This window comes from Mycolicibacterium arseniciresistens (assembly GCF_030519285.1).
Taxonomy (GTDB): domain Bacteria; phylum Actinomycetota; class Actinomycetes; order Mycobacteriales; family Mycobacteriaceae; genus Mycobacterium; species Mycobacterium arseniciresistens.
In genome coordinates, this window is record NZ_JAUMSQ010000014.1 from 1 (window position 1) to 46,968 (window position 46,968).

The 46,968-nt window shown below is 68.0% G+C and carries 52 protein-coding genes; 25 read left to right on the plus strand and 27 right to left on the minus strand.

Annotation, left to right across the window (positions count from 1 at the left end; translation table 11 throughout):
• From Q2100_RS03740 to Q2100_RS03755, 4 genes are all read right to left on the minus strand, one after another.
• Positions 1-479, minus strand: a 479-nt coding sequence (locus Q2100_RS03740; protein ID WP_302912906.1) for an alcohol dehydrogenase catalytic domain-containing protein, incomplete at its 3' end; no start/stop codon positions are given.
• 5 nt (positions 480-484) lie between these two features.
• Entirely contained in the window at positions 485-1,531 is a 1,047-nt protein-coding gene (locus Q2100_RS03745; RefSeq protein ID WP_302912869.1) for a phosphotransferase family protein, read from the minus strand.
• Complete coding sequence (locus Q2100_RS03750; protein WP_302912870.1) at positions 1,528-2,829, minus strand: acyl-CoA dehydrogenase family protein; 1,302 nt, start codon at positions 2,827-2,829, stop codon at positions 1,528-1,530. The genes Q2100_RS03745 and Q2100_RS03750 overlap by 4 nt, the downstream gene beginning before the upstream one ends.
• Positions 2,830-2,843: 14 nt before the next feature.
• On the minus strand, positions 2,844-3,500 hold the full coding sequence (locus tag Q2100_RS03755) for a TetR/AcrR family transcriptional regulator (RefSeq protein WP_302912871.1): 657 nt from the start codon (positions 3,498-3,500) through the stop codon (positions 2,844-2,846).
• A 75-nt stretch (positions 3,501-3,575) separates the two neighbouring features.
• On the opposite strand from Q2100_RS03755, the gene Q2100_RS03760 reads away from it, so the two are divergent.
• The gene (locus tag Q2100_RS03760; protein WP_302912872.1) at positions 3,576-4,100 is read left to right on the plus strand and encodes a VOC family protein; all 525 of its coding nucleotides are present in this window, start codon (positions 3,576-3,578) and stop codon (positions 4,098-4,100) included.
• A gap of 30 nt (positions 4,101-4,130) precedes the next feature.
• On the opposite strand, the gene Q2100_RS03765 is transcribed toward Q2100_RS03760, so the two are convergent.
• Genes Q2100_RS03765 through Q2100_RS03775 form a run of 3 tightly spaced genes read right to left on the minus strand, consistent with a single transcriptional unit; the run spans position 4,131 to position 6,769 of the window.
• Positions 4,131-5,087, minus strand: a complete 957-nt coding sequence (locus Q2100_RS03765) for a TIGR03564 family F420-dependent LLM class oxidoreductase (protein ID WP_302912873.1) — start codon at positions 5,085-5,087, stop codon at positions 4,131-4,133.
• Between the two features lie 9 nt (positions 5,088-5,096).
• Complete coding sequence (locus Q2100_RS03770; RefSeq protein ID WP_269893524.1) at positions 5,097-5,840, minus strand: hypothetical protein; 744 nt, start codon at positions 5,838-5,840, stop codon at positions 5,097-5,099.
• Positions 5,837-6,769, minus strand: coding sequence for an NAD-dependent epimerase/dehydratase family protein (locus Q2100_RS03775; protein WP_269893523.1), 933 nt, complete (start codon positions 6,767-6,769; stop codon positions 5,837-5,839). Before Q2100_RS03775 ends, Q2100_RS03770 begins: the two co-directional genes overlap by 4 nt.
• Before the next feature lie 145 nt (positions 6,770-6,914).
• On the opposite strand from Q2100_RS03775, the gene Q2100_RS03780 reads away from it, so the two are divergent.
• Positions 6,915-7,664 (plus strand): alpha/beta fold hydrolase, encoded by a 750-nt coding sequence (locus tag Q2100_RS03780; protein WP_302912874.1) that lies wholly within the window; start codon positions 6,915-6,917, stop codon positions 7,662-7,664.
• A gap of 18 nt (positions 7,665-7,682) precedes the next feature.
• Here the strand turns inward: Q2100_RS03780 and Q2100_RS03785 are convergent, their stop codons facing one another.
• The 3 genes from Q2100_RS03785 to Q2100_RS03795 are packed head-to-tail and all read right to left on the minus strand — an operon-like array spanning position 7,683 to position 11,431.
• Positions 7,683-9,395 carry a nitric oxide reductase activation protein NorD gene (locus Q2100_RS03785; RefSeq protein WP_302912907.1) on the minus strand — a complete coding sequence of 571 codons (1,713 nt, stop codon included), beginning with the start codon at positions 9,393-9,395 and terminating at the stop codon, positions 7,683-7,685.
• A 53-nt stretch (positions 9,396-9,448) separates the two neighbouring features.
• Positions 9,449-10,267, minus strand: a complete 819-nt coding sequence (locus tag Q2100_RS03790) for a CbbQ/NirQ/NorQ/GpvN family protein (RefSeq protein ID WP_269893521.1) — start codon at positions 10,265-10,267, stop codon at positions 9,449-9,451.
• Positions 10,268-11,431, minus strand: coding sequence for a spirocyclase AveC family protein (locus tag Q2100_RS03795; protein ID WP_302912875.1), 1,164 nt, complete (start codon positions 11,429-11,431; stop codon positions 10,268-10,270).
• Positions 11,432-11,565: 134 nt separating this feature from the next.
• Between Q2100_RS03795 and Q2100_RS03800 the strand changes: the two genes are divergently transcribed.
• On the plus strand, positions 11,566-12,168 hold the full coding sequence (locus Q2100_RS03800; protein WP_269893519.1) for a TetR/AcrR family transcriptional regulator: 603 nt from the start codon (positions 11,566-11,568) through the stop codon (positions 12,166-12,168).
• Positions 12,169-12,172: 4 nt separating this feature from the next.
• On the opposite strand, the gene Q2100_RS03805 is transcribed toward Q2100_RS03800, so the two are convergent.
• Positions 12,173-13,339, minus strand: coding sequence for a spirocyclase AveC family protein (locus tag Q2100_RS03805; RefSeq protein WP_302912876.1), 1,167 nt, complete (start codon positions 13,337-13,339; stop codon positions 12,173-12,175).
• A gap of 104 nt (positions 13,340-13,443) precedes the next feature.
• Here Q2100_RS03805 and Q2100_RS03810 point away from each other — a divergent pair, with 104 nt between their 5' ends.
• Complete coding sequence (locus Q2100_RS03810) at positions 13,444-14,046, plus strand: TetR/AcrR family transcriptional regulator (protein WP_264015575.1); 603 nt, start codon at positions 13,444-13,446, stop codon at positions 14,044-14,046.
• A 12-nt stretch (positions 14,047-14,058) separates the two neighbouring features.
• Here Q2100_RS03810 and Q2100_RS03815 read toward each other — a convergent pair whose 3' ends face one another.
• A complete protein-coding gene (locus Q2100_RS03815) occupies positions 14,059-14,976 on the minus strand; it encodes a LysR family transcriptional regulator (RefSeq protein WP_302912877.1) in 918 nt (305 codons plus the stop codon).
• Between the two features lie 138 nt (positions 14,977-15,114).
• On the opposite strand from Q2100_RS03815, the gene Q2100_RS03820 reads away from it, so the two are divergent.
• Genes Q2100_RS03820 through Q2100_RS03835 form a run of 4 tightly spaced genes read left to right on the plus strand, consistent with a single transcriptional unit; the run spans position 15,115 to position 18,444 of the window.
• Positions 15,115-16,401 carry an aromatic ring-hydroxylating oxygenase subunit alpha gene (locus Q2100_RS03820; RefSeq protein WP_302912878.1) on the plus strand — a complete coding sequence of 429 codons (1,287 nt, stop codon included), beginning with the start codon at positions 15,115-15,117 and terminating at the stop codon, positions 16,399-16,401.
• Positions 16,402-16,427: 26 nt separating this feature from the next.
• Positions 16,428-16,751, plus strand: coding sequence for a hypothetical protein (locus tag Q2100_RS03825; RefSeq protein ID WP_302912908.1), 324 nt, complete (start codon positions 16,428-16,430; stop codon positions 16,749-16,751).
• A 5-nt stretch (positions 16,752-16,756) separates the two neighbouring features.
• The gene (locus Q2100_RS03830) at positions 16,757-17,587 is read left to right on the plus strand and encodes a TauD/TfdA dioxygenase family protein (RefSeq protein WP_302912879.1); all 831 of its coding nucleotides are present in this window, start codon (positions 16,757-16,759) and stop codon (positions 17,585-17,587) included.
• Positions 17,584-18,444, plus strand: a complete 861-nt coding sequence (locus tag Q2100_RS03835) for a TIGR03619 family F420-dependent LLM class oxidoreductase (protein ID WP_302912880.1) — start codon at positions 17,584-17,586, stop codon at positions 18,442-18,444. The genes Q2100_RS03830 and Q2100_RS03835 overlap by 4 nt, the downstream gene beginning before the upstream one ends.
• A 9-nt stretch (positions 18,445-18,453) precedes the next feature.
• Here the strand turns inward: Q2100_RS03835 and Q2100_RS03840 are convergent, their stop codons facing one another.
• Positions 18,454-19,233 (minus strand): emopamil-binding protein, encoded by a 780-nt coding sequence (locus Q2100_RS03840; protein WP_302912881.1) that lies wholly within the window; start codon positions 19,231-19,233, stop codon positions 18,454-18,456.
• A gap of 1 nt (position 19,234) precedes the next feature.
• On the minus strand, positions 19,235-20,692 hold the full coding sequence (locus Q2100_RS03845; RefSeq protein ID WP_302912882.1) for an aldehyde dehydrogenase: 1,458 nt from the start codon (positions 20,690-20,692) through the stop codon (positions 19,235-19,237).
• A gap of 191 nt (positions 20,693-20,883) precedes the next feature.
• Between Q2100_RS03845 and Q2100_RS03850 the strand changes: the two genes are divergently transcribed.
• From Q2100_RS03850 to Q2100_RS03915, 14 genes are all read left to right on the plus strand, one after another.
• Complete coding sequence (locus tag Q2100_RS03850) at positions 20,884-22,149, plus strand: aromatic ring-hydroxylating oxygenase subunit alpha (protein WP_302912883.1); 1,266 nt, start codon at positions 20,884-20,886, stop codon at positions 22,147-22,149.
• A 23-nt stretch (positions 22,150-22,172) separates the two neighbouring features.
• Positions 22,173-22,502, plus strand: coding sequence for a hypothetical protein (locus tag Q2100_RS03855; protein ID WP_302912909.1), 330 nt, complete (start codon positions 22,173-22,175; stop codon positions 22,500-22,502).
• Positions 22,499-23,779, plus strand: coding sequence for a metal-dependent hydrolase family protein (locus tag Q2100_RS03860; RefSeq protein ID WP_302912884.1), 1,281 nt, complete (start codon positions 22,499-22,501; stop codon positions 23,777-23,779). The genes Q2100_RS03855 and Q2100_RS03860 overlap by 4 nt, the downstream gene beginning before the upstream one ends.
• 36 nt (positions 23,780-23,815) lie before the next feature.
• A complete protein-coding gene (locus tag Q2100_RS03865) occupies positions 23,816-24,268 on the plus strand; it encodes a MarR family winged helix-turn-helix transcriptional regulator (RefSeq protein ID WP_302912885.1) in 453 nt (150 codons plus the stop codon).
• 56 nt (positions 24,269-24,324) lie between these two features.
• Complete coding sequence (locus Q2100_RS03870; protein WP_302912886.1) at positions 24,325-25,359, plus strand: ferredoxin--NADP reductase; 1,035 nt, start codon at positions 24,325-24,327, stop codon at positions 25,357-25,359.
• Positions 25,360-25,373: 14 nt separating this feature from the next.
• Positions 25,374-26,117 carry an SDR family NAD(P)-dependent oxidoreductase gene (locus Q2100_RS03875; RefSeq protein WP_302912887.1) on the plus strand — a complete coding sequence of 248 codons (744 nt, stop codon included), beginning with the start codon at positions 25,374-25,376 and terminating at the stop codon, positions 26,115-26,117.
• Positions 26,118-26,180: 63 nt separating this feature from the next.
• Positions 26,181-27,440 (plus strand): aromatic ring-hydroxylating oxygenase subunit alpha, encoded by a 1,260-nt coding sequence (locus Q2100_RS03880; protein ID WP_302912888.1) that lies wholly within the window; start codon positions 26,181-26,183, stop codon positions 27,438-27,440.
• A gap of 2 nt (positions 27,441-27,442) precedes the next feature.
• The gene (locus Q2100_RS03885; RefSeq protein WP_264015561.1) at positions 27,443-27,778 is read left to right on the plus strand and encodes a hypothetical protein; all 336 of its coding nucleotides are present in this window, start codon (positions 27,443-27,445) and stop codon (positions 27,776-27,778) included.
• 14 nt (positions 27,779-27,792) lie between these two features.
• On the plus strand, positions 27,793-28,638 hold the full coding sequence (locus Q2100_RS03890) for a TauD/TfdA dioxygenase family protein (RefSeq protein WP_302912889.1): 846 nt from the start codon (positions 27,793-27,795) through the stop codon (positions 28,636-28,638).
• Positions 28,635-29,207 (plus strand): carboxymuconolactone decarboxylase family protein, encoded by a 573-nt coding sequence (locus Q2100_RS03895; protein WP_302912890.1) that lies wholly within the window; start codon positions 28,635-28,637, stop codon positions 29,205-29,207. Before Q2100_RS03890 ends, Q2100_RS03895 begins: the two co-directional genes overlap by 4 nt.
• Positions 29,208-29,264: 57 nt before the next feature.
• Positions 29,265-30,545: a cytochrome P450 gene (locus Q2100_RS03900; protein WP_302912891.1), complete on the plus strand. Its 1,281-nt coding sequence runs from the start codon at positions 29,265-29,267 to the stop codon at positions 30,543-30,545.
• The gene (locus tag Q2100_RS03905) at positions 30,545-30,736 is read left to right on the plus strand and encodes a ferredoxin (RefSeq protein ID WP_264015557.1); all 192 of its coding nucleotides are present in this window, start codon (positions 30,545-30,547) and stop codon (positions 30,734-30,736) included. The genes Q2100_RS03900 and Q2100_RS03905 overlap by 1 nt, the downstream gene beginning before the upstream one ends.
• Before the next feature lie 31 nt (positions 30,737-30,767).
• Positions 30,768-31,052, plus strand: coding sequence for a DUF1330 domain-containing protein (locus Q2100_RS03910; RefSeq protein WP_302912892.1), 285 nt, complete (start codon positions 30,768-30,770; stop codon positions 31,050-31,052).
• Between the two features lie 44 nt (positions 31,053-31,096).
• Positions 31,097-31,663, plus strand: coding sequence for a dihydrofolate reductase family protein (locus tag Q2100_RS03915; RefSeq protein WP_264015555.1), 567 nt, complete (start codon positions 31,097-31,099; stop codon positions 31,661-31,663).
• A gap of 45 nt (positions 31,664-31,708) precedes the next feature.
• On the opposite strand, the gene Q2100_RS03920 is transcribed toward Q2100_RS03915, so the two are convergent.
• The 9 genes from Q2100_RS03920 to Q2100_RS03960 form a co-directional block, all read right to left on the minus strand.
• Positions 31,709-32,914: a cytochrome P450 gene (locus Q2100_RS03920; RefSeq protein ID WP_302912893.1), complete on the minus strand. Its 1,206-nt coding sequence runs from the start codon at positions 32,912-32,914 to the stop codon at positions 31,709-31,711.
• 40 nt (positions 32,915-32,954) lie between these two features.
• Complete coding sequence (locus tag Q2100_RS03925) at positions 32,955-33,155, minus strand: ferredoxin (protein ID WP_264015553.1); 201 nt, start codon at positions 33,153-33,155, stop codon at positions 32,955-32,957.
• Between the two features lie 28 nt (positions 33,156-33,183).
• Positions 33,184-34,386: a cytochrome P450 gene (locus Q2100_RS03930; RefSeq protein ID WP_302912894.1), complete on the minus strand. Its 1,203-nt coding sequence runs from the start codon at positions 34,384-34,386 to the stop codon at positions 33,184-33,186.
• 120 nt (positions 34,387-34,506) lie between these two features.
• Positions 34,507-35,301, minus strand: coding sequence for an NAD(P)-dependent oxidoreductase (locus Q2100_RS03935; protein ID WP_302912895.1), 795 nt, complete (start codon positions 35,299-35,301; stop codon positions 34,507-34,509).
• On the minus strand, positions 35,298-36,116 hold the full coding sequence (locus Q2100_RS03940) for an NAD(P)-dependent oxidoreductase (RefSeq protein ID WP_302912896.1): 819 nt from the start codon (positions 36,114-36,116) through the stop codon (positions 35,298-35,300). Before Q2100_RS03940 ends, Q2100_RS03935 begins: the two co-directional genes overlap by 4 nt.
• Positions 36,116-37,039 (minus strand): alpha/beta hydrolase, encoded by a 924-nt coding sequence (locus tag Q2100_RS03945; protein ID WP_302912897.1) that lies wholly within the window; start codon positions 37,037-37,039, stop codon positions 36,116-36,118. Before Q2100_RS03945 ends, Q2100_RS03940 begins: the two co-directional genes overlap by 1 nt.
• Positions 37,039-38,697, minus strand: a complete 1,659-nt coding sequence (locus tag Q2100_RS03950) for a thiolase C-terminal domain-containing protein (RefSeq protein WP_302912898.1) — start codon at positions 38,695-38,697, stop codon at positions 37,039-37,041. Before Q2100_RS03950 ends, Q2100_RS03945 begins: the two co-directional genes overlap by 1 nt.
• A 1-nt stretch (position 38,698) precedes the next feature.
• Positions 38,699-39,034, minus strand: a complete 336-nt coding sequence (locus Q2100_RS03955; RefSeq protein ID WP_302912899.1) for a ferredoxin — start codon at positions 39,032-39,034, stop codon at positions 38,699-38,701.
• Positions 39,031-40,338 (minus strand): NADH-ubiquinone oxidoreductase-F iron-sulfur binding region domain-containing protein, encoded by a 1,308-nt coding sequence (locus tag Q2100_RS03960; RefSeq protein ID WP_302912900.1) that lies wholly within the window; start codon positions 40,336-40,338, stop codon positions 39,031-39,033. Before Q2100_RS03960 ends, Q2100_RS03955 begins: the two co-directional genes overlap by 4 nt.
• Positions 40,339-40,377: 39 nt before the next feature.
• Here Q2100_RS03960 and Q2100_RS03965 point away from each other — a divergent pair, with 39 nt between their 5' ends.
• Positions 40,378-40,851: a hypothetical protein gene (locus tag Q2100_RS03965; protein WP_302912901.1), complete on the plus strand. Its 474-nt coding sequence runs from the start codon at positions 40,378-40,380 to the stop codon at positions 40,849-40,851.
• Between the two features lie 7 nt (positions 40,852-40,858).
• Here Q2100_RS03965 and Q2100_RS03970 read toward each other — a convergent pair whose 3' ends face one another.
• From Q2100_RS03970 to Q2100_RS03985, 4 genes are read right to left on the minus strand one after another with little or no spacing between them, the layout of a single operon-like run.
• Positions 40,859-41,746, minus strand: coding sequence for an alpha/beta fold hydrolase (locus Q2100_RS03970; RefSeq protein ID WP_264015544.1), 888 nt, complete (start codon positions 41,744-41,746; stop codon positions 40,859-40,861).
• A 32-nt stretch (positions 41,747-41,778) separates the two neighbouring features.
• Entirely contained in the window at positions 41,779-42,195 is a 417-nt protein-coding gene (locus Q2100_RS03975; RefSeq protein ID WP_302912902.1) for a Rieske (2Fe-2S) protein, read from the minus strand.
• A 3-nt stretch (positions 42,196-42,198) separates the two neighbouring features.
• Positions 42,199-43,353, minus strand: a complete 1,155-nt coding sequence (locus Q2100_RS03980) for an amidohydrolase family protein (protein ID WP_264015542.1) — start codon at positions 43,351-43,353, stop codon at positions 42,199-42,201.
• Between the two features lie 19 nt (positions 43,354-43,372).
• Positions 43,373-44,470: an amidohydrolase family protein gene (locus tag Q2100_RS03985; protein ID WP_302912903.1), complete on the minus strand. Its 1,098-nt coding sequence runs from the start codon at positions 44,468-44,470 to the stop codon at positions 43,373-43,375.
• Positions 44,471-44,752: 282 nt separating this feature from the next.
• Here Q2100_RS03985 and Q2100_RS03990 point away from each other — a divergent pair, with 282 nt between their 5' ends.
• Together Q2100_RS03990 and Q2100_RS03995 are read left to right on the plus strand one after the other, a co-directional pair.
• Positions 44,753-45,757 carry an acyl-CoA dehydrogenase family protein gene (locus Q2100_RS03990; RefSeq protein WP_302912904.1) on the plus strand — a complete coding sequence of 335 codons (1,005 nt, stop codon included), beginning with the start codon at positions 44,753-44,755 and terminating at the stop codon, positions 45,755-45,757.
• Positions 45,758-46,933 (plus strand): acyl-CoA dehydrogenase family protein, encoded by a 1,176-nt coding sequence (locus Q2100_RS03995; RefSeq protein ID WP_302912905.1) that lies wholly within the window; start codon positions 45,758-45,760, stop codon positions 46,931-46,933. It begins immediately after the preceding gene.
• Positions 46,934-46,968 lie beyond the last annotated feature (35 nt).

Sequence of the window (46,968 nt, forward strand, 5' to 3'; positions counted from 1 at the left end):
CCGAGCGTCACCGCGGCCAGCCCGACGCCGCCACCGGCGCCCAGCACGATCAGCGGGTCGCCCGCAACTATCCGCGCCGTCGAACGCAGCGCGTGGTAGGCGGTGCGGTAGGCCACCCCGAACGCCGCCGCGGCCCGCATGTCCACACCGTCGGGGATGCGCTCGACACCGTCGGCGCCCACCGCCACCTCCTCGGCGAACGCGCCGTACATCCCGGTGCCGCGCACCCGGTCGCCGACTGCGAATTCCATTGTCTGCGGCCCGCATTCGACGACCGTCCCGGCGAACTCGCTGCCCGGCACGAACGGCGGCGCGACACTGAGCTGGTAATCGTCGGCGATCAGCAGCACGTCGGGGAAGTTGACCGCGGCGGCGTCGACCCGCACCCGCACCTGCCCGGCCGACGGCGAGGGCGCGGGCAACTGCTCGATGCGCACCACCTCCGGCGGCCCGTACCGGGGGCAGACGGCGGCTCTGATCATCGTCACCGGTAGTCGGTGGATTCGGCGAGTTCGGCGGCCGAGGCCATCAGCGCGGGCACGATCGGACCGAACGCCTGCAACTTCTCGTCGTCACCCGCACGCTGGTAGCCCTGTTCGAGCACGATCGCGAGCTTCCAGCGGGCCAGCACGAGGTAGTAGTCCAGGTCGTCGACCTGCCGTCCAGAGACGTCGGCCCAGTGCGCGACGACCTGGTCGCGCGACGGCATCCCGCGCATGTCGACGTAATCCATCCCAGAACCGCTTCTGGGGGCCTCCGGCGCTACGGCGTCGACCGGCCAGCTCTGCACCATCCACGCCAGGTCGAGCTTCGGGTCGCCGACGGTGCCCATCTCCCAGTCGACGATGGCGGCCATCCGGGCAGGCCCGCCGTGGCGGTACATGACGTTGGCGAACTGGTAGTCGCCGTGCATCAGGCCGGGCACGAAGTCGAGCGGCCGGTGGGCACGCAGCCACGCGGTGGCGGTGTCGAGGCCCTCGATGTCGCGGCCCTTGATGCGCTCGAAGAAGCCGGTCCAGCGGTCCACCTGACGCTCGTGGAATCCGTCGGGGCGGCCCAGGTCGGACAGTCCGCGACCACGCCAGTCGACCTTCGACAGCAGCGCGATGCCCTCGGCGAGCTGATAGGCCAGGCCGGGCCGGGCGGCCGGGTCGGAGTGGAACGGTTCGGGCCAGTCCCGCTGGTCCATCGGCGACCAGCCGTCCACGAAACCCATCAGATAGAACGGCCGGCCCAGCACCGCCGGGTCGGCGCACACCCCGATCGCGGCGGTGTGGGGCACCTCGGTGCCGTCGAGCGCCTCGATGATGCGCCACTCCCGCAGGATGCCCTTGTCGCGGTCGGGCGGTGCACCGGGAGGGGGCATGCGCAGCACGCATTGTGTTGCGCCGCGGCGGATCTCGTAGATCACGTTCTGCGTTCCGCCGGACAGGAAGCGGGTGTGCAGCGGCTCGCCCGCACCGGGCAGCGCGGCCTCGTCCAGCCATGCGGAGAGTCGCGCGGTGTCGAGCCCGCCGTCCGGGTCGGTCACAGGTTGCCGACCTCGGTTTCGAGGAAGTCGGCGTACTTGGCTCGGGCCGCCTCGCGTTTGCGCGGAATCCACTCGGTGGGCCAGACGTCGTCGGTGGGCTTATAGTCGCGCAGCACCTGCTTGGCCACGGTGGTCTTGTGCACCTCGGTGGGCCCGTCGGCCAGGCCCATCACCGCGGCGCCGGTCACCATGCCGAGGAACGGCATCTCGTTGGTCACGCCGAGCGCGCCGTGCACCTGCATGGCCCGCCAGGCGATGTCGTGCAGCACTGTCGGCATCGCCACCTTGACCGCGGCGATGTCCTTGCGGACCTTCTTGTAGTCGCTGTACTTGTCGATCTCCCAGGCCGTGTAGAGCACCATCAGCCGGAACTGCAGCAGCTGCGCGTACGAGTCGGCGATGTAACCCTGCACGAACTGCTTGTCGGAGAGCCGGCTGCCCTGGGTCTCTCGGCTGAGCGCCCGCTCGCACATCATGTCGATCGCCTTGCGGGCCAGGCCGATCGTGCGCATGGCGTGGTGGATGCGACCGCCGCCGAGCCGGGTCTGCGCGATGACGAACGCCTGGCCCTCGCCGCCGAGCAGCGCCTCGGCGGGCACCCGGACGTTGTTGTAGTGGATGAGGGCGTGGCTGCCCTCGTTCTCGCGCTCGCCGTAGAGGCCGACGTTGCGCACGATGTCGACGCCGGGCGTGTCGGTGGGCACCAGGAACATCGACATTCCCTGGTAGGCACTGACATCCGGATTGGTCACCACCATCACGATCAGGAAGGACGCGGTGGCGGCGTTCGACGAGAAGAACTTCTGGCCGTTGATCACCCAGTCGTCGCCGTCGCGCACCGCACGTGTGCGGAACAGCGTCGGGTCGGCGCCGGCATGCGGCTCGGTCATCGAATAGCAGGAGAACAGTTCGCCCTCGAGCAGCGGGCGCAGGTAACGCTCCTTCTGGGCGTCGGTGCCGTAGTGCGCGATGATCTCGGCGTTGCCTGTGTCGGGCGCCTGGCAGCCGAACACGATGGGAGCCCACTGCGAGCGGCCGAGGATCTCGTTGAGCAGCGCCAGCTTCAGCTGTCCGTAGCCCTGACCGCCGAGGTCGGCGCCCAGGTGAGTGGCCCACAGCCCGCGGCGGCGCACCTCCTCCTTGAGCGGGCCGATGACCTTGCGCCGGTTGGCGTCCAGCGGCATGTACTGCTGGTGCGGGAAGGCGAGGTCGAGCGGTTCGACCTCCTCGCGGACGAACTCGTCGGCCCAGTCCAGCACCTTCTGGTACTCGGGGTCGGTCTCGAAATCCCACGCCATCGTGGTCTCCTTCGTTATCGGGTTTCGGCCCGGTTGTGGCCGGCGATCAGTGCCGTGATGTCCACTCCGACGACCTCGGCGAACGAGCGGCCGCCGAAGGCGCCCGCCGCCCAGTGCCGGGCGCCCTCGCTGACGAGGGTGTGGGCCAGGTAGGCCAGGTGCGTGACGTCGACGTGGTCCGCCAACGTGCCGTTGCGCTGCGCCGTCGCGAACAGTTCGGTGAACATCCCCGCCTCGTCGGCGACCGGTTCCTCGCCCGCGAGGATCCGGTGCTCGTGGCGATAGCCCTCGAGGATGGCGGCGATGACGAGTTCGGGAGGGTTGCGCGCCATCGACCTCTCCAGATCGGTGAGCGCGGCGGCGATCGCCGCGGACAGCTCGAACGGCTTGTCGATCATCGTGAGCACGGTTCGCCTGGCCGACTGTGTCGACATCACGCCGACTTCGAACAGCACGTCCTCCTTGCGCGGGAAGTAGAAGTAGAACAGCGCCTTGGAGACTCCGGCCGCCTTGCAGATGTCGGCGACGGTGGTTGCGCCGTACCCGTTCGTGCGCCACAACGCCATCGCCGCCTGCACCAGCATGCGCTTGGTCTCCCGCGACCGCGCCTGTTGCAGCGACGTCCGGCGCTGACCACGGTCAACCGCCGTCCGACCGTCTGCTACCGCCATGAACGCCGAATCTAGCAGCATTCTCGCATTACACAAGAGTTGACCGATGACTAACTTCAGCCGTACCGTCGACTGGTGCCCGAGTCGCCGTTCGCCGGTCCGGTCCGCCAGTTCGGCTACGTGGTGGACGACTTCGATCGCGCCCTGGACGGCTGGCTGGCCGCCGGAGTGGGGCCGTGGTTCGTGCTGCGCGGGCTGCCGCAGGCGGGTCTGTACCGCGGCGAGCCGTGTGAGGTGACGCTGTCGATCGGGATGACCAACATCGGCGACATGCAGATCGAGGTGATCCAGCAGGAGGACGACGCGCCGTCGGTCTACTCGGAGTTCCTGGCCTCCGGCCGCCACGGGTTACATCAATTGGCGTGGTGGGTCGACGACTTCGACGCGGCGCTGAACGGCGCCGCGGACCGGGGATGGCCGGTGGTGTGGTCCGGCGGGCAGGACGTCGGTGTCCGGTTCGCCTACGTGGAACCGCAGGCGGGTCCGGCGGCGATCTACGAGATCACCGAACGCAGCGACGCGATCGTCGGCCTGGACGCGACGCTCCGCGCCGCCACCGCCGACTGGGACGGCACCGATCCCATCCGCAGGCTGAACTGACTGTCGCGGACACTCGCGGCGAAGGGGTGGTCAGAGTTCGGCCGCCAGCGAGGCCACGAACTGCTCTGTGCGGCGGCGGGATTCGCGCCTCGCCGCAGGATCGGCGCCGAGGGGGACCACCCGGGCGGCGAGGTCGGTGACACCGGCGTCGCGGTAGCGGCGCAAGCGGGCAGCCACCGCCGACTCGTCACCGGCCGCCATGGTGTCGCCGACATCCTGTGCGTCGCCGTGCTCGAGCAGGCGGACGTAGTTGGGGGAGAAGTCGGCATGCCCGAGCACCTCGCTGGCGTACGCGCGGGCCTCGTCCACCTCGCCGTCAGCGCACAACGCCACCGGCACGCCCGCGACGATTCGGGGCGCCGGGCGGCCCGCGGCGTCGGCCGCTGCGTTGATCCGGGGGGCGATGTGGCTGTCGATCGTGCGTTCGTCGGCCATCCACAGGATGGTGCCGCCGGCCCGCTCACCGGCCAGCCGCAGCATCACCGGTCCCAGCGCGGCGATCAGCATCGGCGTGGTGAAAGTGTCGGTGACGTCGATGGTTCCGTGCACGCGATGGCCGTCGTTCTCCACGTCGACCGCACCGGGGCCGGACAATGCGGCACCGAGCACGTCGAGGTACTCGGCCACCTGCCGGGCCGGCCGGTCGTAGGACAGGCCGAGCTGCCCGTCGATGATCCAGTGATGCGACGGCCCTATGCCGAGCGTGAACCGCCCGCCGCACGCCACCTGGGTCGTCAAGGCCTGCTGCGCCATGATCAGTGGGTGCCGGGTCTGGATGGGAACGACGGCCGTGCCGAGTTCGATGCGTTCGGTGACCCTGCCGAGCAACGCTACCGCTGTCATCGCATCGAGATAGCCGGGCACCTGGGGGAACCAGAACGACGCGAAACCGGCGCTCTCCGCGGCTGTTCCGTCGGCGAGCAGGCCGTCGAGCCGGTCTGCGCGCGGGCGTTCCCGGTCGGAACCGACCATCAGACCGATTCTCATCGGATCTCGCTACGGCACATGACGGTCCCATTCGTGCGGCACGACGATGTGAAAGGGTGCGGCCAGCAGCGGGTCGGCGTCACCGGCAGCCCAGCGGCGTTTCAGCACGGGCGCCAACCGCCCGGCGACGACCACCGGGTCGTCGTCGGTGAAGCAGTAGGTGAGCACCTGTCCGTCGTCCGCACTCGCGAGGCTCGCGTCCACCCGGTGTGAGGTGGCGGACCAGGTTCCGGCCACGCCGTCGACATCGGTGAGTGCGGCCGGCGCCCGGTCCCCGGCCTCCAGGATCAGCACCACACCGCGGAAGGGCCACCACGGCAGCACATCTGCGCCCACCTTGATCCGTGCGGCCGCCGACTTGTCGGTCACGGTGTAGACGCCGCGCTGAACCGGTGGCAGCAGCGCCAGTTTGCGACCGCCGTCGCCGAGCGCAGTGGACAGTTCGTTGAACGCGGTGAGGCCGGTCCGGTCGGTGAAGAAATAGGTCATCACGTGGTCGATCGCCTCGAAGCGGTCGTCGCCTGCCGGTCGTGCAGCGCGGCACTGTGGTGTCGAGACCAACCGCACCGACGCTCGCACGCCCGGCAACCGGTGCTGCTCGGGCCGGTGGTCGAGGGTGTGCCAGCGCAGGTACTCGGCGTCGTGGCCGTCCGGGTGGCGGCGCGCCATCGAGACGAACAGGGTGCTGATGTCGCCCCGGCCGGCGGCGAGTACGCCGTCCAGCTGGTCCGACGGTGTTCCCGGCAGTGTCACTGGGTTCCTCCGTAGGTCGGGGCATGGGCCTCGGCGAGTGGGATCTCGGGGTGACGCGCCGCGACCATCCGCCGGAAGCCCTCGCGCCACGGCACTTTCGTCCGGCCGAGGATCTGGTGCATGCGCGTCACGTCGGGCCACAGCGGGGTGTGCGCGTCGGCCCGGTAGTCGAAGACCGGCTCGACGCCGACCAGCGATCCGAGGTAGGCGCAGTAGTCCTCGACGCTGACGGTCTCGCTGCCCGCCCAGTTCACCACCACCGGCGGGGTGTCAGCGACCTCCATCGCGCGGATGCCGAACTCGACGTAATCGTCCTCGTAGATGGGGTTGTAGTTGTTCGGCCGGTCCGGATGCAACCGAATCGACTTGCCGGCCAGCATCATCTCCAGCCGGTCGGCGGGGGCCCCGCCCTCGGGCCCGTACGTCGAGCAGATGCGGATGATCGTGAGCGGGATGTCGAACCGCTGCGCGATCCAAGTGCACACCGATTCGGCGGCGACCTTGGAGAAGCTGTAGTTCGCACGCAGCGGAACACCCGGCGGGTCGTCCTCCCGCAGCGGCCGCCGGCCCTGGTAGCCGTAGATGGAACCAGTCGAGCAGAAAACGAAACCCTTGACGCCCCGGCAGTGGTGCAGCAGGTCGCCGGAGTGCTGGGCGTTCGTGGTGACGCACCGGACCCAGTCGTCGGCGCCGGTGTCGACGGCGGCGTGGAAGACGTAGGTGAAATCGTCGGGCAGCCCGGAGAAGTCGCCGGTGCTCATGTCGAGCGCCAGGGGAGTGATGCCTGCGGCGGACAGCTTCTCCCGGTCCGCGGGGTCCCGCAGGCGCGCCGCGCCCCACACCTCGTTGCGTCCCGCCAGGGCGCGGGCGATCGGGAAGGCGATCTTGCCGGTGGCGCCGGTGACGAGGATCTTCTCCGAGTCGAGCATCCCTTCAGTCTTAGCGCACCACGACGAAAATGTTAAGTACTTGATACCTTGCGGTGGTGCAGGTGACGTGCACGGCATGGGCCGGGGTGTTGCGGGATCGCCGAAGGGCTGTGTCGGCACGCTTGCGCCATGGGAGGATCGTGACGTGACTGTGGTTCTGGTGCACGGCAATCCGGAGACCGACGCCGTATGGGGTCCGCTCGTCGCCGCGCTCGGGCGTGCGCATGTCGTGCGGTTGTCGCCGCCGGGGTTCGGCGCTCCCCTCCCGAGCGATTTCCCGGCCACCTACCTCGCCTACCGCGATTGGCTCATCGACGAGCTGGAGCGGATGGATCAGCCCGTCGACCTCGTCGGGCACGACTGGGGCGGAGGCCACGTCGTGAACGCCGTGATGCACCGGCCTGAGCTCGTGCGCAGCTGGGCGAGTGACGTCGTCGGGCTGTTCGATCCCGAGTATGTGTGGCACGACATGGCCCAGGGGTTCCAGACGCCGGGGGACGGCGAGCAGCTGGTCGCGATGATGCAGGACGGTTCGGTGGATGACCGGGCGCAACAGCTGGTCGCGTTCGGCATTCCGCTCGACGTGGCGACGTCGTTCGCCGCGGCGCAGGGCCCGGAGATGGGTCGGGCCATTCTGGAGGTCTACCGGTCCGCGCGCCAGCCGGCGCTGGCGGACGCCGGAAAGGCACTGGAGAAGGCCGCGGCCCGGCCGGGACTGTCGCTTCTGGCCACCGAGGATCCCTTCGTCGGCACCGAGGAGATGCGGCGCCGGGCGGCCGACCGGGCCGGCGCCCGCACCGAGGTGCTCGACGGGCTGGGGCACTGGTGGATGGTGCAGGATCCCGCCGCAGGCGCCGCGGCACTCACCCGGTTCTGGGACTCGCTCGACGGGTGACCGGCAGGCCGCCGGGTCTCACACCCTCGCAGGTTTCGGCGCCGCGAGCTCTGCGAGTGCGGACATGAACAGCTCGTCCATCTGCGGGCTGAGTTCGGCCAGGACCGGCGCGCTGGCGTAGCTGGCCGAGCCGAAGACGCGTTCGAGCACATCGGTGCCCGTGGACGCCCCGATGGAAAGGCACAGGCAGGCAACGCCTTCGGTGCGCAGCTCCTCGAGGGCCTTGCTCGCGTCGGCTTCCGCGTAACGACCTTCGTATCCGTCGTCGTAGGGGAAGCCGTCCGAGAGGACCAGCAGCAGCCGGTTCGGCGTGCCCGCCTCGTTCTTCAGCACCTCTCCGGCGCCGCGGATCCCGGCGCCGAGGCGGGTGTAGCTCGCCGGCTCGAGCTGGTTGAGCCGGGCCCGTCCGACGGCGCCGAAATTCTGGTCGAACGTCTTGATGGCCGGCAGGTGCACGGCGTGGCGGCCCTGGGAGCGGAACGCGTAGACGGCAACACGGTCACCGAGTTCCTCGAGTGTCACGGCCAGCGTGGCGGCCGCCCGCCGCTGGTGGTCGTGCACGGCGAGGCCGTCCGAATCGGCGTCGACGGCGGACCCCGAGGCGTCGATCAGGATGAGCACACCGAGATTGCGGGCGAGTTTGCGGCGCTCCAGATAGACGTGTTCGGCTCCGGAGAAGCCCGACTGCAGGTCGACGAACAGGTCGATGAGCGCCTCGATGTCGAGGTCGTCACCGTCGGCGCGGCCGCGCAGGACCTTCGGGCCGAGCCCGACGCGGGCCAGGCGGCGCCGCAGCACGTCGTCGTGCGCGACACCGGCATCGGAGACGTCGGCGGTGACGGTCAGTGGGAAGTCGATCACCCGGCACCAGTCGGGCTTGTACCGGTCGTTGAAGACGTCCCACTCCGGATACAGGGCGCCGCCGACGCCCACGGCTGCACCGGGTTTGCCGTCGTCGGTGAACTGGATCCGGGTGGGCAGGGGACGGGCGTTCGCCCCGATCTCCTGCACCCGACGGGTGGAGCGCACCGTCATCTCCGCGCCCGCGGCGCCCTCTCCGGGGGAGCGTGATCCGCCGAACATCTTGCGCATGTAGTCCGACATGGACTGGTTGTTGAAGATCGGGCTCTCGAAGAGCTTGAGGATCTTGCTGTCCCCTGCCTTGCCGCCGTCCTCGTCCTCGTCTTCGTCGCCCTCTTCGGATTCGGGCATGTCGATGGGATCGAACTTCAACTCGAGGTCTTTGTTGGTGGCCTGGCCACCGGGTCCGGCGGGCGCCGCGAGCAGCCGGGAGGGCTTGATGGCGCCGAACCACTCCGGTGGATCGGCGACTTTCGCCCGGCTCCTGGCCACCTCGAGTGACTCCTCGGCGCTCGCCGTGGCGGCGTGTGCGTCCGGGAGCAGCGCGGCATCGAGGGGAATCTGGCGGGCGAGGTCGGCGAGGACGCGTCGACCTTCGAGAGCCAGATACCGGCGTGCCAACGTCGCGCGTGCCCGCAATCCCTTCACCAACCGCGGATCGAGGCTGCCCGCGCCGAGAAGCGCCGCCTGCACCAGCATTTCCCGGCGCTGCTCCTCGACCGATCCACCGGCCGAGACGAAGATGAACCGGCCGTCGGTGTGTGCGGGCTGGCCGGCGGGAGCCTCGATGACGTCGACGGACCTGCCGGCGATGTAGGTGGCGAGGAAGCGGAACCGGTCCGGGTTCTCCGGCGCCGGCGCCAGGGGCACCTCCTGCCCGTGGTGCAGGGAGATGACCGAAAAACCCGCGGCGGCAGCGTCGGTCACGTCTGTGGCAGGACCGTGTTGACGAGTTCGTCGAGCGCGCGGATGACGTCGTGGTCATCGGAGAGCACCTGGACGACGGCGGCGTGGACGGCGCTGCGCAGGCTCAGACCTTCGGCCGCGAGGCCGCCGGCGAGGATCAACATGCGAGTCGAGGACACCTCTCGCAACGGTGAGCCGTCGAGGTTCCGGATGGCGTACGCGAGTTTCACCAGAGCACGTGCAGTCTCGATGTCGATGCCGGCCTCGTAGGCCACCACCTCGGTCTCCACGTCGGCGGCCGGGTAGCCCAGTTCGATGGCGATGAAGCGCTGACGGGTGGACTCCTTGAGGTTCTTCAGCACGCTCTGGTAGCCGGGGTTGTAGGAGATCACCAGCTGGAAGCCGGGCGCCGCCTGCAATGTGGTGCCGAGGCGGTCGACGGGCAGCTCCCGGCGGTGGTCGGCGAGCGGATGGATGACCACAGTGGTGTCCTGGCGGGCCTCGACCACCTCATCGAGGTAGAAGATGGCGCCCTCGCGCACCGCCCGGGTCAACGGTCCGTCCACCCAGACCGTCTCCCCGCCCTTCAACAGGAACCGGCCCACCAGGTCCGCCGACGTCATGTCCTCGTGGCCGGCGACGGTGATCAGATCCCGGCCCAGCTGGTGGGCCATCGCCTCGACGAATCGCGTCTTCCCGCAACCGGTCGGGCCTTTCAGCAGCACCGGCAGCCCCCGGCGGGCGGCCGCGCGGAAGACCTCCACCTCGTCGCCGACCGCACGGTAGAACGGTGCGTCCGGCACGGGTGTGACCACCGCGGATGTACTGTTGCGCATCTATTCTCCTCGCTCGAGCGGTACGTTCACGGGAAGCTTGACGCCGTCGGGGAGGACGAGCTCACCGTCGTGGTTGATGTAGCCCGAATTCGTCAGGGGCATCGGTAGCGCGGGGTCGGGACACGGCCGGTCGGTGTCCTCACCGCAGATCCCCATCAGGAAGTACGAGCGCTTCAGGATGTCATCCGGCCACGGGTCCTGGTGCATGGCGAAGAACTGCGCCGGGATGTTGTAGAACACGAAGAAGAAGGTGCTGCACGCGGCGAAGATCGCCAGGAAACGGGTGAGCTGCTGCTTGACCATGCCGCCGCGGACCTGGTCGAGTCCCCGCTCGACGAAGGTCCGGCCGCGGTCGTCGGTGAAGTAACGCATGCAGCACAGGCCCGCCTGAACCCCGCCCCACATGAGTCCTTCGTAGAGCGGCCACTGGTAATAGGTGCCGGCGTTGACCGACAGCGCTTGGATCGCGCCCGGGTAGGTGAACAGACCCATCGGCATGAGGAACAGGCCCTCGATGACGAAGTCGAAGAAGAAGGTCCAGGCGATCACCACGCCGATCAACCCGAAGGTGTTGATGTTGGGAAAACGCTTCTTGGCCAGGCGCATCACCGCGCAGCCCAGCATCGTGCACAGCAGGACGAAGAAGTAGCCCGGGGCGTTCATCAGGACGGGTTCGGCCATCATGGCGCCCGGTTCGCCGTAGGACACCCACCCTGGAATGTCCTGGACCCATGAGCCCATGTTCCACATCCAGGTGTTGTACGTGCTCCACGTGCTGAAGTAGTTCAGCAGCGGATCCTGGAACCACAGCAGGCCGCAGGAGACAAAGAGCATGCCGTCGAGGGTGATTCGCCGCTCCCGGCGCCACGGCCGGATCAGGAACCACCAGATGGCGACCGGCAGGCCGACCACGATGACGGCGGTCCACGTGAAGAGGATCGCCTTCATGAACGTCGGCGGATCGGTCGGGCCTGCGGGAACCCGCTCGAAATTGGGCCCGCTGATCCAGCGGATCCACACGTACAGCTGGAAGGCGAGGATCACACCGCCGACGGCGGCCCACACCCGCACCGGCGTGATCTTCCTCTGCGGCTGCGCACCGAGCGCCGCGTCGCTGAGCGATTCGGTGAGAACGGGTTTCCGCTTGCTGGACAGATCGCTCACGACACCGTCACCTCCGCACTTGTCGATCCCATGGACCTCACAGCTCCCTCCCGAAGTGGCCGATGCGTCGAAAATATACCAGTCAGTATCTAGATGACCAAGGGTTCGAAAAGAATCTGTGGCAAAATTGACGCATGGTCGAGCCGATGACGCGCGAGCGACGCCTCGAGCGCACGCGCTCACTGCTGCTGGATGCCGCGGAGCAGGTGTTCGCCGAACGCGGTTTCATCCCTGCGACTCTCGATGACATCGCCAAGGCGGCCGGCTACTCGAAGGGCGCGATCTACAAATACTTCGCCACCAAGGAAGAACTGTTCCTGGCTGCGAGCGACCGGTATTGGCGCCGGTATTTCGACAAGTTCGCCGAGGTGATGTCGTCCTCGGACCACATCGGGGCACGCGAACTCGAAGACATCGGTGAGCGATGGCGTCAGCTCAGCCGTGACCGTGGCGCCGAGCACGCGGCACTGGGCCTCGAGTTCAACCTCTACCTGCTGCGCAACCCCGAGGCGCGGGAACGTGTGTCTGCCAAGAGGGCCGAGGTCGTCGACCATCTCGCCGGCTACATCGTGGAGGGTGTCGAGAAGCTCGGTGCGACCCTGTTGATCCCGGCGGCCACCTTCGCCCACATCATCATCGCCACGACCGACGCCGTCGAGTTGGGCAGCCACCTCGACGGCGTCGATCTCTACCAGCCGATCGTCGAAATGTACGTGTCGGCAGTCAAGATGCCCTGACGGGTCACCTGCCCGATTGGATGGGAACGACGGGTGGCACCTCGACCCCCTCGGGGAGTACCAGCTGTCCGTCATGGTTGATGTAGCCGGAGTACTTGGTGGGCACCGGCAGATCGGGATTCGGGCACGGTCGATCGGTTCCCTCGCCGCAGATGCCGGGGTTGAAGTACGAGCGCTTCTGCACGTCCTCCGGCCAGGGGTCGCCGTGCATGCCCAGCCAGGTCGCCGGGACGTTGTAGAAGAGGAAGAAGCACGCGCTGACACCGCCGAAGATCGCCAGGAAGCGAACGAACTGTTGCTTGACGGCTCCGCCTCGGATGCTGTCCAAGCCGCGTTCCACCAATGTGCGTCCCCGGTCGTCGGTGAAGAAGCGCAGGCAGCACAGCGCCGCCTGGACGCCACCCCACATCAAGCCCTCGTAGATCGGCCATTGGTAGTACGTACCGGCGTTGAACGACAGAGACTGGATGGCGCCGGGGTAGGAGTAGAAGCCGATCGGCAGCATCACCAAGGCCTCCATGACGAAGTCGAAGACGAAGGCGATCGCATAGGTGACAAGCACCAGCCTCAGATTGCTGATCTCCGGCCAACGGTTCTTGATCCTGCGCATGAGCCAACACCCGACGATGGTGATCAGCAGCACGCCGTACATGTAGCCGGGGATGTTGGTCAGCAGCGGTTCGGGCACGGTGTGGCCCGGTTCCTCGTGCGCCACCCAGCCCGGAATGTGCGGTGCCCAGGAGCCCCGGTTCCACAGCCAGGCGTTGTACGTGCACCAGGTGCTGTAGTAGTTGAGCATCGGATCCTGGAACATCATCAGGCCCATCGACACCAGCAGCATGCCGTCGAGCGTGACCCGCCTCTCCCGCACCCAGGGCCGGATGAGGAAGAACCAGAGCGCGGCCGGCAGGCCGATCCACAGCACGACGGCGTTGGCGATCAGCGGGATCTGCATGTACATCGGTGGCTCGCTCGGACCTCCGGCCACCGGCTCGAAGAAGGGTCCGCTGACCCACCGGACGAACACATAGATCGTGTACGCCAGGAACAGGGTGCCTACCGTCGCCCAGATCTTGATGGCGTTCGACGAGCGCGGAGTCTCCGTTCCTGAGCCGAGGGCACCGCTCAACGATTGAGTGACAACGGATTTCCTGTTCGACGAATCGCTCACGAGCGCCTCCTGAAACGTGCGTCCGATGCGCACACGCCCGGAAATATACCAACTGGTATCTGATTGTCCAATGGGTTTCTCAGATCCTGTGGCAGAATTCGACCATGGTGGAGCGGTGGACGCGCGAGAGACGCCTCGAGCACACGCGTTCCCTGCTGCTCGACGCGGCCGAAGACGTGTTCGCCGAAAAAGGTTTCACACCTGCGACTCTCGATGACATCGCGCACGCGGCCGGCTACACCAAGGGTGCGATCTACAAGCACTTCGCCACCAAGGAGGACCTGTTCCTGGCGGTCAGCGACCGGTACTGGCGTCGCTACTTCGACAACTTCGCCGAGGTGATGTCGACCGCCGGACAGATCGGCGAGCGCGAACTCGACGAGATCGCACGGCGGTGGCGCCAGCTCAGTCTCGACCGCGGCGCTGAACACGCCGCGCTCGGACACGAGTTCACGCTCTATCTGACGCGCAACCCGGAGGCGCGGGACCGGGTCGCGGAGAAGCGGTCAGAGGTCGTCGAGGCGCTCGCGAGGTTCATCGTCGAGGGCATCGACCGGCTCGGTGGCACGCTGCTCATTTCGCCGTCGACCTTCGCGCAGGTGCTCGTCGCGACCAGCGACTCGGTGGTGCTGGGGAGTCAACTCGACGACGTCGACCTCTATCGGCCGATCGTCGAGATGTACATGTCGGCGATCAAGCTGCCCTGACGACCTGCCCCGTCAGGCGCGGGCGGTGTTCTCGACGATGATCTCGCGGGCCGTGTCGTAGAAGGCGCTGATCAATGTCGAGAACGACAGCTCGAAGGGATAGATCATGTGCACGGCCAGCGGGTCGGGCCGCCACTCGGGCAGGACGGGCACGATGGTGCCCTCGCGCAGTTCGGTGGTGCAGATGATCTGGGTGGGCATGGCGCCGACGCCGAGCCCCTCCAGGATGTACTGCTTGCACACCTGGAAGTTGTTGGCCCGCGCCCGCACCTGCGGCGACGCCTCGCACCGCATGTCGTCCCTGCTGATCGTCAGCTTGCGCGAGCCGCAGAACCCGAAGTCGATGAACGGCAGGCCGTCCAGGTGCGCCGGCATGGTGAGCGGTGCGGCCAGTTGCGCCACGAAGCGCGCCGAGGCGCAGAGGAACAGGTCGAGGTCGAACACCTTCCGGGCGATCAACGTCGAATCCTGAAGAGGCCCGGTGCCGAACACGACGTCGAACCCGTCCTTGACGGGGTCGACCATGTTGTCCACGAGCCGGATGTCCAGCCGGGTGTGCGGGTACCGCCGCAGGAAGGTGGCGCCGACGCGGGAGGCGTAATCGATGCCGACGAACACCGGAATGGCGACCCGCAGCTCGCCCTGCGGCTCGTGCCTGCTGCCCTCGACCAGTGCGCGGACACCGTTGGCCTCGGTCAGGATGCTGACCGCATGACCGTAGATCTGTTCACCGAGGTCGGTGACGGTGAGCTGATGCGTGTTCTTGCGCAACAGCTTGATCCCGAGATCGGCCTCCAGCTTCGCCAGCTTGCGGCTCACCGTGGACTTCGGCATGCCCAGCAATGTCGCGGCTTTCGACAGACTGCGGGCCTCCACCACTTTGCCGAACACCAGCAGCGCGCCGAGGTCGAAGGACAGGTGCTGTTCCATCCGGGCTCCTGACGGCGGAGTGTCGTCCCAAATATGCAACAGCATGTTGCGGTTTCGCACCTGTTTCGCCGATATGCCCGGCGGTAGCTTCGGCACATCGTCGCCCGCCCGGCGACGCGTTCAGTGCAGGAGGATCACGTGAGCTCCGAAGCCCTGGTGAGCAAACCCGAGAGCGGTCACTGGACGGACGCGTATCCCGGCCTCGGCCGCGGTCCGGTGTCCCTCGAGGACTGCGTGTCCGAGGAGTTCTACGAGCGGGAACGCGAACACGTCTTCAAGAAGACCTGGCTGTACATGGGGCGGGTCGAGCAGGTGCCGCGCTCGGGCTGCTACTTCACTCGCGAACTCACCTTTCTCAACACCTCGATCATCGTCGTGCGAGGCAAGGACGGCGTGATCCGCGCCATGCACAACATCTGCCCGCACCGCGGCAACAAGATGCTGTGGGAGGACGACCCGTTCCAGGAGGTGAGCGGACGGGCGCCGCTGCTGTACTGCCGTTTTCACGGCTGGCGCTACCACCTCGACGGGTCGTTGCACTCGGCCACCCGCCAGGACCTTCTGCTGGACTTCGACGCCGACAGCTGCCGCGTGCCGGCCATCCAGTGCGAGGTGTGGGAGGGCTTCGTCTTCGTCAACCTCGACCCGCACAACACCGAGCCGCTGCGCTCGTTCCTCGGCGAGCTCGCGCACGGCATCGAGGGGTATCCGTTCGAAGGGCCGCACCAGGTCTACCGGTTCAAGGCCGAACTGCAGTGCAACTGGAAGATATTCGTCGACGGCTTCGCCGAGAGCTACCACGGCCCGTACCTGCACGCCTCGTCCTTCGGCAGCGTCACCGCAGAAGCCAGGGAAGCGCTGAACAAGCCGAATCCGTTCACCGACGCCCTGGCCTACCGCCTGGCCGATCCGCACCGGATGTATTCGTTCTCCGGGGAGCCCTCCCGCCGGACGCCCTACTCGAAGCCGATCGAATGTGTGATGGAGGCCAGCGCGGCAGGCCCCTGGACCAAGCGCGCCGAGCGCGGACCCCTGCCGCCCGGGATGAACCCGACGCGTTCGGAGAAATACGGTTTCGACTCGTTCCAGTTCTTCCCGAACTTCGTGCTGATCTTCGGGGCATCCGGTTTCACCGTGCACACCCACTGGCCGACCGGGCCGCACTCGCACATCTTCGAGACCGAGATGTACTACCAGCCACCGAGAACGCATAAGGAGCGGCTGGGTCAGGAACTCACGGTGACCTACCTCAACGACATCATCCTCGAGGACGCCAGCCCGTCGGAAGGACTGCAGGCGATGCTGAACAGCGGCGCGCTGACGCACTTCACCATGAACGACGAGGAGATCCTGCTGCGACACCTGCACAAGATGGTCGGCGACTACGTCGAGGCGGGCGAGAGCGCGAAGGGGAACAGCCGGTGAGCACGGGCACGACGAATGCGCGCCCGGTGACCACCGCACTGCCCGAGGGGTTCTCCCACCTCGAGCACCTGGTCGCGGACTGGGCCATCGAGGACGGCCACGCGCGTTACGTCAAGCGCGTGAACACCTCGATGGACGAGATACGGGCCTTCTACGACCAGGTCTTCCCGGTCGCCGAGGATGCGGTGGCCTACGTCGACAAGTTCGACTACGCCGAGCCGCTCCCGGACGACGTCGCGAATCTGCGGAACCTGCTGTACTCGTTGATCACCGTCTCCCTGGCGGTCGAGCTGTGGAACCAGCCGCGGGTGAAGCACTCGGCCACCACGATCCTGACGAGGTCGAGTTGAGTGACATGAGCACCGCCGCCGACCAGTTGCAGATCCGGCACCTCACCCCGCGGATCGGCAGTGAGATCACCTCCGACGTCGAGACATTGCTCAGCGGGCGGGTGGCAGCACAGATCCGGGCGACGCTCGAGCAGCGCGGAGTGGTCTTCTTCCGGGGCCTGCAGATCACCGACGAGCAGCAGGTGGCCATCGCCAGGACGCTCGGCACCGTGGTGGCAGGAGAGGGTCAGGACGGGATCTACAAGATCTCGTTGGACGACACGGTCAATCAGCGCGCGAAGTATCTGAAGGGCTCGTTGTTCTGGCACTTCGACGGCTCGCTGCAGCCGTACCCGAACCTGGCGACGCTGCTGCGGGGGGTGACGCTCTCCGACACCGGCGGACAGACCGAGTTCTGCAACACCTACGCCGCCTACGACGACCTGCCGCAGCCGGAAAAGGACCGGATCGCCGGCCTGCGGGTGGTGCACAGCGCGGAACGGTCGCAGTACTACGTGACACCCGAGATGAGCTACGACGAGATCGCCTTCTGGCAGAAGTCCGCGACCAAGGAATGTCCCGTCGTGTGGACACACCGGTCCGGCCGCAGGTCGCTGCTGTTGGGTGCCACGGCCGATTACGTCCAGGGCATGCCGGTGGAGCAGAGTCGCGCACTGCTTGCCCGGCTTCGTGATTGGGCGACGCAGCCGCAGTACGTCTACCGGCACGAGTGGCGGGTGGGGGACCTGCTGATCTGGGACAACACCGGCACCATGCACCGGGCGCTGCCGTACGCCGCTGACAGTGGCCGGCTCATGCACCGCACGATCCTGGCGGGGGAGGAGCCGCTGCGGTGAAGCTCGGCATCGCCACGCCGGTGGTCACCAACGTCGCGGGCGCTCCGCTGGGGTGGGAGAAAGATGCCGGGATCGAGGCGATCTGCCGTGTCGCCGAGGCCGCGGACCGGATGGGCTACCACCACATGACGTGCAGCGAGCACATCGGACTTCCCGCCGCCGAGACCGGTCGCCGCGGCGCCCGCTACTGGGATCCGCTCGCCACGTTCGGTTACGCGGCGGCCCGGACGCACCGGATCCGGTTCGCCACCATGACCCTGGTGCTGGGTTACCACCACCCGCTGGCCGTCGTGAAGCGTTACGGCACACTGGATCACGTCAGCGGCGGGAGGTTGATCCTCGGTGTGGGCGTGGGCTCGCTGCGCGAGGAGTTCGATCTGCTCGGCGCGCCGTTCGACGATCGCGGTGCCCGTGCCGACGATGCCCTGCGGGCGTTGCGGGCGGCGCTGCCGAGTAACGAACCGGCCTATGACGGTGAGTTCTATTCATTCGGTGGGCTGACCGTCGATCCCTGCGCGCTTCAGCCGCACGTGCCGATCTGGGTCGGAGGTCGCACCAGGCGCTCGCTGCGGCGGGCGGTCACCCTCGCCGACGGGTGGTGTCCCTACTACGTCTCCGCCGCCCGGGCTGCCGAGTGGCTGGGAGGCGTCGAGTTGCCGCCCGATTTCGAAGTGGTGATGCCGGCCGAACGTGCACTCGACCCGGTAGGCGACCCGGAGGCGACGCGGCAGGCGCTGCGTGATCTGGCCGGCTGCGGCACGACGACCCTCTCCGCGCGCTTCGTCCACCGCTCACTCGAGCACTACCTCGAGCAGCTCCACGCACTCACCGAACTGAACGGCGGCGAAACGGCCTGAGCCGCAGGCTCAGCCGGCGCGGGTCCGGGCGCCGGCCCGGCGCGTCAGGTAGTCGATCTGCAGGTGGATCGAATAGAGCACCAGCGGAGGAAGCACGATGAACGGCACGTTCTCGGCGATGAACTTGAACCAGAGGCCGTACGCGCCCTGACCGATGTTCTCGAAGCCGGCTCCCACCTCCGCCAGGAAGTACACGGCGGTGCTGCTCATCAGGATCGCGCACCCCACGAAGGCGAACCACAGGCAGCGGATCCGCGCTTCGTCGGACAGGGTGGTCCGGACGAGCCGGGTCCACATCACGAACACCATGGTGCCGGTGAGCACCCCGACCACCTCGAGGGCGAAGATCCACGTGTTGCCGCTGACATACCTGGTGTCGGCCAGCGCGTACTGCCACCACAACCACTTCCACCCGGGGTCGTCGGTGGGTGTCCAGAGGCCGAGGGGATGGCCGATGAGGAACATCAGCTCGTAGCCGATCTGGCTGCACGCGGTGTAGGGCAGGTAGAACAACGTCAGTTCGGCCGCCTTGTCGAGACGGGTCCGTCGTTCACCCGGTGCATCCCAGAGCAGGACGAAGGGCAGCAGGATCACCGGGATGCCGAACAACATGTTGGCGATCACGTCCACCGCGAAACTCGGCGGGATGAGCCCGACGCCGACGCCGATCGTCATCCCGACGAACATCACCGTGGTGAAGATCGCTGTGGCCGAATATATCCGGAGCCGGTGCGGCGCCCATGGCTTGGCGAAATTCGTTTCGTGGCCGGTGATCGCGTCGGTGGACAACTCAGGCTCCCTTGCTCGCCGCTGCCACGGCGATGGATTTGGTGTCGGTGTAGCCGTCGATCCCCTCGCGGCCGAGTTCGCGGCCGTAGCCACTGGCCTTCACGCCACCGAACGGGGCGAACGGGTCCATCGGGTAGCCCTGGTTGACGCCGAACGTGCCGGTGCGGATGCGTGCGGCGACCTCGAGGCCGGCCGCGCTGTCGTCGGTCCACACCGAGCCGGCCAGGCCGTAGTCCGAATCGTTGGCGATCGTCACGGCCTCATCGACGCCGGAGTAGGGCAGCACCGTCAGCACCGGGCCGAAGATCTCCTCGCGGGCGATCCGCATGGAGTTGTCGGCGTCGGCGAACAGCGTCGGCCGGACATACCAGCCGCGGTCCAGCCCGTCGGGCATCTCCGCGCCGCCGACCACGAGACGGGCGCCGTCCCGCGCTCCGGCCTCGATGTATCCGCGCACCCGTTCCTGCTGGCGTTGCGCCACAAGCGGACCCACCTGCGTCGCGCTGTCGGAGGGATCGCCGACCACCAGCGCGCTCATCTCGGCGGCGAGCGCGTCGGTGTACTCGGCGGCGCGCGCGGCGGGCACCAGGACCCGGGTGAGCGCGTTGCAGATCTGGCCGCTGTTGGACAGGCTGGCCGAGCGCACGCCCGCCGCGACCGCGCCGGGGTCGGCGTCGTCGAGCACGAGCGCCGCGGACTTGCCGCCCAGTTCGAGGCTGACCCGCCGCAGGTCCCCGGCGCACGCGGCGGCGACCGCCCGGCCCGCGGGCGTCGACCCGGTGAACGACACCTTGTCCACCCCGCGATGGCGCACCAGGTGCTCGCCCACGGTCCGGTCGCCCGGCAGGATGCCGACCACACCGGGCGGCAGGTCGGACTCGGCGATGATCTCGGCGAGCAGCAGCGCGTTGAGCGGCGACTCCGGCGCGGGTTTGACCACGACGGTGCACCCGGCGAGCAGTGCCGGGATCAGCTTGGTGACGATCAGGAACTGGGGCATGTTCCACGGCACGATCGCGGCCACGACGCCCACCGGCTCGCGCCGGATGTGGATGTCGGAGCCGTAGCGGCCCGGCCTGTCCTCCCGCCACGGGTACGTCTCGGCGAGATCGGCGAACGCGTCGATCATCGACCATGGCAGCGCGACCTGCGCCCGCTGGGAGAAGCTGATCGGCGCGCCGATCTCGGTGGTGATGAGCTCGGCCATCTCGGTGCGGCGCTGCTCGTAGATCTTGGCGAGGCGGCGCACCGCCTCGATGCGCTCGGCGGGTTCGGTGCCGGGCCACGGGCCGCTGTCGAACGCCTCGCGTGCCGCGCCGACCGCCAGGTCCACGTCGGCCGGCGCCGCGGCCGCCACGCTTGCGACGACCTGCTCGGTGTGCGGTGAGACGACCTCGATCCGCCCGTCGGTGCTGGGCGTGCGCCAGGTACCGCCGATGAACAGTTCGTCGTACCGCACGCCTGGTGCTCCATTCTGCGATCGGGAATATCAACTACTTGCGATTGCCCGGCTGAGCATATACCGTCGGCACTGTCGGTTCCTGGAAATCGCCCAAAAAGCCGCTGTGCGTGGCGGATTGCCTACACAATCAAGTCGGCACGTCGAATGCGGGCGGCCTGGGGCGGATCGACAACCGAGGAGGAGACGATATGGCCCGGTTTCCGAAGCCGCCGGAAGGCAGCTGGACAGAGCACTATCCGCAACTGGGCACCGGGCCGGTGTCCTACGAGGATTCGATCGATCCGCAGTTCTACGAGATCGAACGCAAGGCGGTGTTCAAGCGCGCCTGGCTCAACGTCGGCCGGGTGGAGCAGGTGCCGCGCAAGGGCAGCTACTTCACCAAGGAGCTCAAGGTCGTCAACACGTCGATCATCGTCGTGCGGACCGGCAAGGGCGAGGTGAAGGCGTACCACAACATCTGCCGACATCGGGGCAACAAGCTGGTGTGGAACGACATGCCGCTCGAGGAGACCAGCGGGGTGTGCCGCCAGTTCACCTGCAAGTACCACGCCTGGCGCTACGACCTCGAGGGCAATCTGACCTTCGTGCAGCAGGAGGGCGAGTTCTTCGACCTGGACAAGAGTCGCTACGGGCTGGTGCCGGTGCACTGCGACGTCTGGGAAGGCTTCATCTTCGTCAACTTCGCGAAGGAGCCGGAGCAGCCGCTGCGGGACTTCCTCGGACCGATGATCACCAATCTCGGAGGCTATCCGTTCGACAAGATGACCTCCCGCTTCCAGTACCGCTCAGAGGTCAAGGCCAACTGGAAGCTCTACATGGACGCGTTCCAGGAGTTCTATCACGCACCCGTCCTGCACGCGAACCAGTCGCCCACCGCCTACTCGAAGGCTGCGGCCGAGGCGGGATTCGAGGCGCCGCACTACCGGATCGAAGGTCCGCACCGGCTCGTGAGCACGTCCGGTGTGCGGGCCTGGGAGATGGCCGACGAGATGCGCAAGCCGATCGAGGACATCTGCCAGAGCGGGCTTTTCGGGCCATGGGACGGCCAAGATCTGGGGGAGATGCCGCCGGGCCTCAACCCGGCGAAGTGCGATCCGTGGGGACTGGACTCGTTCCAGCTCTTCCCCAACTTCGTCATCCTGTTCTGGGGGCAGGGCTGGTACCTGACCTACCACTACTGGCCGACGTCGCACAACACCCACATCTTCGAGGGCACGGTGTACTTCCCGCAGCCGCGCACACCGCGCGAGCGCATCGCCCAGGAGCTGGCCGCCGTGTCGTTCAAGGAGTACGGCCTGCAGGACGCCAACACCCTCGAGGCCACCCAGACCATGGTCGAGTCCCGGGTCCTCGACGACTTCGTGCTCTGTGACCAGGAGGTGCTGATCCGCCACCTGCACACCGAGACGGCCGCCTGGGTAGAGGACTACCAGCGCAAGACCGCGGAGGTGTGACCGTGACGACCACAGAGACGACCGTGACGAGCAAGCTGCCGCCCGAATTCGCGGACCTGGAGCCGTATTCCGACTGGTGCCTGGGCACCGAGGCGGAGCGCTACGCCAAGCGGCTGAGCAGTTCGATGCGTGACATGCAGGCCTTCTACGACGCGGTCACCGCGCGTGCGGAGGAGGCGATCGCCTACTGCGACAAGTTCAGCCTCGACGACCTGCCCGAGGACGTGCTCAACCTGATGCACCTGCTGTACTCGATGATCCAGGTGTCGTTCCCGGTCGAGTGCTGGAAGCAGCCCAAGGTCCCCGACACGGGGGCCACCAGCCTGGACTGCGTCTCCGAACCGGTGCCGTGACCGACGGGCCATCCGGCGCAGGCCCGATCGTCCTGAGGGCGGCGCGCTGGGCCGACGTCGCGGCCGGCGAGGTGCGTTCACCGGCCGTCGTCGTCGTCGACGGGAACCGCATCCAGGCCGTGAATCCCGAGCGGATTCCCCAGGGCGCGGCCGAGGACATCGACCTCGGGGACGTCACGCTGCTCCCCGGTCTGATGGACATGGAGCTCAACCTGCTGATCGGCGGCCCCGGCGGCCCCGAAGGCCTGCCCAGCCCGATGCACGGGGTGCAGGACGACCCCGCCTACCGCACGCTGCGCGGCGCGGTGAACGCCCGGACCACGCTGGACGCCGGCTTCACCACGGTCCGCAATCTCGGCCTGATGGTGAAGACCGGCGGCTACCTGCTCGACGTGGCACTGCAGCGCGCGATCGAGCAGGGCTGGCACGCCGGCCCCCGCATCTATCCCGCCGGGCATGCCGTGACGCCCTACGGCGGGCACCTCGACCCGACCGTGTTCCAGCGCCTCGCGCCCGGGATCATGCCGCTCTCGGTGGCCGAGGGCATCGCCAACGGGGTCGACGAGGTGCGCGCGTGTGTGCGGTACCAGATCCGGCACGGCGCGAAGCTGATCAAGGTGTCGGCGTCCGGTGGCGTGATGTCGCACAGCACCGCTCCGGGGGCGCAGCAGTACTCCGATGACGAGTTCGCCGCGATCGCCGACGAGGCGCATCGCGCGGGGGTACGCGTGGCGGCGCATGCGGTGGGGGACAGTGCCGTCCGCGCGTGCATCCGAGCCGGTATCGACTGCATCGAACACGGCTTCCTGGCCTCCGACGAGACCATCCAGATGATGGTCGACCACGGCACCTTCCTGGTGTCGACCACCTACCTGACCGAGGCGATGGCCATCGACCGCATCGCCCCGGAGCTGCGCCGCAAGGCCGAGGAGGTGTTCCCGCGCGCACAGGCCATGCTCCCGAAGGCGATCGCGGCAGGGGTGCGCATCGCTTGCGGCACCGACGCGCCCGCCGTCCCGCACGGCCAGAACGCCAAGGAACTGCGCGCTCTGGTGGCGCGCGGGATGACACCCATGCAGGCCCTGCGGGCGGCGACGATCACCAGCGCCGAGCTCATCGACGCCGACGACGAACTCGGCCGCATCGCCCCGGGCTACCTCGCCGATCTCATCGCCGTGCCCGGCGACCCGTCCGCGGACATCTCCACCACGCTCGACGTGCGCTTCGTGATGAAGGACGGCCGGGTCCACAAGCGCGGCGGTGGTTCGCAGAGCTAACGTCGAGCGCACCGCACAGCGATCGGAGAGGCCGGTATGGAGCAGACCGACAACATCCTGTGGCTGCTCAAGCAGGCCTGGTACTTCTCACTGACGTCGGTGAACGACGCGGTGAGCGAGCACGGGGTGAGCACCGCCCAGATCGGCGTGCTGCGCCAGCTGTCCGACGAACCCGGTCTGTCCGGCGCCGAGCTGGCCCGGCGGCTGCTCATCAGCCCCCAGGGTGTGCAGCTGGCCCTGACCGCGCTCGAGAAGCGGGGGCTGGTGCAACGCAAACAGGACCCACAGCACGGCCGGATCCTGCAGGCATTCCTCACCGACCAGGGCCGCAAGGTCGCCGCGGCCGTCGTGAACGACGCCATCGCCGCGCACGACCGGGTGTTCGGCGTGCTGACCAAGGCCGAGCAGGAGACGCTGCGCCAGCTGCTCAGCCGTGTCGTCGAACAGGGCACGGGCCACGAGATGCGCCTCGATCACGTGGACGAGTAGCGGCGATGTATCAGGTACTTGAGATTAATGACAAGTACTTGATATCATTGGCCACGATGAGCGAGCACACCGATTCGGACGGCTTTGCCGCACTTCGCATCAAGCGGATCGTGCGCGAGACCTCCGACGCCGTGTCACTTGTGCTGGACGTGCCGGAGCACTGCACCTCTCGCTTCCGGTACCAGGCCGGTCAGTTCCTGACACTGCGGGTCACCGTCGACGGTCGCGAACTGCGCCGCTGCTACTCGATGTCATCCGCGCCGGTCGAAGACGATCTGCAGATCACCGTCAAGCGCGACCCGGGCGGGCTGGTGTCCAACTGGCTCAACGACACCGCGGCCGAGGGCGCCGAGATCCACGCCGCGCCGCCCGAAGGCCGGTTCCTGTTGCGCGAGAACGGCGATGCGATCGTCGCCTTCGCAGGCGGCAGCGGGATCACCCCGATCATGTCGCTGATCCGCACGGCCCTGGCGACGACGTCGCGGCCGATCCGGCTGTTCTACGCCAACCGCAGCCGCGACGGCGTCATCTTCGCCGCCGCGCTGACCCGTCTGGCCGAGGGCCACCCCGACCGGTTGTCGGTGACGCACCACTTCGACGACGACCGCGGCGTCGTCACGAAATCCGCGATCGAGGCATTCCTCGACGGCCTCGCCGACGGCGCCGACCACTACATCTGCGGGCCGGGGCCGTTCATGGACACCGTGGAGGCCACGGTGCTCACCGCCGGTGCGCCGCGCGACCGGGTGCACCTCGAGCGCTTCACGGTGGCGGTGGACGAGGCCGAGGCGGCCGGGGCGGCGGAATCGTCGCAGGGCACCGAACAGGTCGTCATCGAACTGGACCGGCAGACCACCACGGCGGAGTACCGGGCGGGCAACACCCTGCTGCAGACGGCGCGCACGGCGGGACTGCGCGCGCCGGCGTCCTGCGAGACGGGCTCGTGCGGAACCTGCATGGCGCGAATCGTCGACGGGAGCGCGCGGATGCTCAACAACGACGCGCTCGACGACGACGAGGTGGCCGAGGGCTGGGTGCTGACCTGCCAGTCGCTGCCCACCAGCCGCACAGTCCACGTGGTCTACGAGTAGGAACGAGGTAACACATGGCACGGGTGGCGGTGGTGACCGGCGGTGCGTCGGGCATGGGGGAGTCGACGTGTCACGAACTCGGACGGCGCGGCCACCGGGTCGCCGTACTCGACCTCGACGGCGATGCGGCGCAACGGGTCGCCGAAGAACTACGCGCCGAGGGGGTGACCGCGCTCGGCGTGGCCGCGGACGTCTCGGACCGAGCCGCGGTCGAGGAGGCGTTCGCCAAGGTCCGCAGTGAGCTGGGGCCGGTGCACATCCTGGTCACCAGCGCGGGCCTGGTGGACTGGGCGCCGTTCGTCGAGATGACCGTCGAAGCGTGGCAGCGGCTCATCGACGTCAACCTCACCGGTACGTTCCACTGCTGTCAGGTGGCCATACCGGACATGCTCGAGGCGGGGTGGGGCCGCATCGTGATGATCTCCTCGTCGAGTGCGCAGCGCGGATCGCCGGGGATGGCGCACTACGCCTCGTCCAAGGGCGCCCTGCTTTCCCTGACCCGTTCGCTGGCACGCGAATTCGGCGCGCTGGGCATCACCGTCAACAACGTCCCGCCGTCCGGCATCGAGACACCGATGCAGCACAAGTCCCAGGCCGCCGGCCTCTTGCCGCCCAACGAGCAGATGGCCGCGAGCATCCCGGTCGGTCATCTCGGCACCGGCGATGACATCGCCGCCGCGGTCGGCTTCCTGTGCTCGGAGGAGGCCGGCTTCATCACCGGCCAAACCCTGGGTGTCAACGGCGGATCGGTGATGTGATGGACCGGGCGACCGGCGACCGGGCGGTAGACACGGAAACGCAACCACGACAGGGAGGTTCGCATGGCGAAGTGGCCTAAGCCGGCGGAGGGCAGCTGGACCGAGCACTATCCGGAACTGGGCACCGGGCCGGTGTCGTTCCGCGATTCCACCTCGCCGGAGTTCTACGAACTCGAGCGCGAGGCGATCTTCAAGCGCGCGTGGCTCAACGTCGCGCGCGTCGAGGAACTGCCGCGTGTCGGCAGCTACCTCACCAAGGAGATCCACGCGGCGAACACGTCGGTGATCGTGGTCAAGGGCCGCGACGAGCAGATCCGGGCCTTCTACAACATCTGCCGCCATCGCGGGAACAAGCTGGTGTGGAACGACTTCCCGAACGAGGAGGTCAAGGGCGCCTGCCGGCAGTTCACCTGCAAGTACCACGGCTGGCGCTACGGGCTCGACGGAGAGCTGAAGTTCGTGCAGCAGCCCGGCGAGTTCTTCGACCTCGACACCACCAAGTACGGTCTGGCACCGGTGCACTGCGATGTGTGGAACGGCTTCGTGTTCATCAATCTCGACCCCGAACCGCGCCAGAGCCTGCGCGAGTTCCTCGGACCGATGATCACCGCCCTGGACGACTACCCGTTCGAATTGATGACCGAGCGTTACGATTTCGTCGCTCACAACAACAGCAACTGGAAGATCTTCGCCGACGCGTTCCAGGAGTACTACCACGTGCCGTCGCTGCATTCGCAGCAGGTGCCCACCGAGGTGCGCCAACCCAACCAGACCTTCGAATGCGGGCACTTCCAGATCGACGGGCCGCACCGGCTGGTGTCCACGGCGGGCACCCGTCGCTGGCTGCTCGCCCCCGAATACATGTATCCGGTGGAGCGGGCCACCCGCAGCGGACTGGTGGGTCCGTGGCGCACACCGGAGACGCACTTCTCGGCGGGCCTCAACCCCGGCGGCATCGAACCGTGGGGCATCACCAACTTCCAGATCTTCCCCAACCTGGAGATCCTGATCTACCACGGCTGGTACCTGCTGTACCGCTACTGGCCGACGTCGCACAACACGCACAAATTCGAGGCCTACAACGCCTTCCACCCGGCGCGCACCGTGCGCGAACGCATCGAGCACGAGGTCGCCTCGGTGGTGCTCAAGGAGTTCGCGCTGCAGGACGCCGGCATGCTCGGCGGTACGCAGGCGGCACTCGAATACGACGTGGTCGAGGACTATCCGCTCAACGACCAGGAGATCCTCGTCCGCCACCTGCACAAGGTCGCCGTGGACTGGGTCGAGGACTACAAGAGCGAGCGCTCACCGGTGGGGGTGTGAGGATGGCCGAATCGCGACTGCCCAGTGCGTTCGCCGAATTCGAGCCGTTCGCCGAGAAGTGGTGCCTGGCAACCGAACCGCAGCGCTGGGAGGCACGGCTCAACACCCCGATGCCAGAGATCCGCAGGTTCTACGACGCGTTCTCCCCGCGGTTCGAGGAGGCGATCGACTTCTGCGACAAGTTCCCGCTCGACGACGTCCCCGACGACGTGCTGAACCTGCTCCACCTCATCTACTCGATGGTCATGGTCTCGATGGCCGTCGAGGTCTTCGGTACCCAGAAACCCGCCGACTCCGCCGACGCCGTGATCGACCGCGTCAGCGCGCCGGTGCCCTGACAGACAGGACACGCATGACCCTTCTGACGATCAACAAGCTGACCGATTCGGTCGGCGCCGAGGTGACCGGCGTCGACCCGGACCGGCTGGCCGGAGACGACTCGCTGGGCGAGGCGGTGCTCGACGCGCTGGAGGACAACGGCGTGCTGGTGTTCCCCGGTCTGGGGCTGCAGCCCGAGGTGCAGGTCGAGTTCTGCCGCCGGCTCGGCGAGATCGACCACTCCTCGGACGGGCACCACCCGGTGCCAGGCATCTACCCGGTGACGCTGGACAAGTCGAAGAACTCGTCGGCCGCCTACCTTCGCGCCACGTTCGACTGGCACATCGACGGCTGCACGCCGCTGAACGACGAATGTCCGCAGAAGGCGACCGTGCTGTCGGCCAAGCAGGTGGCATCGCGCGGCGGCGAGACGGAGTTCGCGAATTCCTACGCCGCCTACGAGGCGTTCAGCGACGAGGAGAAGGACCGCTTCGGGGCACTGCGGGTGGTGCACTCGCTGGAGGCCTCGCAGCGCCGGATCACGCCCGATCCCTCACCGGAGCAGGTGGCGAAGTGGCGGAGTCGTCCCACCCATGAGCACCCCCTGGTGTGGACGCACCGCAGCGGCCGGCGGTCACTGGTGCTCGGCGCCTCGGCGGACCACGTCGTCGGCATGGACCTCGACGAGGGCCGGGCCCTGCTCGCCGGGCTGCTCGAGCGGGCCACGCAGCCCGGCCTGGTGTACAGCCACCGCTGGTCGGTCGGCGACACCGTCATCTGGGACAACAACGGTGTCCTGCACCGGGCGGCGCCGTACGACCCCGATTCGCCGCGGGAGATGCTGCGCACCACGGTGCTCGGCGACGAACCGATCCAGTGACCCGCCTGGCGCCGCTGCCCGACGGCGAATGGACTGACGACAGCCGTGAAGCGCTGCGGTCGCTGTTGCCCGCCGAGCGTCGCAATCCCCGCGACGCGGGCAACGTGCTGTCGACGCTGCTGCATCATCCCGGTCTCACCCACGCCTACCTCACGTTCAACGCCCATGTGCTGCGCGATTCCACGTTGCCGGACCGGGTGCGCGAGATCGCGGTGCTGCGTGCGGCGCAGCGCCGCGGGTGCGACTACCTGTGGCACCATCACGTCCCGATCGCCCACCGCGCCGGCCTGACCGACGCCGAGATCGACGGTGTGCACGCCGGCGCGCCCGCGGACGAGACCGATCGGTTGGTGGTCAACGCGGTCGACGAACTGCACGACCGCGATGCCGTCACCGATGCCACATGGCATGCGCTGGGGCGGGTGTTCGACGACCGTCAGCGGATGGACCTCGTTTTCACCGTCGGCTGCTACGACCTGCTGGCGACGGCGGTCAACACCTTCGAGATCCAGGACGAGGACGAGCCGGGGCCGAGCACTCCACTCGTTGACGGCGCGCAACCGGTGTGAAAACCTGATACGCAAAGATGAGAATCACATTCTCGCTCGATCCGAACGGAGTCACACATGGCGGAAGACCTCACGGCGGTCGACTTCTTCCGGGACGCGCGTGTGCTGGACGATCCGTACCCGTTCTACGACGCGCTGCGCAGCAAGTGCCCGGTCAGCCGCGAGGACAAGTACGGCGTCACGATGGTCACCGGGTGGCAGGAAGCGGTCGACGTCTACAACGACGCGGAGAGCTTCTCCTCCTGCATCTCGGTCACCGGACCGTTCCCCGGCTTCCCGGTGCCGCTGGAGGGCCTGGAGAACACCGACCTGTCAGACCTCATCGTCAAGCACCGCGACGAGATCCCGTTCAGCGACCAGTTGCCCACGCTGGACCCGCCGACCCACACGAATCACCGCGCGCTCCTGATGCGGCTCATCACGCCCAAGCGCCTCAAGGAGAACGAGGACGCGATGTGGCAGCTCGCCGACGACATCCTCGACGACTTCCTCGCACCGGGTGAAGGTGAGTTCATCAAGGGCTTCGCCGGGCCGTTCACGCTGCGCGTGATCGCCGACCTGCTCGGCGTGCCGGAGGAGGACCGCGGCGAACTGATCGAGCGGCTGGCCAGGGGCACCCACGGAAGCGGGCTGGGCAACGCGGACAAGACGCTGACCAAGACGCCGCTCGAGTACCTGTACGAGGTGTTCGCCACCTACGTCGAGGACCGTCGCCGCGAACCGCGCGACGATGTGCTGACGGGGCTGGCGACGGCGGCGTTCCCGGACGGCACCATGCCCGAGGTCGCCGACGTCGTGCGGGTGGCGACGAATGTCTTCTCTGCCGGCCAGGAGACCACGGTGCGGCTGCTGAGCACCGCGCTGAAGGTGATCGGCGACCAGCCCGACGTCCAGCGCAGGTTGCGCGAGGACCGCAGTCTGCTCGGCAATTTCATCGAGGAGTGCCTGCGCATCGAGAGCCCCGTCAAGGGCGACTTCCGGATGTCGCGGGTGCCGACCACGGTGGGCGAGGAGGCCCTCGGCGCCGGGAGCACCGTGATGGTGATCAACGGTGCGGCCAACCGCGATCCGCGCCGCTTCGAGGATCCCGACAGCTTCGATCCCGAGCGCAAGAACGCCCGCCAGCACCTGGCATTCGGCCGCGGCATCCACAGCTGCCCGGGCGCCCCGCTGGCGCGCGCGGAGACCAGGGTGGGACTCGAACGGCTGCTCGACCGCACCACCGACATCCGGATCTCCGAGGAGAAACACGGTCCGGCGGGGCAGCGGCGCTACTCCTACATCCCGACCTACATTCTTCGCGGCCTGACCGAACTGCATCTCGAGTTCGACCTCTGATGCGTGTCGCCGTCGACGAGGACCGCTGCGCCGGGCACGGGATGTGCCTGACGCTGTGCCCCGAGGTGTTCGAACTGACCGACGACGGATGGGCCGCGGCGGATCCCCCCGACGTGCCCGCCGGGCTGGAGAAGGCGGCGCAGGAGGCGATCGACAACTGCCCGGAACGCGCTATCCACCTGATCGACTGACCGAAAACCACGAAGAGACAAGGACTCCGGCATGCCCAAGGGCTATGTGATCATCACCGAAGACGTCAAGGACGCGGCAGGCATGGCCGAATACGGCAAGCTGGCCAGCCAGACGATGGCCAACGCGAAGGTGCTGGCGTTCGGTCCCGCGGTGGAAGCCATCGAGGGCCAGTGGCACGGCACGCAGACCGTGCTCCTGGAGTTCGAATCGGTGGACGCCGCCAAGGAGTGGTACTACTCCGACGAATACCAGGCGGCGCTCAAGTTGCGTCAGGCCGCCGCGGATTGCAACGGGGCGATCTTCTCCGGCTTCTGAGTCGTCGCGCGATGAGTTCTGCCCTGTGATGCAGTCTGATCTGCATGGGCAAACTCATCTATGGCTTCACCGTGTCGGTCGACGGGTACATCGCCGATGCGCAGGGCAGCATCGACTGGTCGGATCCGAGTGAAGAACTGCACCAGTACTGGAACGACTTCGAGCGGGAGACCGCGTGCGCGTTCTACGGGCGGCGGCTCTACGACCTGATGTCCGCGTACTGGCCGACCGCCGACGAGGCTCCGGACGCCACCCCGATGATCGTCGACTTCGCACAGATCTGGCGCGACATGCCCAAGGTCGTGTTCTCGCGCACCCTGCAGTCCGTCGACTGGAACTCCCGCCTGGAACGCGGCGACCCGGTCGAGGTGGTGACGAAGCTGAAGGCCGAGACCGACGGCCAACTGGAGGTGGCCGGCGCGACGCTGGCCGCACCAATCGTGGCGGCCGGGCTGGTGGACGAGTACCGGATCGTCGTGGCGCCCACCGCCGTGGGCGGCGGCACACCGTTCTTCCCGGCACTGCCGTCATGGATCTCGCTGCGGCTGGTGGAGAACCGCACCTTCCCGGGCGGCACGGTCCTGCTGCGCTACGAGGCGAAACGCGACTGACCGGAGATGCGCAGCCGGGTGGCGTGCGGCCGCGCCCCGGGTCGGTCAGCGCAGGACGCGCACCGGGACGTGGGACCAGCCCGCGACGTTCTGCATCGCCACCCGCCTGCAGTCGTCCCAGATCACCTCGTAGCGGGGCATGAAGTCCAGCAGCCGCTCGAGGGCGATCGCGCTCTCCATCCGGGCGAGCGCCGCGCCGAGGCAGCTGTGCACCCCGTACCCGAAGCCCAGGTTCTGCGCCTCGGTCCGGTCGCGGTCGATGTCGAACGTGTCGGCATCGGTGAAGGCCTCGGGATCGCGGTTGGCCGACCCGCCGAGCAGGAACACCGGCTTGCCCTCGGGGATCGTGACCCCGTGCAGCGTCACCTCTTTCATTGAGCGGCGCACGTTGTACTGGGCGGGCGCCTCGTAGCGCAGTAGTTCCTCGACCGCGGCGGGGATCTTGCTGCGGTCGTCCAGCAGCTTCTGCCACTGGTCGGGATTCTGGGCGAACGTCACCGCGGCGTTGCCGATCAGCTTGGTGACCGTCTCGGCGCCCGCGCCGCCCAAAAGGGTGGCGAAGCCGGCGATCTCGAAGTCGTCGAGGCTCTCCATCTGCCCGTCTTCGCGCTGGATCTCGGCCTGCACCAGACGGGTGAACATGTCGTCCTGCGGTTCGGCCCGCCGCTGCTGGATCAGCTCGTAGTACAGGCCCATCGCCTCGGCGATGGCCTGCAGGCCCTCCTGGGACATCTCGACCTGGCCGGGCTCCCGGTGCAGGGACGTGTCCACCCACTGGCGCACCTGCTGGCGACGCTCCTCGGGAACGCCGAGCATCCGGGTGATGACCTCCACCGGGAAGAACGCGGAGAACTCCTGCACGACGTCGAAATGCCCGGGGTCGGCGGCGCGGAAGCACTGGTCGATGGTCTCGATGACCATCGGCTTGAGGTTCGCGATCGCGCGCGGGGTGAACACCTTGTTGACCAGGCTGCGCATCTGACGGTGCTCGGGCGGGTCCATCAGGATGATCATCTTCATCGGAAGCGGTTCGCCGGACTTCACCATCGCCAGGTCGAGGCCGTACGCCGACGAAAACGTCTCCCAGTCCTTGAACGCCGCCGCCACATCCGCGTGCCGGGACAACGCGTAGAAGTCCTGTTCCTCGTTGTAGTAGACCGGCGCCTCCTCACGCATGCGCCGGTAGATCTCCCAGGGACTGTTGAAGTACTCCTCGGAGAAGGGGTCGAACACGAGCTTCGATGTGGTCATTCACTCTCTCATTTCGCCGCGGTGGGTGCCGGTGAGTCGGTCACTCGTCGCGGATGGCGATGGCCTGTCGCGGGCACTGCCGCACGGCCTCTTTGATCTGCTCTTCGTTCTCGGGTGTGACCTCGTCCTGCAGGACGTGCAGGTAGTCGTCGTCATCGAGGTCGAACACCTCCGGGATGATGCCCATGCACACCCCGTTGCTCTCGCAGAGGCCGAAGTCGACCTCGATCTTCTGGGTCATGCGCGATCCCGCTCCGCTTCTTGCTCGATCACCGCATCACCCGCACAGGCACGTGGTGATAGCCGGCGACGTTCTGCATCGTGACGCGCTGCAGACCGTCGAAGTCGACCTCGAAGCGGGGCATGAAATCGAGCAGGTGCTCCAGCGCGATGACCGTCTCGAGGCGGGCCAGCGCGGCGCCCAGGCAGCTGTGGATGCCGTAGCCGAGGCCGAGGTTCTGCGCCTGCGCGCGGTCGCGGGTGATGTCGAACGTCTCGCCGTCGTCGAACGCCCGCGGGTCGCGGTTGGCGGCGGCCTTCATCAGGAACACCGGCTTGTGCGCGGGGATGGTGCCGCTGGGCACCTCGGTCTCCTTGAGGGTGTAGCGCACGTTGTACTGCACCGGGCCCACGTAGCGCAGCAACTCCTCGACGGCGGCGGGCACCAGGCTGCGGTCGTCGAGCAGCATCCGCCACTGTTCGGGATGCCGCGCGAACTCGACCACGGCGCTGCCGACCAGCTTGGTGACGGTCTCGGCGCCCGCGCCGCCGAGCAGCGCGACGAAGCCGGTGATCTCGACGTCGTCGAGTCTGCGCATCTCGCCGTTCTCGCCGGGGATCTCCGCGGCGATCAGGCGGCTGATCATGTCGCCCTGCGGGTTCTCCCGCCGCTCCTGCACCAGGCCGTAGTAGTAGACCCCCGCATCGATGTTGGCCTGCATGTTCTCGTCGGACAGATAGAGCTGTCCCGGCTTGACTTCCAGACCCTTGTCGATCCAGTGCCGCACCTGCTGGCGGAACTCCTCGGGAACGCCGGCCATCCGGGTGATCACCTCGACCGGGAACGGGCCGGAGAAGTCCTGCACCACGTCGAAGCCGTCGGAATCCACCTGGGACAGGTAGTGCTGCACGAGTTCGACGACGGTCTCACGCTGCGACTGGATGGCCCTCGGGGTGAACGCCTTGTTGAGCAGGCTGCGCATGAAGCGGTGTTCCGGCGGATCCATGAAGATGATCGACTTCTGGAACCCCTGGCCGGACTTGATCATGGACAGGTGGCACCCGCGGGTGGAGGAGAACGACTCGTGATCCTTGAGTGCCGCCGCCACGTCGGCGTGCCGGGTCAGCGCGTAGAAGTCGTCTTCCTCGTCGTAGTAGATGGGGGTCTCGTCGCGCATCCGCCGGTAGATCTCGTAGGGGTCGTCGAAGTACTCCTGCGAGTAGGGGCTGAACACCAATTTGGGCTTGGTCATGGAATCCTCCTCGGCGGCGAGATCAGTGCCGGCACGTTACGGAAATCTGAGAGACTGTAAGTCTCAAAATTATCATCGAAGTATGCGCCTATTTCCGGCGAATCGCCCGAACCGGCGGCCTCACGCACGAGTTCCCGCCTCTACCAGTGCGTCCAGCAACCCCAGGTCGCCACCGAGCTCGGCGACGGTGTCGCGGACGACGGCGATGTCCTTGCCGACGAACTCCCCGACCGCGGAGGCGAACGCCCCGGTGGAACCGGCAGCGGCGATCATGCTCAGCACCCGGCTCTGAGAACTGCCGTGGGTCAGCGCGGCCAACAGCGGACCCTCGCCGACGCCCAGCCGGGCGCCCAGTCTGGCGCCTTCGCTGACGAGCCCGATCTGCGCCGCGAACAGGGTGTTGTTGACCAGCTTGACCAGCTGCCCGGCGCCCGTACCTCCCGCATGCAGGATCGGGTCGCCGTAGGCGGACAGCAACGGTGTCAGGCGTGTCACCGCGTCGTCGGGCCCACCGACGAACAGCGTCACCGAACCCGCGGCGATGTCGTGCGGGCCGCCGCTGACCGGTGCGTCGATGACCTCGACATGGGAGAACCGCTCCGCGATCGCCTGTGCCGTGCGCGGGCTGCCGGTGGTGTGCACGACCAGCGTGGCGCCCGGCCGCATCCCCTTCACCAGATCGCCGTCCAGGCACAACTGCCTGACCTGTTCATCGGTGAACACGCAGACGATGACGACGTCGGCGCCGTCGGCCGCGCCGGCCGGATCGTCGACCGGCGCGGCGCCCAACGCCTCTATCGCAGAACGCTTCTCGGCCGTCCGGCCGGCGGCGCGCACGGTGTGGCCCGCGGCGACCAGACGCGCCACCATCGGTGCGCCCATCCGGCCGGCGCCGACGAAACCGACGTCGGTCATCGCGGGTGATCCATGTGTTGCAGGGCGGTGTCGGCCGCGGTGAACACCGATCCCTCGGCCGCCTTGGCGGCGGCGGCCAGGCTTGCCGCGTGGCGGACGTCCTTCTGCAGCAGCGCTCCGGCGATGGGCGCCAGTCCCTCGACCGTGCCGCCGAACATCGAGATGCTGTTGACCGCCTTGCTGGTCGCCGAGCCGCGAACCAGCACCTCGCACAGCTTGTCGCGGGCCACGCCCAGTGAGTCGCCGAGCTCCAGCGCGCTCAAAGCGCTGCCCAGGTTGGCGCTGAACAGCAGGTTGTTGAGGATCTTGGCGACCTGACCGCTGCCGAGCGGGCCGAGGTGCACGACGGGATCGGCGTACGTCGCGAACACCGGCCGGGCCTTCTCGACATCGGTCTCGGCACCGCCCACCATCACCAGAAGTGTGCCGTCGGCGGCGGCGGGGCCGCCCCCGCTGACCGGTGCGTCCAGCACCGAGACGTCGTGGCGCCCGGCGAGTTCGGCGATCTCGGTGCAGGTGTCGGGGTGCACGGTGCTGTGGATGGCGATGACGGCGCCGGGCGCCAGTCCGGCCAGCACCCCGGTCTCACCGGTGAGCACCTGACGGACGTCGTCGTCGCCGACCACGCACAGGCAGACCAGGTCGCTGGCCGCGGCCAGTTCGGCCGGGGTGTCCGCGATCTTGGCGGCGGTGTCCGCGAACGGCTCCACCGACGCGGGCCTGCGGGCCCACAGCGTGAGTTCGTGTCCCCCTTCGACGATCCGCCGTGCCATCGGCGCGCCCTGGCTTCCCAGCCCGATGAATCCAACCCGCATCAGCCGGCCTCCACTTCGATTCCTGCCGACCGGTTTTCGCGGGCGACCTCGACATTGACGACGCACTCTTCGACGAACGACAGCACCTTGAGGTGATAGGCCGCGGCGCGAAGGCCGAGGCTCAGGTTGTGGCCCGCGCCGACGACTTCCTCGGCGACGAACCGCGGGGCGGCGGTGAACGCCGCGCCGATCTCGGCAAGCGCATCGGGGTCGGACCGCCAGACCCGTTCGTGGTCGGCGTGACTGAACTGCACCGGTACCCGCACCTGGGCGGCCAGCGCAGGGAAGTCCCGGTGCGGCCAGTCCCGCACCATGCCCGCCTCGTAGGGCGCGCCGGTCGACGAATTGGTGATCCCGCTGAGCACGTCGGCGGGGTACAGGTCGGCGGGCTCCCACAGCAGTGCCCGCAGTCCCGGCGGCCGGTGGGTCGCCGACGCATTCCGCAGGATGTCCAGAGCAGCGTCGTGATAGCGCAATCCGGTGCCCGCGAGCGCCAGACCGAGAAGTTCGGCGCGGCGCGGGTCGTCACTCGCGGCCATCCGCAGGGCGAGTTCGCAGCCGTTGGAGTGGGCGAGCACGAACAGTCCCGCTCCCCGGGGGCGGGCGCCGAGCACCTTGTCGACGGCGCCGTATGCCAATGCCACCCGCTGTTCGGGCCTGGCGATCGCGTCGGGGTAGGCCGCCGAGCTGCCGTAGCCCGGGCGGTCGAGCGCCACCATGGTGAAACCCAGTGCGGCGCCGAGGCGCAGGAGTGACAACCGGGGATGGCCGGGGCAGTCGAAGTACGCCGCGGTGCTCGCACCGCCGTGCAGCGCGACGAGCACGGCCCGGGGTTCGTGCTCCGGTTCGGCGACCAGCGCCGACATCGGGACGAGGTCGCCCAGGCTGTCGACCATCACCACCCGCGGCCGTGGCGCCGTCATCATGCCTCGGCCCGCAGCAGCAGCACCCCGCTGGGCGTGAGGCCACCGCTGCTGGTGACCGCCACCCGGGCGCCGGACACCTGCCGCTCGCCGGCCTCCCCACGCAGCTGGGTGACGGCCTCGTGGATCAGGCCCATGCCGTGGGTGCGCCCGTGGGAGAGCTGCCCGCCGTGGGTGTTCAGCGGGATCACGCCGTCGCGGGCGATGTTGTGGCCGCCGTCGAGGAAGTCCTTCGCCTCGCCGATCCCGCAGAAGCCGAGCGCCTCCAGCCACGACAGGCAGTTGAAGCTGAACCCGTCGTACAGTTCGGCGACGTCGACGTCGCTGGGCCGCAACGATGTCCGGGTCCACAGGTGGGCGGCCTGGCCGAGCACCTGCGGCTCGTGGGTCAGTGTGGTCTGGTCCCAGTCGGTGCGTTCGACGATCTGCGTGCCCACCGCCTCGATGTACACCGGCGGCTTCGCCAGGTCGCGGGCCGCGTCGACCGCCGAGACCACGACGGCGACCGCGCCGTCACACGGCACGTCGCAGTCGTAGAGCCCGAACGGTGTGGTGATCATCCGCGCCGACAGGTAGTCGTCCATGGTCATCGGATCGCGGTAGATCGCGGTCGGGTTCAGACCGGCGTTCGTCCGCTGATTCAGGGCGATCCAGCCGAGCGTCTCACGGGTGGTGCCGAAGCGGTCGAAGTGACGATGTGCGTTCTGCGCCAGCGTGTGTGCCGCTGACGTCGCGCCGAAGGGCATCTGCCAACTGGTGGTGCGGGCGCCCCCGGGCGGGGACATCTTGCCCTCTTTCATCAGTTGCCCGAACGTCGCCTCCCACAGCGTGCGGAAGCACAGCACGTGGCGCGCCAGGCCGGTGGCGACGGCCATCATCGCCGCGATCACCGAACCACCGGGGCCGAACGTGTCCATCCCGCCGTTGATCCAGGTGGGTCGCAGGCCCAGGGCGCCCTCCAGCGCGTTGACACCACCCTCGCCCATCCCCGCGATGTCCAGACCGGGATAGGTCGACAGCCCGTCGATGTCGTCGAAGGTCAGGCCGGCGTCGGCGACGGCGGCCTCACCCGCGTCGATCGTCAGTGACAGCGGTGGCACCATCAGCCTGCGGCCCAGCCGGGAGGCCCCGACACCGGTGATCGCCGAGTGGTCCTCGAACTTGTCGCTGCGCAACATCGGCCGGACGTGCTTGCCGAAATCCGCAGGCGCGATCTCGTCCGTCGGCAGCACCGGCTGCTGTCCGGCGTCGCTCGCAGGCGTGAAGACCGGCAGCCACACGTCGGCCACCTGCTGGAACGCCACCTCGACCGGTTGGCCGATCGCCACCGAGTCGGGATCGGCGTCGACGATGTTGGTGGTCAGCCGGACCCGCGGATCCTCCAGGATCGCGACCTCCGCGACGACGTAGGGCGGGGGCAGGTCGGGGAAGCCGAACCGGTGGTTGACGGTGAAGCCGGCGATCGTGCCCTTGCCCGACACCTCGCTCGGCTCGAGCTTGCGGCTGCGGCAGTAGCGGCAGATCGGTTGCGGCGGATGGATGTAGGACTCGCAGTCCTGACACTGCTGCAGACGAAGCACACCGTCGGCGCCCGCGGTCCAGAAGAACTCGTTCTGCGCCGTCAGCTGCGGCACCGGCCGTCCCGGGATATCGGTCATCTCACATCCCCGGCATCATCTGTGCTTCGCGCGCCACGTCGGCATGGTCGGGGTCGGACTCCTCGACGCGTGGCAGCCCGTCGCCCGCCGGAGGCAGCGGCGAGCGCTCATCGGTCACATGCTCTTCGCGCGCGCGCTCATCGGTCGCCATCTCGATGATCGCGTGCACCGGGCAGTCCAGCAGTGCCCGCCGCACGGCGGGCTGATCGGCCTCGGGCACCGTGCCGTTGCCGACCAGTGACGCATAGCCCCAGTCGTCGAGCGAGAAGTACTCCGGGGCGTGTTTCGCGCAGACACCGAACCCGTCGCACATCGTCCGGTCGAGACGCACTCTCACGGTGTCATCACCGCCTCCACCTCGTAGGGCCGCATCGCGTTGTACACCGTAGAACCGCATGAGCTGCATGAACTCTCGAGGTGACGGGCGACCTCCTGCGGGAAGCTGCGCAACAGCGTGGCCGCCACGTTCGTCGCGGCGTCCAGGGTCGCGCAGGCGCCGCGTCCGCGCAGCACCACCGACCAGCGTTCCAGCCGCGCCAAGTCCTCGGTGGTCGCCGCGCCGTCGCGCAGCGCACTCGTCACGGCGGACATCGCCGCGGTCCCGTTGAAGCATGAGCCGCACTGACCGGCGTTCTCCCGGTCGAAGTACGCCATCACCGAGGCCGCCACCGCGATCGGGCACTCGTCGGTGATCAACGACACCGCGCCGCAGCCCAGGCCACTGCCGACCCGCTGCATCGTCTCGTGGTCGAGCGTGGTGTCGAGCACGTCACGGTTCATCAGCCCGGTGAAGTAGCCGCCCATCAGCACGCCACGCACCTCGTCCGCCGGTACGCCGTACACGTCGAGGAGCTCGGAGAAGGCTGTGCCGTGCGGCAATTCGTACAAGGCTGCCGGCCTGCCACCACCGGTGACCGTCGCCAGGAAAGTGCCGGGCGAGGTGGACGTCCCGGCGGCCCGAAACGCCTCGGACCCGTGCCGCAGCAGGAAGGGCAGGTTGGCCAGGGTCTCCACGTTGCTCACGGCCGTCGGCAGCCCGGCGACGCCGTGTTCGAACGGCCGTGGCGGCTTGTCGCTCGGCTTGGCCGGACCGCCGTTGACGAAGCGGACCGCCGCGGTCTCCTCGCCGGCCACATAACCCGCAGCCACGGTCACGACCGAGACCGGCGGGCCTTCGGAGCGCTCACCGAGTTCGGCCAGCGCGCCCGAGGCGACCTCGGCGGCACGGCTGTCCGAGACGTACAGGTATGCCCGGTCGGCGCCGACGATCCGGGCGGCCAACCGCAGGCCGTCGAGCACCAGGTGCGGCCGGTGCCGCAGCAGCCAGCGGTCCTTGACCGACGCGGGCTCGCCCTCTTCGCCGTTGGCGATGATGACCGCGCCGCCGGCGCGGCGGCCGTTGTCGCGCACGGTGCGGAGCTTGACCGCGAGCGGGAACGCGGCGCCGCCGCGGCCCAGCAGACCGGACAGGTCGATCACGTCGAGCAGGCCGTCGGGGTCGGGCAATGGCTGGTATCCGCCCTGGGCGGTGTAGGCCGCGAGATCCTCGGTGCCGGAGCCCAGGTCGTCGCGCAGGAGCCGGGCGGCGGTGCCGGGCCACTCCGCCACGGTGAGTTCGGGTGTCGCGGCGGTGGTGTTCATGCCTGCCTCCCGTCACTGCCCGCGGATAGGCTGGCAGACATGAGAACCGCGGTGGTGCGTGTCGGTGTCGACCCGTCCGGTGAGCTCGGTGCCGAACAACTGCGCGACGGGGTGACGACGCTGCGCAGGCTGGCGGCCGACGCGGGCGCCGAGGTGCTGGCCGATGACCTCGCGGCGCTGCCGCCCGCCCGCCGAGAGGTCGAGGTGCTGATGCTCGCCACTGCGGCCGAGGAGGTGATGCACACGGCGGTGGCCCTGTGCGCCAAGGCGTTCGGCACGGAACCGGTGCCCGGGGTGGTGACCTTCATCAGCCGGGGCACCGACGACGACGCCGTCGGTGTGCTCGCCGGTTTCGGATTGACAGGGGCGATCGAGCGCACGCCGGGGGACGAGGGCTGGGACGTGGTGCAGGTGACGCTCGCCAAGGGTGACCTCGAGCGGGTGCCGGAGAGCCGGATCCACACGGCGCTCGAGGCCTCGCTCAACTGCGAGGTGCGCATCGTCACGCGCTGACGAGCGGTCATCTCCGGCCGGCCGGCGTCCGCAGGAAGTCCAGGATCGCCGGGGCCGCCTGCACCCACGTGTCGAACATGTTGAAGCGCTTCACCTTCCCCTGTGCCCGCTTCTCGCTCGCACGCTCCCAGGCGTCCTCCGGCCACGGCGGATCGATCAGGGTCGCCCCCTTGATCAGGCAGCTCACCTCCAGTGACGTCCGCTTGGGGTGGTCGAGGTCGTTCTCGCCGCCGCGGATGATCAGCGTCGGCACCGTGATGTTGTCGAACATCTCGTCCTCGACGCCGGGGATCGTCTGGCCGGGCTTTGGCACGAAGGCATTGAGCCAGCGCAGCATCAGTTTCAGGAACTGGTCGGGATCGAGTGCGAGCAGGCGGTCGCGGTTGTCGGGGTTCTCCGCGATGCGTTCCCGCCACTCCGACACCTCGGCGACGCCGGCCATTCCGCTGCCGCGCACGGCCAGGATGCTCGGCACGATGTAGTAGGACCCGAGTACGAAGGAGCCGTAGACACCGCCGACGATGTTCCACACCACCAGCTTCTTCACCAGCTCGGGGTAGAGCATCGTGGTCAGCATCGAGTCGCGTGCGCCGCCGGACCCGCCGGCGATGATGCACGGCCCGATCTCCAGCTCGGTGATCAGCGCTCGCAGGGTGTCGGCCCGCATGTGCGATTCACTCTGGCCGTAGAACTGCACATCGGACTTGCCGCAGTTCGGCCTATCCCACAGCAGCACCCGGTAGCCGCCCTCGACGAGCTTCTTGGCCAGCGGCTTGAGCCCGGGAATGTCCTTGCTGAATCTGCCGCCCGGGGTGAGGACGATGAATTCGCCCTCCTTGCCCAGGATTTCGTACACGACGTTGCCGCCGTTGATCTCGATCTTCTTGTTGGGCAACTTGTCTCCGATTTCTGGGCGCGAGGTCCGCTTCAGGCCTGGACGAGCACGTCGTTGCCGACGACCCGGACCGGGTAGGTGCGGATGCTCCACTCCGGCTTGACCGCGGTGGTGCCGGTGGCGAGCTCGAAACCCCATTGGTGCCAGGGGCAGAAGATGTACTCCTTGTCGCGAACCATCACCGCGTCACCGGGGACGCTGTCGTCGGCGACGTTGAGGCCGCGCGCACGTCCCGAACACAGGGGACCGCCCTCGTGCGGACAGTAGTTCGCGATGGCGTAGAAGGAGCCGTTGACGTTGTACACGCCGACACCGTGCCTGCCGATGGGCACCAGTTTGTGTGTGCCCGGCGGGATCTCGTCGACGGTGGCGACGACGTGTTCACGCCCCTGCGCGAGCCGGGGTTCGCGCCCCGCCGGCGGCCGGGGCGCCTGACTCTGCTCGGTCATAGGTCAGAAGACCCGGACCTGGCCCTCGAGCGCCGGAACGGTCTCGGGGAGGTGGTATGTCGCGATGCCGTTGCGGAACATGATGGCCTCGCGGGCGTGCTCGGGCAGGTGCTTGACCAGCCAGCGCGGGTCGTCGAACGTCCAGTGCGGGTAGTCACTGGAGAACAGCAGGATCTTCTCGCATTCCATCCACTCGAAGGCCCGGGTCAGTTCCGTCTTGTCCTCGGGATAGTCCAGCGGCTGGGTGGTGAACTTGATGTGGTCCTTGACGTACTCGCTCGGCTTGCGCTTGATGTCCATCCAGGACTTGCGGGCCTCGTAGATCGCGTCCATCCGCCACATCAGCGGGAGGATCCAGGTGAACGCGTGCTCGACGAAGACGATCCGCAGGTTGGGGTGCCGGTCGAAGGTGCCGTCGAAGATCAGGCTCATCACCTGGTTCGCCGCGAGCAGCGAGTAGGTGACCATGAAGTCGTGGTTGTAGCTGGGAAGTCCGACCGGCGGCATGGGCAGCTCGTCGTAGTGGCTGCGCGACAGGTGGCAGCTCACGGTGATGTCGTGTTTGGTGGCCGCGGCCCAGATCGGGTCGTACTTCGGGTTGCCCCATGACGGGCGCGGCTCGGCCTTGATCAGGATCTGCGCCATGAAGGGATGGCCGGCCCAGCGCTCGATCTCCTCCACGCTGCGCTCGGGCTCCTCGATGGCCAGGCAGATCGACCCGCGCCAGCGTTCGTGCCAGTTGTTGTGGCTGTCGAGCCAGTGCTTGTCCTGCCAGTCGTTGAGCGCGCAGTTCATCGCGTGGTTCGCCTCGGGGATCCGCGCCGGATAGGCGGCGGGCTCCAGGATCGCGATGTCCGCGCCCGCCTCCATGATCAGCTGCTTGAACGCGAGATCCGGATCGCTGCAGGGAAATTCACCATCGGCGGGGAAGGCGTCGACGCGCATCGCGTAGGAGTGCGCGTAGTCGGGGGCGTCGTAGTAGATCTGGTCGCCGACCTTGTGGCTGCCGAAGTAGCGGCTGCGCCACGGCTCGGGGATGTACTGACCCAGCTCGCCGGTACGGGGTGCGGGGTGGACGTCGGAGTCGACACACCGGACCGCGATGCGTTCGGCAGCGGGAATCCTCGGATTGGCTGTGACGGACGGGATCGTTGTCATGATCGCTCCTCTTCTACCTCTACTGTGCAGCACTTGCGGATGCGATGACAGGAATTTCGACGCCGTACAGCTCCGCGGCATTGCGCCAGCACAATTTGTCGCGCTGCTCGGCGCTGTAGGAGCCGGGCACCGACAGATCGTTGAGCTGCCAGTGCGGGTAGCTCGACCCGTACATCACCATGTCGTCCTTGCCGGTGAAGCCCGCCCACTCACCGGCGAATCCGACGTCGCCCGGGCCGTCGAGCGCACCCTGGATGAAGTAGGTGTGACCGGGTAGGTAGTCGCTCGGCATCCTCGGCGCCCACGGCGTCTGCTCGAGGTGGGGCCTGCCGAAACAGTCCATCCGCCACATGAACGGCGTCAGCATGTCCGCGGCGCCGTCCGCCCAGACGAACTTCAGCGCGGGCATGCGCTCGAACACCCCCTCGGCGATCATGTTCATCAGGTGGTAGAGGAAGTTCATCGCGGTGAAGCCGACGAACTGCTCGTAGGTGCGGGTGATGCCGTTCGGGGTGGGCGGCAGCATCACTCCCGAGCCGACCTCGAAGTGCACGGCCACCGGCAGTCCAGCGTCGACGGCCGCCTCCCACAGCGGCCAGAACTGCGGCTTGCCGTACAACTCGCGCGACTGCAGCGGCACGCCGATCTGCACCACCCGTGGGTGGTCCTTGTACTTGGCGATCTCGCGCAGCGCACCGGTGATGTCGTCGGGGTTGACGCGGATGGTGCCCCGGAATCGCTCGCCGTGTGCGCTGTCGTCCAGCCAGCGCGTCACCATCATCTCGTTGTGCCCGGCGGCGAGCGCGGACCCGAGGTGTCGGTCCGGCATGATGCCGCGGCCCATCGGGTGCAGGATCGCCACGTCCACGCCGCGCTCGTCGAACAGGTGGCGCGCGACGATGTTCGGGTCGGAGCCGGGGTACTGCTTGTCGGGACCCGTGGTGCCCTTGGCGTATTCGCCACCGGGCGCCCCGTACCAGTCCATCTCGTAGTCGGGAAAACCCCGGCTGCGGAACGGCTCCCGCAGGAAGTTCTGCCGCAGGTCCTTGTTCGACTTGCAGAAGATGTGCACGCTCGCATCGATGACGGGTGTACGCGTCCCGTCGGGGTGCTCCATGACCAAGGCTGACCTCCGTGTTCGTCCGGTTCGCGCGGGCTGCGCACCGTCGAAGACGACGCGCGGCGGAGCCGGACCTGCCCCCAGTGTAAATGCTAGTTCTTCAAAGGCAAGAATTCTGTTCTCTTGCCGAATACCCGCATCTGTGCAGGTGAGCGTGCCTGCTGGTCAGTCGCCCAGCAGACTGCTTAGGTAACCTCATGACCGTTACGGGAGAACGGAGCGACACGTTGCGAGAATGCTATTCTCCTAGGGTCGTGACATCGCACCAGGAGGCGCCGGATGCTACTCGAGTTCGATGCCGATCAGCGGCTGTGGCAGGGGACCGTGCGCGACGCGGTGACCAAACAGTGCCCACCCTCGCTGGTCCGCAGCGTGGCCGAAGACCCTGACTCACCCGAGGGTGACCCGACCCCGCTGTGGAAGCTGTACGTCGACGCCGGCTGGACCGAGCTGACGGACCAGGAGAACACCGTCGAGCTCGCCATCGTCTGTGAGGAGCTTGGCCGGGCCACCGACCCGACACCCTTCCTCGCGACGCTGACCCAGTACGCGCCGCTGGCGGCCGACCGGTACGACCCGCAGCAGGCGGGCGCGGCGGTGTACTCCGGAGTGAGCGCCCACCGCGACGCAGAGGGCTGGGTGCTCGACGGCATCGCCCGCAACGTCGTCGACGGTGACCGGGCCGACCGGCTGGCCGTGGTCACCGAGGCCGGGGTCTTCCTCGTCGAGGCCGCGGAGGTGTCGTCGCGCCGCAGCCCGGTGTTCGATCCGGTGCTGCACGTGGCCGAGGTGTCGTTCCCCGGAGTGCGGGTCTCCGACGCCGCCCGGGTGCACGTCGACGCGGAGAAGGCGCACCACCTCGCGCTGACCGGCATGGCGATCACGATGGTCGGCGCCTGCCAGCGGATCCTGGACCTGGCGCTCGACCACGCCAAGCAGCGTCACCAGTTCGGGGTGCCCATCGGTTCGTTCCAGGCCGTTCAGCACAAGGCGGTCGACATGCACGTCGCCATCGAACGGGCCCGGGCCCTGTCGTATTTCGCCGCGCTGACCATCGCGGCCGACGACCCGCGCCGCCGGATGGCGGCGGCGATGGCCAAGGCCTCAGCGGGTGAGTGTCAGTCCATCGTGTTCCGGCACGGCCTGCAACTGTTCGGCGCCATGGGCTTCACCTGGGAGAACGACCTGCAGTTCGCACTGAAGCGGGCGAAGGCCGGTGAGCTCCTGCTCGGCGGCGCCGCCGAGCACCGGGCCCGGATCGCCGAGGAGTACAGGGGTTTCTAGATGCAGCTGACCTTCGATTCCGATGTCGAGGAGTTCCGGGCCGAGTTCTCCGCCTTCCTCGACGAGCACCTGCCCGACGAGGCCGACACGCTCGAGCGGCCGCGCTCGGTGTCGCACATGCCGCAGTGGGCCCGTGACTGGCAGCGGTTGCTGTTCGACAACGGATGGCTGCTGCCCGCACAGCCGCCGGAGTTCGGCGGCCGCAATGCGTCGGTGCTGCAGACCTTCGTCCACCTCGACGAGCTCTGCCGGCGCCGCATCTACCACAGCTTCAACCCGCAGGGCGTGAACATCGTTGCGGCGTCGCTGATCTCGTTCGGGTCCGACGAACACAAGCAGCGCTGGGCGGTGCCCGTGCTCAAAGGTGAGATCACCGCGTCGCTGGGGATGAGCGAGCCGAGTGCGGGCTCGGACCTGGCGTCGCTGCGCACCCGGGCCGTGCGCGACGGCGACGACTTCGTGGTCAACGGCCAGAAGGTGTGGACCTCCGGCGCCCACGACGCCGACTTCCTGCTGACCTTCGTGCGCACCGACCCCGACGCGCCGAAGCACAAGGGGATCAGCGTGCTGATCATCCCGACCGACCTGCCCGGTGTCGTCTGCCGGCCGTTCGCCGACCTGTGCGGGGAGGAGAACAAGGATTTCAACGAGGTCTTCTTCACCGACGTGCGGGTGCCCGCCGAGAACCTCGTCGGACCGCTGAACGGCGGCTGGAAGGTGGCCAACGGTTCACTCGGCCACGAACGCACCATGATGTGGCTCGGCTTCGCCGACCGGATCGACAACATGATCGCCGACTTCGAACCGCACACCGAGATCGAACGCGACCAGTATGCGTCGATGATCATGGACTACCAGGCGCTGCGGGCGATGGGCTCGGCGGGTCTGGCGCGTGCCGCCCGTGGCGAGTCGGACACCGCATCGGTGTCGGTGCTCAAGCTGTTCGGTTCGGAGGCCGAGATGCGCGCCGCGGACACCGCACTGACCGCCGCGGGGGCCGACGGACTCGTGCATCCCTCGACCACCGGCCGCTACGAGCACATGAACCTCGACCATTACTTCGCGAGCTGGTTCGAGCGCTTCTCCCGCAGCTTCTCAGGGACGATCGCGGGCGGCACGTCGGAGATCCAGCGCAACATCATCGCCACGCAGGTACTCGGACTGCCCCGCGGCTGAGAACGACGTCGGGGCCGGTCGCTCATGGCGACCGG

Bases quoted from the DNA above. Each gene is read 5' to 3' on its own strand.
- Q2100_RS03910 (WP_302912892.1), top strand. From the start codon at position 30,768: ATGCCCAAGGGCTATGTGATCATCACCGAAGACGTCAAGGACGCGGCA.
- Q2100_RS03925 (WP_264015553.1), bottom strand. From the start codon at position 33,155: ATGACCCAGAAGATCGAGGTCGACTTCGGCCTCTGCGAGAGCAACGGG.
- Q2100_RS03790 (WP_269893521.1), bottom strand. From the start codon at position 10,267: ATGCGCAACAGTACATCCGCGGTGGTCACACCCGTGCCGGACGCACCG.
- Q2100_RS03975 (WP_302912902.1), bottom strand. From the start codon at position 42,195: ATGACCGAGCAGAGTCAGGCGCCCCGGCCGCCGGCGGGGCGCGAACCC.
- Q2100_RS03870 (WP_302912886.1), top strand. From the start codon at position 24,325: ATGAGCGAGCACACCGATTCGGACGGCTTTGCCGCACTTCGCATCAAG.
- Q2100_RS03990 (WP_302912904.1), top strand. From the start codon at position 44,753: ATGCTACTCGAGTTCGATGCCGATCAGCGGCTGTGGCAGGGGACCGTG.
- Q2100_RS03850 (WP_302912883.1), top strand. From the start codon at position 20,884: ATGGCCCGGTTTCCGAAGCCGCCGGAAGGCAGCTGGACAGAGCACTAT.
- Q2100_RS03930 (WP_302912894.1), bottom strand. From the start codon at position 34,386: ATGACCAAGCCCAAATTGGTGTTCAGCCCCTACTCGCAGGAGTACTTC.
- Q2100_RS03810 (WP_264015575.1), top strand. From the start codon at position 13,444: ATGGTGGAGCGGTGGACGCGCGAGAGACGCCTCGAGCACACGCGTTCC.
- Q2100_RS03905 (WP_264015557.1), top strand. From the start codon at position 30,545: ATGCGTGTCGCCGTCGACGAGGACCGCTGCGCCGGGCACGGGATGTGC.
- Q2100_RS03830 (WP_302912879.1), top strand. From the start codon at position 16,757: ATGAGCACCGCCGCCGACCAGTTGCAGATCCGGCACCTCACCCCGCGG.
- Q2100_RS03775 (WP_269893523.1), bottom strand. From the start codon at position 6,769: ATGCTCGACTCGGAGAAGATCCTCGTCACCGGCGCCACCGGCAAGATC.
- Q2100_RS03950 (WP_302912898.1), bottom strand. From the start codon at position 38,697: ATGACCGATATCCCGGGACGGCCGGTGCCGCAGCTGACGGCGCAGAAC.
- Q2100_RS03915 (WP_264015555.1), top strand. From the start codon at position 31,097: ATGGGCAAACTCATCTATGGCTTCACCGTGTCGGTCGACGGGTACATC.
- Q2100_RS03815 (WP_302912877.1), bottom strand. From the start codon at position 14,976: ATGGAACAGCACCTGTCCTTCGACCTCGGCGCGCTGCTGGTGTTCGGC.
- Q2100_RS03890 (WP_302912889.1), top strand. From the start codon at position 27,793: ATGACCCTTCTGACGATCAACAAGCTGACCGATTCGGTCGGCGCCGAG.
- Q2100_RS03965 (WP_302912901.1), top strand. From the start codon at position 40,378: ATGAGAACCGCGGTGGTGCGTGTCGGTGTCGACCCGTCCGGTGAGCTC.
- Q2100_RS03865 (WP_302912885.1), top strand. From the start codon at position 23,816: ATGGAGCAGACCGACAACATCCTGTGGCTGCTCAAGCAGGCCTGGTAC.
- Q2100_RS03765 (WP_302912873.1), bottom strand. From the start codon at position 5,087: ATGAGAATCGGTCTGATGGTCGGTTCCGACCGGGAACGCCCGCGCGCA.
- Q2100_RS03995 (WP_302912905.1), top strand. From the start codon at position 45,758: ATGCAGCTGACCTTCGATTCCGATGTCGAGGAGTTCCGGGCCGAGTTC.
- Q2100_RS03985 (WP_302912903.1), bottom strand. From the start codon at position 44,470: ATGGAGCACCCCGACGGGACGCGTACACCCGTCATCGATGCGAGCGTG.
- Q2100_RS03945 (WP_302912897.1), bottom strand. From the start codon at position 37,039: ATGACGGCGCCACGGCCGCGGGTGGTGATGGTCGACAGCCTGGGCGAC.
- Q2100_RS03935 (WP_302912895.1), bottom strand. From the start codon at position 35,301: ATGACCGACGTCGGTTTCGTCGGCGCCGGCCGGATGGGCGCACCGATG.
- Q2100_RS03885 (WP_264015561.1), top strand. From the start codon at position 27,443: ATGGCCGAATCGCGACTGCCCAGTGCGTTCGCCGAATTCGAGCCGTTC.
- Q2100_RS03875 (WP_302912887.1), top strand. From the start codon at position 25,374: ATGGCACGGGTGGCGGTGGTGACCGGCGGTGCGTCGGGCATGGGGGAG.
- Q2100_RS03940 (WP_302912896.1), bottom strand. From the start codon at position 36,116: ATGCGGGTTGGATTCATCGGGCTGGGAAGCCAGGGCGCGCCGATGGCA.
- Q2100_RS03920 (WP_302912893.1), bottom strand. From the start codon at position 32,914: ATGACCACATCGAAGCTCGTGTTCGACCCCTTCTCCGAGGAGTACTTC.
- Q2100_RS03980 (WP_264015542.1), bottom strand. From the start codon at position 43,353: ATGACAACGATCCCGTCCGTCACAGCCAATCCGAGGATTCCCGCTGCC.
- Q2100_RS03755 (WP_302912871.1), bottom strand. From the start codon at position 3,500: ATGGCGGTAGCAGACGGTCGGACGGCGGTTGACCGTGGTCAGCGCCGG.
- Q2100_RS03900 (WP_302912891.1), top strand. From the start codon at position 29,265: ATGGCGGAAGACCTCACGGCGGTCGACTTCTTCCGGGACGCGCGTGTG.
- Q2100_RS03960 (WP_302912900.1), bottom strand. From the start codon at position 40,338: ATGAACACCACCGCCGCGACACCCGAACTCACCGTGGCGGAGTGGCCC.
- Q2100_RS03880 (WP_302912888.1), top strand. From the start codon at position 26,181: ATGGCGAAGTGGCCTAAGCCGGCGGAGGGCAGCTGGACCGAGCACTAT.
- Q2100_RS03750 (WP_302912870.1), bottom strand. From the start codon at position 2,829: ATGGCGTGGGATTTCGAGACCGACCCCGAGTACCAGAAGGTGCTGGAC.
- Q2100_RS03800 (WP_269893519.1), top strand. From the start codon at position 11,566: ATGGTCGAGCCGATGACGCGCGAGCGACGCCTCGAGCGCACGCGCTCA.